Here is a 43,729-nt window from a genome sequence, read left to right as displayed (position 1 = left end):
GCATTACTGTAAAATCAAACAACCGACAAGCGGTGTCCGGATGCCTCCGGAATCACTGTCCGGATGTTTCCGGAACGGTGTCCGGATGTTCCCGGATTCGCTGTCCGGATAAACCGGAATACGCATGGTGACTTTAAAGTAAACCTCAACGACTGGGAACTGGGCGTCATTAAAGAAGAAATGAAAGACGAAAAAGGTGCTGTAGCGTGGCTTCGCAATTTAGATCGCAAGAAGTGGTCGTTAGAAATTCCATATGAAGTGGATGGTGTAACGACTCCTATGTTCCCAGACTTGATTGTCGTTCGCGCAGGCACACAAGGGTATGTCTTTGACGTGCTTGAGCCGCATGATCCAAGCCGTAAGGATAATTACCCGAAAGCAGTCGGCTTGGCTAAGTTTGCCGAGAAGCATGGCGAACATTTCGGGCGTATTCAGCTTATCCGTAAATCTAAAGGTGCGGACAGACGTGATCACTTCTACCGCTTGGATATGGGCAAACTCAGTATTAGAAATAAGGTGCGCGGCGTAACATCAAATGCTGAACTCGACAGGATTTTTGACGAGGATGCGGTGACAGAAGAATAAAAAGCGGCGAAATTCAAACATAGAATAGATGATAGCCTCCGAAGATGCTTAAATTCCTTCGGAGGTCTTTTTTAGTCTTTCTTATAAAACATTGTCTCATAGCCATCGGCTCTAAGAGCCAACCCTTTTATCCAGGGTGGCGTTCGTCCCATCTGCTCACAAACTGCTTTAAGGGAGACATCCATGCTGCACTCAATAATTAGCTCGTCATGGACGTGACCACAGATAAAGCAATGACTGAGTGTTTTCATGGCATAGGCCAGGATATCCCGGCTGATTGCCTGCACAACATTTTCCGTAAACTTCGGCCCGTAACTTTCGATGCGTTCCCACTTCTTAGTGATGCCGGTACCTTCGTAGGTGACAGACTCACCACCGAACTGGTTCTGTTCGATCTTAGGCTTTACATAGGATAGCCTCCTGCCGGAAGGGAGCTCAATAAAAAGCATCCCCTTCTGGTAATAGAAATTAAGTCCATGTGTTTTGGTATGTGTTCTTAAGCGAACTGCCTCTTTAACATTTCTGTCAATATCCCACCACAGCTTTGTAATCTTCGGGTTTGACGCTCTCCAAGAATCAACCAGCGGCTGCAATTCGTCTTCAGTAAGGCCCATTTCTAACGCGCCCATAGCCTTAAGTGCTCCAATACTGCCGCCATATCCAAGTGCCAATTCTGCGATTTTACCTTTTTGCCGAAGGTGGCTATTCACGCCATGCTTTTCAACCGGTACATGGAACATAGCAGAAGCTGAAGCGCAGTAGATATCACCATTACTTTCAAATACATCTAATCTCCATTGTTCCCCAGCTAAAAAGGACAGAACCCTAGCCTCGATAGCACTGAAGTCGCACACAATAAATTTGTATCCTGACCTTGGAATAAAAGCAGTTCGGATAAGCTGAGAGAGTGTATCCGGTACGTCATCATAAAAAAGCTTCACTGCATCATAATCTCCGAGTTTTACAAGGGACCTTGCATCTTCCAAATCAGGGATATGATTTTGAGGTAAGTTCTGCAATTGTATATGCCTGCCTGCCCAGCGACCAGAACGGGATGCGCCATAATATTGGAACATGCCGCGAGCCCTGCCATCTAAGCAGACGGTGTTCTGCATGGCCTGATACTTTTTAACGCTACTTTTTGCAAGCTGCTGACGAAGTAGAAGTACGTCGCGTTGATCCTCCGGTGAAGTTTTTATAAGAGCAGCCACATTCTTTTTACCAAGCGACTCGGTCTCAACACCGTTATCAGAAAGCCACTGTTTTACCTGCACAACGCTATTTGGATTATCAAGGTTGGTAAGCTCCTTCATGGCAGCGGTTAGTTCTTCTTTGGATTTCTCATCGAAGATGATGGCATTTTTCACTACACCCATATCAAGCAGAATGCCTCTGTCGTTAATTTCTTGATCCAGATGGTATTCATCCCATACAAACTCAGGTACTGGATAGCTTTCTAGTCGTTTCTTAATTGCCTGTTCCACCTCAACATCTCGGACGTTGTATTTCTTAAATAAGAACCATTTCTCCATACCATGTGCAGGTAGGTTACGAGTACGGCCACCGTTTACTTTGGTGGGTTTGCATGGAACGCAGAAATATTTGATGAGATCTTTTCCTTCTTTCAGCTTCTGTTCACCGAGCTTAAGAACTGTCCCTACACCTTCAAGCGAAAGTGGTAAGCCCATATAAGCAGACCATATCATACTGCAACGCCAAGAAGATGGATTAAGGTAACCGTTGGCAGTGTCCTCTGGTATGCTGTAGCTACTAAACTTATCCGGGTAATGCTTGCGAAGCCAATAGGATAAACAGACACGTTCGAAGGAAGCGTTAAAGGCCCATTTTGTTATGTTATCATCGGTTAATGCATTTAGTATCTCTTCTGGAATTTTCTCACCTAAGGCCAGGTCAATAACGTGTACCTCACCGCCATTAATTGCGTAACCAAACAGGAGGACTTCAAAGCTTGGAGATTCTGCATAGCGATAGACGCCACACTTGCCAAGGTCCACATCCGAGTAAGTTTCAAGGTCAAGAGAAAGTGTTTTTATATCTTCCATAACATCCTCCTTTCAAAAGAATAAGGCGGCAGCAGGAGTGCCACCGCCCAAGCAATTAAAACTTATCAAGTGGATCAAAGTTTTTCTTTGCTTTTTCTTTCTTGTGCTTTTTGATGGCGTCATTAATTTCAGTTAGGACCCAGAATAGGGCTCCGATGATAAACACGCCGTATAAAGTAATAAGTTCAATAACAAGAATAGTTTCCATATGTTTACCTCATTTCTTTGATTGTCTAAGGTGGCAGGTTTTCCTACCACCCGGATTGTCAGTTACCATTTAGGAAAGGAAGTCTTCATCATCCTCAGTAGCGAAGTCATCCTCAGCGTTTGACTTACCGCCAAGATGTTCACCATCACGGATTTTCTGAAGGTTATTAAGGGAACAAGCGATACCCTTATTTCCATTGGTGTTGAATGCGTAGAAATTTACACTGGCACGACCGTAAACACCGGAATAAATCTCAGAGCGCTCGATGATAGGCTGACGGTCTGCATCTACGATGCCAGGTGCAGAACTGTTGTTGGCATTCATAAAGTAGGCGTTTGCGTAAGTGGGATCATCAGGACGTTCTACATCGCCATCGCGAAGAGGAGTCTTAAGGGTTGCAAGAGGCGGTACTGTACGACCATTGCCTTTGAGCTTGCCTTCGCCTTCGTGGTAAGCCGCTTCTATTGCAGCTTTAATCTTAGCGATGGTCTTCGTGTCGGACTTAGGGATAATGAGAGATACACTGTACTTAGGGGTGCCACCATTTATGGATTTAGGCTCCCATGCATTCACATAGCTCCAACGGGTATCAGGGCCAGTAACTACTTTCAACGGATTAACTGTCTTTGTCATGATTTATTTCCTCCTTAATTTTTATCAAAATCTTCAAATGCTGAGTTGAATTCAGGTCTCTTGTCATCAGCGGTAACAAGGACCGGTTTTCCAGGCGGCTTAAAGGTTAGACCACCGAGAATATCTTCAAATGTCTTCTTACCGAGAAGTGCTGTCATGGCGGTAATGCCGAGCAGTTTCTTCTCATATGGGTCTTTACCGGCTGCAATAACGACATCAGCTACTGCAGCTTCGTCGGTGTATTTTCTGTTGGAACGACCGGTGACTAACTTAAAGCCTTCAAACTTGGTACCGTTCAGAGCTTCCTTCAGAGCATATTCCTTGACATCATTGGCCCAAGATACCAGCTCGTCTGCTTTGGTCAGGATAGCTGCGATCTCATCGTTATCGAGAGTGGCAGGCACCTCAAAGTCATATTTTGCGAGCTCCAGATTGTATTCAGCACGCTTCCTGCAGGTTGCTTTGGCCTTACAGAACTGGCAGTGCTCGCCAGCCTTGTATTTGCCCTCACCTTTGATAGCAAGCTGTGCAGTAGGAGCCAATACTTCCTCAGCCCACTTGATTAATTCACTCTTAGAGATGATGTATTCGCTAATGTTTTCTCTACGCGGCTGATAGATGATCAGGTGGATATTGTCAATGTCGTAAATGCCATCGAAAAGTGCCAAGCCTCCAAGTGCATAGCAGAACATTTGTGGATTTCTTTCCGCTGAAACCTTGATTCCAAGCCCGTATTTGTAGTCAATTACGGTAAGAGTGCCGTCTGCAATAATCAAACAGTCAACATGACCATAACCTTCCGGGACATATTTCGAGAAATCGAGCTTCTGCTCAATAAGTATCTGAGGATCAGCACAGGTTTCTTTTGCTTTCTCAAGCTGTTCAAGTACAAAGGCTGCATAGTATTCGGCATGGCTGTTCATTTCCTCATCATAGAAGCTTAAAGATTCAGTCGGGTCCTTTGTGTCAAGTCCCAGCAGTTTTTCAAGCTTGTACTGTGCGAGTGTATGGGCATCAGTGCCTTCTTGTGCAAAGCTACTGGACGCATCTTCAAACTTCTTACTAAGTAGAGCCGATGGTGGGCAAGCAATCCACTTGTGTGCGGATGAGGCTGAAAGCAGTGCATGTTTTACGCTCATTTAATTGCCTCCGCATCCGCAAGTAATGCGGCATACTGTGACGGGTCTACGCTGGAGAGCTTATCTGCACCGTATTTTTTCAGAAGTCCCTTAAGCGCTTCTGTGTATCCGGCTCTGGACATTTCTGCAAACTTCTTGCGAACATCTAAGAACGAATACTCTGGTTTCGGTTCCTCTGTCGGTATTGCGGGTGCTTCCATAACATTTTCGGGCTCGTCACCTGAACTTGAAAAAATCTCTGTAAGCGAGTCAGCAATGTTAATGAGAGTTTTGCCGCAGTCCCTAAGTTCAGAAAGAACCTGACTAAGTTCACTCATCTTGCTCATTTGGAGTACCTCCTTCCTTCTTTTCTTGTTCCTTTGCAGACAAGGCTTTGATTTTCTGAGCCAGTCTCTTGGATACAACGCTTATGGCTGTGAGGGTGTCAGCAAGATCTTCATCAAACTGCTGATCTTTTGAAGCCTCTACATTCGTCTGTGTCTGCATTGTGTTACCTCCCTTTCCGAGAGGAGTGCTCCCTCTCTAATAGTCCCAGGACAGTTTTGTGTGGTTTGAACGAAAAATCTTTTGTGATTTTTTCAGGCCACACATTTTTCATGTCCTTCACTAATCCCAGGACACTTAAAACGAAAATGAACGAAAAAAGACAGCAGATTTTTAGGTCTGCTGTCGCTTAAATAAGGAAGGAAAAATTTATTTTCAAAAGTTCGTTCAAAGCGGTACTTTCTGTCCTGGGACTGGTAGAGGGACTTTTATGCCGCTCGAATCTTAATAAGGAGGTTCGCTTATGAACGAACAGATGAGATGTAAATATGGTACCGGCGGAGTGGACAAGAAAAACAGTGAAGGCTATCCCGACCCTACCGCATACGAGGCGCTGACAAACATCAAAAAGGAAGACAAGGTCTTCAAACCGCTCGTGTATATCTGCTCACCTTATGCGGGTGATGTAGAAAAAAACACTGAAAGAGCCAAGATTTATAGCCGCTTCGCTGTTATCGAAAGAAATGCTATCGCTTTTGCACCACACCTACTTTTTCCTATGTATCTTTCGGATGATGATCCTGCGGAACGTGAGCTTGCACTTTTCATGGATATAGTCTTCTTAGGTAAATGCAATGAGCTGTGGGTGTTTGGTGAAAACATCACGAAGGGCATGCAGATGGAAATTGATAAGGCAAAGAAGCGCCGCATGACCATTCGTTATTTTGCCGAGGACATGGAGGAGGTTGAAACATGCAACTAACAATTTGTACTGCAAATTGCACCGGCAATCAAAAGAACTGCCTCTATCCAAATAGGAACGTTGTCACGTCGGCCGAAGAATTAAAAGAAGCCGCAAAGCTAGACCACGTTTGCGCGGAGTATAAGAACAACTATCGCAGTGCAGATAATTTCTTAAAGTCTGATGTCATCGTCATGGATTGCGATAATGATCACACTGAAAATCCGGATGAGTGGATAACGCCAGAGGCATTGGATGAAATTTTAACGGATATTTCATATGCGATTGCTCCCAGTCGTCACAATATGCTTTCTAAGGATGGAAAAGCTGCAAGGCCCAAGTTCCATGTTTACTTTCCTATAGAAGAGCTAACAGATGCGGAAGGATATGTGGCTATAAAAAGAGCTATCCATGCTCAGTTCCCCTTCTTTGATGATAACGCTCTGGATGCAGCACGTTTTATCTATGGGGCTGATACCGGTGAAGTTATCTGGCATGAAGGTTGGCTCACGATTGATGAATTGCTGGAGAATGTTCCTTCGCCTACAAATACAGGTCGCAGCAATTCAATACCTGAAGGTCAACGCAACAATACTTTGTCTCGTTTTGCTGGCCGCGTTGTAAAGAGATACGGCAGCACAGATAAGGCCCATGAGATTTTTCTGGAAGAGGCTAAGAAATGTGATCCTCCTATGGATAACGAAGAACTTACAGCTATCTGGAATAGTGCTATCAAGTTTGCAAGGAAGGTGCAAGGTCAGGAGGGGTATGTTCCTCCAGATGACTACAATTCTGACTTTGACTCGCTGAGACCCTCGGACTTTTCTGATATTGGCCAGGCAAAGGTGCTTACTCGTGAATATGGCAATGAGCTCTGCTACACCGATGCCACAGATTATCTTCGTTTTAACGGTGAGTATTGGATGGAATCACGGCAGCAGTCAGTAGGTGCAATGGAAGAGTTCCTCGATTTACAGCTTCAAGATGCCCTCGGTGAGGTGGAAAGCGCCCTTAATGCCTTAGTTGCTTTGGGTGAAAAGGAAGAAGATATTCTTGCTGGTGGCAAAAAGTATGAAGCTTCACTTTCGGGAGATCCATTAAAGGCATTTAAAAAGTATCAGTCGGCTATAGCTTACAGAACTTTTGTAATGAAGCGCAGGGATATGAAATATGTCATCTCAGCATTGCAGGCTGCAAAGCCAATGCTGGAAATCAAGGTGAGCGACTTAGACAAGGATGAGTTCCTACTTAATACACCGGGTGTTACGTTTGACCTTCGCAAGGGTCTGGCCGGTGGTCGTGTTCCAGAGGCAGCGGATTATATTACAAAGCAAACAACTGCTTCTCCGGGAGATAAGGGTGAGCAAATTTGGTTAGATGCTCTGAATACCTTTTTCTGTAATGACCAAAAGCTGATTAATTACGTTCAACAGATTGTTGGCCTTTCTGCAATCGGTAAAGTCTACCTCGAGGCTATCATCATTGCCTATGGTGGAGGCCGTAATGGTAAATCAACCTTCTGGAACAGCATCTCAAGAGTGCTCGGCTCCTACAGCGGTGCTATCTCAGCCGATACACTTACAGTTGGTTGCCGCAGAAACGTAAAACCTGAAATGGCAGAGCTTAAGGGCAAACGCCTCATCATTGCTTCCGAGCTTGAAGAGGGTATGCGCCTCAACACTTCAATTGTTAAACAGCTTAGCTCTACGGATGAAATCGAAGCTGAGAAAAAGTATAAGGACCCGTTCAAATTTGAGCCTTCTCATACATTGGTGCTTTACACGAATCATCTTCCTAGAGTCGGTGCCAATGATGATGGTACCTGGAGACGTCTTATCGTCATTCCGTTTAATGCAAGAATTGAAAATAAAAGCGACATCAAAAACTACGCCGACTACCTTGTTAAGAATGCAGGCTCGTACATCATGAGCTGGATCATCGAAGGTGCAAAGAAAGCTATTGAGGCTAACTACCATTTCAGTGTTCCCACATGTGTTCAGGAGGCCATTGAAGCGTACAGAGAAAATAATGACTGGCTTGCTTCCTTTTTGGAGGATTGCTGCGAGGTGGATAAGACCTACCAGCAAAAATCTGGTGAGTTTTATCAGGAATACCGTGCCCATTGCGGGCGCAACGGTGAGTATACAAGAAGCACAACAGATTTCTATACTGCTTTGGAGACTGCTGGGTTTGAACGCAAAAAGACCAAAACAGGTAGCTTCATTTATGGCGTGCGCTTAAAAGAGGAAGAGTTTCTAAGTTGAGTTGCACCGAGTAGCACTGACCTAATATGGTGACGGTCAGTTACGGTCATATATAGAACTTCGCATTAGAGAAAAATTTATAAAAATTCTTTATATAAGAGGTTTATGGGTAGACCTTCACAGACCGTCACCAATTTTGATGGAGATATAGCGATGAGAGAAAAAGAAATAGAAAAGAAGTTAACTTTAGAAGTAAAAAAGCGTGGCGGGCTGGCAGTGAAGTTTGTATCTCCCGGCTTTGATGGTATGCCGGATAGAATCCTTCTAATGCCTGAAGGAAAGATGGCCTTTGTTGAGGTTAAGGCCCCTGGTAAGTGCCCGCGCCCATTACAGATGGCAAGGCACAAATTGCTTAGAGCATTAGGCTTTTTAGTTTTTGTACTAGACGACGAGAGTCAGATTGGAGGGATTTTAGATGCAGTACAATCCACATGATTATCAGAAATACGCTATCAGTTATATCGAATCTCATCCGGTGTCAGCAGTACTGCTTGATATGGGTTTAGGAAAAACAAGTATCGCTCTTACTGCTATAAATGACCTGCTGTTTGATTACTTCGATGCACATAAGGTATTAGTGGTAGCACCACTTCGAGTGGCAAGAGATACCTGGCCAGCTGAAATTGCTAAATGGGATCACCTATCTGACCTGATCATTTCTGTTGCAGTAGGAAGCACTGCTGAACGGGTTCAAGCGTTAAAAGCCGCAGCCGATATCTATGTAATCAATCGTGAGAATCTTTCCTGGCTCATTGATGAGAGTGGGCTTTCATTTGATTTCGATACAGTCATTATTGATGAGCTTTCTTCCTTCAAAAACCATCAGGCCAAGCGCTTTAAGTCTTTTATGAAGGTGCGTCCTAAAGTAAAGCGCATTATTGGAATGACAGGAACACCAAGCAGCAATGGACTAATGGATTTATGGGCAGAGTTCAAATTGCTTGACATGGGTGTAAGACTTGGAAGGTTCATAACTGCGTTTCGTAACAACTACTTCATGCCGGATAAAAGAAATGGCCAGATTATTTACAGTTACAAGCCTCTTCCGGGAGCGGAGAAATGCATTTACAAGAAAATTTCCGATATTACAATTTCAATGAAGTCAACGGATTATCTTAAGATGCCTGAACTGGTTAGTAGTGAATACACGGTTATGCTTTCTGAAAAAGAGGCAGAACGCTATGACGAATTAGCAAAAGACCTTGTACTTAAGCTTCCTGATGGTGAGGTTACTGCTGGGAATGCTGCAGCACTTTCCAACAAGCTCTGCCAGATGGCTAACGGTGCCATTTATAAAGATAGCGGTGAAACTCAGGTCATCCATAATCAGAAATTGGATGCATTGGAGGACATTATTGAAGCAGCTGCCGGAAAGCCAATACTTGTGGCCTATTGGTATAAACACGACTATGAAAGAATCGTAGAAAAACTTCATTGCATAAAGGTTCCATTTTCTAAGCTGGATACTGCTGAAAGTATTCGAAGGTGGAACAACAAGGAAATACCTGTCGGTTTAATTCATCCGGCATCTGCAGGACATGGCTTAAATCTTCAGGCTGGTGGCTCTTGTATTGTGTGGTTCGGTCTTACCTGGTCATTAGAGTTATATCAACAGACAAATGCTAGGCTCTGGCGTCAGGGCCAAACAGCTGAAACGGTTGTGGTGCAGCACATCGTTACCAAAGGTACTATTGATGAGCGTGTCTTGAGGGCTCTTTCCTTAAAGGATAAAAGCCAGTCGGCGCTTATCGAAGCAGTCAAAGCTGATCTGCAAATGAGAGTCAAATAAAGACAATCCGTGCCAATCCGAGAAACAAAAACTTGGAGGTGCGATATGGAACCATATGAAAGTTTAGCGAATGCGATTATAGTACAGGCAGTCAAGGATTACCGGGAAGCCTTACAGCGTTTGGGCCGTCACCCAGAGAAAAATGATTACAAAGCTGAGGTTAACTCTCTTGAGCGCTTCTTCTGTTCTGGCTGGTATCAGATGTTGACTGATCTTGACGGTACCATCTTAATGCGCAAGATACGAGAAAAACTGGAGGTGCCCGCCTATGACTGCTAAAGAATATTTGTCCCAAGCCTATCGTTTGGACCAGCGGATCAACAGCAAGCTGGAGCAGGTTGCTTCATTGAATGAATTGGCAACTAAATGTACTACAACATTGACGGGGATGCCACGTAATCCGAGTCATGGAACATCTATGATGGCCGACGCTATTTGTAAAATCATTGATCTTCAGAACGAGATCAACAAAGACATTGATCGCCTTGTAGACTTAAAGGGTGAAATAATAGGAGTCATAAAAGCGGTTGACAGTTTGGAGTGCCAGACGCTTCTAGAGCTACGATACTTATGCTTTAAATCGTGGGAGCAAATCGCAGTGGACCTGGGATATAATGTACGCCATGTTTATCGTCTGCACGATGTTGCCACCTCACTAATTAAACTTCCTGAAACAAGTCAGTGAATGTCACTGTTTGTCAGTGTGGTTCGTGTGTTACTATTACAATAGAGAAATAGAATTCCAAAGGCCATCGTGGAGATATCTGCGGTGGCTTTTGTTATGCCCTGAAAGCGAGGTGAACCAATGCCCTACAAACCTAAGCGTCCTTGTGCTTACCCCGGCTGCGGTCGGCTTGCTGAACGCGAGCAATACTGTGCCGAGCATCAAAAAGCAATGGATAAACACTACAACCAGTACGAAAGAGATCCTGCTTCCAACAAACGATATGGTCGTGCTTGGAAACGTATCCGTGACCGCTACATCAAGTCGCATCCTCTTTGTGAGGAATGTGAGAAGCAAGGTAAGCTTACTCCTGCTGAAGAGGTACACCACATCCTTCCGCTTTCCAAAGGCGGCGGCAATGAGAAGAGCAATCTAATGGCTCTTTGTAAATCCTGTCACTCTCGAATCACTGCCGAGAGCGGTGACCGGTGGGGGAGGTCAAATCTCTAAAATTTTTTAAAGCGGACAGCGGCGTGGGGCTTCGTGTTAAAAAACGCGGTTTCAAACAAGGGAATAGCCCCAACCCTGCTAAGTGAGGTGAAAATATGGCGAAAGACGGTACAAATCGAGGCGGCGCTCGTGTAGGTGCAGGTGCGAAAAAGAAGCCCCTGACTGATAAAATAGCCGAAGGCAATCCAGGAGGCAGAAAACTGACCGTGATGGAATTTAAGGATACGGCAGACCTAAAAGGACTTGAAATGCCTGAGCCAAATAAAATGCTTGAAGCTATACAAAAAGACGGCAAAGCACTGGTTGCAGGAGAAATCTACAGAAATACATGGCAGTGGCTGAACGAACGCGGATGTGCTGTTCTCGTATCGCCGCAGTTGTTGGAACGCTACGCCATGAGCGTGGCTCGTTGGATTCAATGTGAGGAAGCTGTCACAGAATATGGCTTTTTAGCAAAACACCCGACTACTGGCAATGCCATTCAAAGCCCCTATGTGGCAATGGGCCAGAATTACATGAACCAAACTAATCGGCTGTGGATGGAGATATTCCAGATTGTTAAAGAAAACTGTACAGGTGAATACAACGGCGCTAGTCCGCAGGACGATGTAATGGAACGTCTGCTCATGGCAAGGCGAGGAAAATAAATCAGATAGGAGGAAAATATGATTACTTATAAAACAGCGGAAAGTGTCTGCATGGGACATCCGGATAAACTCTGTGATCTCATTGCTGACAATATTTTGGATGCTTGTCTTCGTAAAGACAAAGCTTCTCGCGTGGCCTGTGAGGTCATGGCGACCAAAGGTAAAATTATCGTGGCGGGCGAAATCACCTGCAGCGGTAAAGTAGACATACGCTTCATCGTAAAAAATGTACTTCGTGAGGTGGGATACAATCCGTGGAAGTTCACAGTTTTTGTTTTTGTACACCAGCAAAGCTCAGATATTGCGGCGGGTGTAGATAATGCACTTGAAGCAAGAAATGGTATCAATGATCCATACGGTTCTGTGGGCGCTGGTGACCAAGGCACGGTTTACGGTTACGCAACCAATGAAACCCGTGAGAACCTGCCCCTCCCACTGGTGCTTTCTCATCGCATCATAAAGCGCATTGACAACTGCCGGAAAGGAAAACTCATTAAGGGTATTCTGCCTGACGGCAAAGCACAGGTTACTGTGGAATATGAGGATGGCATGCCCAAGCGTGTGAAAGCCATTGTAGTTTCAGTTCAGCATGATAAGGATAAAACCCAGGAAGAACTGCGTTCGGATATCAGAAATAATGTACTTTGGCAGTGTTTTGAGGATTTTCCGTTTGATGATGATACTGAAATCCTTATTAATCCCTCCGGCAGATTTGTTGAAGGTGGTCCCACTGCTGATACAGGTTTAACCGGCAGAAAAATCATGGTTGATACTTATGGCGGCCTTGCATCCCACGGTGGCGGTGCACTTTGCGGCAAAGACCCGACCAAGGTTGACCGAAGCGGAGCATATATGGCGAGATACATTGCAAAGAACATCGTATGGAGCGGTCTTGCAGAGAAATGTGAGGTCGCTCTTTCTTATGCAATTGGTAAGGCAAACCCTGTGGCAGTCGACGTGACTTCCTTTAGTACTAGCAAACTCACCGATGAGCTGCTTGCCAATATTGTGCAGGAGGTGTTTAATCTCCGACCAGCTGCAATCATCGAAAAACTAAGGCTGCGAAATTCCATCTACTCCGATACGGCGGTTTATGGACATTTCAATTCCTGTCTGTTCCCGTGGGAGGATGTAAACATGTACACAAATTTAAGAAAGGCGGCTGAGAAATATGCAGATAGAAAAACTGAAAACTGAGCTATTGATTCCAGCCGACTACAATCCTCGTAAAGACTTGAAACCCGGTGACCCGGAATACGAAAAGCTGAAACGCTCCATCGAGCAGTTCGGCTATGTTGAACCTGTTATATGGAATAAGACCACATCTCATGTTGTAGGTGGCCACCAGCGTTTGAAGGTGCTGCTTGATATGGGCATCACCGAAGTCGAGTGTGTGGTTATTGAAATGGATGAGGATAAAGAAAAGGCACTCAACATCGCCCTCAATAAAATCAGTGGTGATTGGGATAAGGATAAGCTGGCTCTCCTCATTGCGGATTTGCAGGGAGCGGACTTTGACGTGTCCCTCACCGGCTTTGAGCCTGCCGAACTTGATGCGCTTTTTAAGGATTCGCTCAAGGACGGTATTCATGATGATGACTTCGATGTGGATGCTGAACTGCAAAAGCCCGCACTCACCAAGAAAGGCGATGTTTGGTTGCTTGGGCAGCACAGGCTAGTCTGTGGTGATTCTACTAAGGCTGACACTTTCATTCTATTGATGGACGGGAAACTCGCAAATCTTGTTGTAACTGACCCTCCGTACAACGTCAACTATGAAGGTTCGGCGGGTAAAATTAAGAATGACAATATGGGAAATGAAGCATTCTACAATTTTCTGCTTGAGGCGTTTAAGAACACCGAAGTGGCAATGGCGAAGGATGCTTCTATTTATGTGTTCCATGCAGATACTGAAGGTCTGAATTTCAGAAAGGCATTCTCTGAATCAGGTTTCTACCTTTCCGGTACTTGCATCTGGAAAAAGCAGTCGCTTGTTCTTGGCCGCTCACCTTATCAATGGCAGCATGAGCCTGTTCTTTTCGGCTGGAAGAAGTCTGGAAAGCACAACTGGTATGCTGATCGTAAGCAGACCACCATCTGGGAATTTGAAAAGCCGAAGAAGAATGGTGACCATCCCACGATGAAGCCTGTGGCACTGGTAGCATACCCGATCCTCAACTCAAGCCTGACCAACTGCATCGTGCTCGATCCTTTCGGTGGTTCAGGAAGTACGCTCATAGCCTGTGATCAGACTGAGCGCATTTGCTACACTGTTGAGCTTGATGAAAAGTACTGCGACGTCATTGTAAAAAGGTATATTGAGCAAGCCGGAAACGCAGATGGTGTATTTCTTTTGAGAGATGGCGAGGAGTATAAGTATCATGATCTGCAGGAAGTAAATGCTGACGACTAAATTCCAGCTACACAAATACCGCTGAATAATCGGAGCAGTTTCCCTACAGCAATATGCTCGAAACGACTTGCTATTTACAGCATTCAGAGTGATATATGTAGTACCGAAAAAGAAAGGCGGTATGAAAAATGCAGATTAATTATAATGTAACAGGCACAAAACGAAAATCATTGGTAGGTGCAATCAGCCAGGAACTAAATGCTCCGACAAAATACCTTGGTGCACCTACCTTCGCTTATGAGGTAGGCGGCTACCACATTGACAAGAACGGAATGCTTAGAGGAGATGACAATCCTGGACTGGTTGCTGACCTACAGGGATTGCATGACTTCAAGGCTATTACAGAAGAATACGACACTCCACTCCCGGAAGCAGAACAAGTACCAGAGGATGTTCAAATTCCATACGAAGCCGCTCTTGGTGGCAGGGTCAGCCCTTACTGCGATTACGAGGAGCCACCCGCATATGGGGAACCTGAACAAGCGGATTCGCTCGAAACCAACCTTTTGACCATCGAGATGCCAAGGTCGACTTTCACCGATATGGCTCTTGAAAACCTTAAGCGATTGGTTGAAAGCAAAGCTTCTCTAATCCAAAAGGCTCTCGGTACTGATTGCAGCACTATCATTACAGGCGAAGAAACTATCAGTTTCCCTTGGTTTCAAGGAGAGCTTGCTTCATATGAGGTCAAAGCCTACACCCATTTTGTTACTGCGCTCTGCGAGATGGCAAAAACACAGCAAAGAGTCAATGCTACCGAAAAGCAAGTGGAAAATGAGAAGTACGCTTTTAGATGTTTCCTCATCCGGCTTGGTTTTGTCGGCACTGAATACAAAATGGAACGCAAAATCCTGCTAAAGAACCTATCAGGCAATAGCGCCTTTAAGAATGGCGCTCCGACTAAAGCTGAGGAGGTAACGGCTGATGAATAACTTTCCTTCAAGGGAGACGGTGGAACGCCTCCGTAAGCAATACCCATCTGGCACACGAGTGGAATTGGTACACATGAACGATCCTTATTCCAAGCTAAGGCCCGGCGATCAAGGAACCGTGGACTTCGTGGACGACACAGGTACAATTTTCTGCTCATGGGATATCGGTTCCTCCCTCGGCGTTGTGTACGGAGAGGATGCAGTGCGTAAGCTGTAACGGTATCTGGTTTCGTAGAAACACACCCATAAATTGATGTGTTTTATCTCTCGGATTTCGCTTGCTATATAAGCCTTTTAGAGTGATATATGTACATGCGCAAAGCGCAAAACATACACATTCAGGAGGAAAACCACATGTTTACAAGCAAATTCGGGATTGAGATTGAGTTTACAGGTATCACAAGAAACGAAGCGGCTAAAGTAGCTGCCGACTTCCTTAACGGGACGGTTATACACACAGGCGATTATTACGACACCAAGAAGATAACGACCCCAGATGGACGGGTTTGGAAGTTTATGAGCGACAGCAGCATCTCCTGCCAAAAGAAACAAGGACGCCAGAAGGTAGCTGCCACCCGGGATTATAGCGTAGAGCTGGTAAGCCCCATCCTAACCTACCGCGAGGATATTGAAACATTGCAGGAACTAGTGAGACAGCTACGTCACGCTGGCGGATTTGCAAACAACTCCTGCGGAATTCACATACACCTTGACGGCTCAGACCATACATCGAGGAGCATTAGGAACTTCGTGAACATCATCGCCAGCAAGAACGACCTTTTTTACAAGGCTTTGCAGATAGCACCTGAACGAATGAGTTACTGCAAAAAGATGGATAGCCTCTTGGTCGAGAAATTAAACCGACGCAAACCGAAAACGATGGAAGCCATCGAGAGCCTTTGGTACGAGGGCTACAGCGAAAGCACCAGCCGTCACTACCATTCAAGCCGATACCATTTTCTTAACCTGCACAGCTTTTTCACCGGCAACCATACGGTCGAGCTTCGAGGCTTCAACAGCGAGCTACACGCAGGTAAGGTAAGAAGCTACATTGTTCTCGCCCTTGCTCTCAACCACCAGGCACTCACACAGAAATGCGCCTCGGCAAAGAAACCGCAGGCTGAAAATGAAAAGTTCGCAATGCGGACCTACCTCAACCGCATCGGTTTCATCGGCGAGGAATTCGCAAACTGCCGGGAGCACTTGACCGCTCACTTAGACGGCTCGGCGGCTTGGCGATTTCGGGCAGCCTGAACGGTTGCCCCGCAAAAATAAGGAGGACAAAGACAATGAATAAAACATTCTATCTCGCCTATGGCTCAAATCTTAACCTTGAGCAAATGGCGCACCGTTGCCCCACAGCAAAACCTGTCGGGCCGGTAGTTTTGAAGGACTACCAGTTATTGTTTCGAGGGGCACATGGCGGCTCTGTGGCGACCGTGGAACCTTTTAAGGGCAAGACAGTGCCATGCCTGCTGTGGGAGATTACCCCGGCTGACGAAGCTGCACTCGATCGCTACGAGGGTTTTCCGTTCCTCTACCGAAAGGAAACAGTCAAAGTCAAACTTGGCAAAAAGAACGTAGAAACTATGGTGTACATCATGAATGAAGGTCGACCACTCGGCACTCCAAGCTGCTATTATTACAGCGTTATCTTAGATGGCTACAAGACTGCAGACTTCGATATCGGTATTCTAAAACAGGCTGTGGAGGATTCTAAGGAGGTCGAAAATGGATAAGAAGATAAAGGAACAGATTCTCGCCATCCGCGCAACAGGTGAAACGAACATGTTTGATGTGCCGAAGGTGAAGGAAATCGCTATGAGAGAGGGATACGCTGAGTTGCTTGTTTACCTCGCGGATAACACTGGTGCATATGCCCGTTTTATTCTGACGGGCGAAGAGAAATAAATACTAAACACAGAGAACAGTGCCTAAAACGGCTCTGTTTCTCGTACAGAAAGATTTAGAAGGCTTGCTTAATGCAGGTCTATTTTTATGCTCGGAAGGAGGCGGCGGATATACGAAAACTCAAGAAATATACACCAACCCGGTTTAAGTCGGCTGATTCTATCTATGATAAATCCTCCGCCGATTATGCTGTTGCTTTTATCGAAGCCCTCTCACATACCAAAGGTACGTGGGCGGGAAAGCCTTTTGAACTAATCGATTGGCAGGAGAGGATAATTCGTGATGTATTTGGAACTCTGAAGCCGAACGGCTACCGGCAGTTCAACACAGCTTATGTAGAAATACCGAAGAAGATGGGAAAAAGTGAGCTAGCGGCGGCTGTTGCCCTGTTGCTCACCTGCGGAGATAATGAGGAACGCGCTGAGGTTTACGGATGCGCTGCCGACCGCAACCAGGCATCAATTGTTTTTAACGTGGCAGCAGATATGGTGCGGATGTGTCCGGCTCTATCCAAACGAGTGAAAATCCTCGACTCTATGAAGCGACTCATCTATCAGCCGACAGGCAGTATTTATCAGGTGCTTTCAGCTGATGTTGGAAACAAGCATGGCTTTAACACCCACGGTGTGGTGTTTGACGAGCTTCATACCCAGCCAAACAGAAAATTGTACGACGTTATGACCAAGGGCAGTGGTGATGCAAGAATGCAGCCGCTGTATTTCCTTATAACTACTGCTGGCGACAACCACAACAGTATCTGCTGGGAGGTACACCAGAAGGCCCTTGATATTATAAATGGCAGAAAAAATGATCCCACCTTTTATCCCGTTATATATGGGGCCGATCCTGAAGATGACTGGACAGATCCAAAAGTGTGGAAGAAAGCAAATCCATCTTTGGGAATCACCGTCAGCATGGATAAGGTTAAAGCAGCATTTGAATCAGCAAGGCAAAACCCGGCTGAAGAGAACAGCTTCCGACAGCTTCGTCTCAATCAATGGGTAAAGCAGGCTGTGCGCTGGATGCCAATGGACAAATGGGATGCCTGTGCTTTTACCGTTGACACAGAAGCTCTAACAGGGCGCGTCTGCTATGGTGGGCTTGACCTCTCCTCATCGACCGATATTACGGCTTTCGTGCTGGTCTTTCCGCCATTGGATGAGGATGATAAATTTATGGTTATGCCGTTCTTCTGGATACCAGAGGACAATATCGATTTGCGTGTTCGGCGTGACCATGTAAATTACGATGTATGGAAAAAGCAAGGGTTTCTTAAAACCACGGAGGGCAACGTGGTCCATTATGGCTTTATAGAAAGCTTTATAGAAGAGCTTGGTACAAAATATAACATTCGAGAAATCGCCTTTGACCGTTGGGGTGCTGTGCAAATGACGCAGAATCTTGAAAACCTCGGCTTTACGGTTGTTCCATTCGGCCAAGGCTTTAAAGATATGTCTCCACCGACCAAAGAACTGATGAAACTGACCTTGGAACAGAAAATAGCTCACGGAGGTCATCCGGTCCTTCGGTGGATGATGGACAACATATTTGTCCGGACCGACCCTGCCGGAAATATAAAGGCGGATAAGGAAAAGTCGACTGAGAAAATCGACGGCGCGGTAGCAACCATCATGGCACTAGACCGCGCCATCCGATGTGGTAACGGCAGTGGCGGAGAATCGGTGTACAACGAAAGGGGGTTATTAATATTATGAGTATATTTTCAGGGCTGCTTCGTTCCCGCGACAAACCCCAAAACCGTGTGGGTAGCGCGTTTTCATTCTTGTTTGGCGGCACCAGCAGTGGCAAAACAGTAAACGAGCGAACGGCTATGCAGACCACTGCGGTTTATGCCTGCGTAAGAATATTGGCCGAAGCAATCGCTGGACTGCCTTTACATGTATACAGATACCGCTTGGATGGTGGGAAGGAACGCATCGCACAGCACCCACTGTACTATCTTCTTCATAACGAACCTAACCCTGAGATGACTTCATTCGTGTTTCGAGAAACACTGATGAGTCATCTTTTAATTTGGGGCAATGCTTACGCGCAGATTGTCCGAAACGGTCGCGGTCAGGCTGTTGCGCTTTACCCACTGTTACCAAACAAGATGGAAGTCGGCCGTGCTCAAAACGGCGAGCTGGTTTACACCTATTACCGTGATGTTGACGAAAGCGGACTAAAGCCTAAAGGCGGCTATGTTACGCTCCGCAAGGATGAGGTGCTCCACATACCTGGTCTTGGTTTTGATGGACTTATTGGCTACAGCCCCATAGCAATGGCCAAGAACGCCATCGGCATGTCACTTGCCACTGAGGAATACGGTGCTGCGTTCTTCGCTAACGGTGCAAATCCCGGCGGCGTATTGGAGCATCCCGGTGTAATCAAGGATATTCAGCGAGTCAAAGATAGCTGGAACAGCGCTTATCAAGGAAGCGGTAACGCTCATAGGGTTGCCGTACTGGAAGAAGGCATGAAGTTTCAGGCAATTGGCATTCCACCGGAGCAGGCGCAATTTCTGGAAACACGTAAATTCCAAATTAACGAGATCGCACGTATCTTCCGTGTGCCGCCACACATGGTGGGTGATCTAGAGAAATCCAGCTTCTCCAACATCGAGCAACAATCGCTGGAGTTCGTAAAATACACACTCGATCCGTGGGTAGTTCGCTGGGAGCAGAGCCTTCAGCAATCGTTAATTCTGCCTTCAGAGAAAACGTCGCTGTTCATCAAGTTTAACCTGGATGGATTGCTTCGAGGCGACTACCAAAGTCGCATGAACGGTTATTCAGTCGGAAGGCAAAACGGATGGATGTCTGCTAACGACATCCGTGAACTGGAGGATATGAACCGCATCCCAGCTGAGGAAGGCGGTGATTTGTATCTTGTGAACGGCAATATGCTCCCGCTCTCACAGGCGGGCAATTTTTATGAAAAGGAGGCTAATGGCCAATGAGAAAATTCTGGAACTGGGTGCGAGATGAAGCCACCGAAGAGCGCACCCTCTACCTCAACGGAGAAATCTCCGACGAGACCTGGTGGGGCGATGAAGTAACACCAAAGCTATTCAAGGATGAATTGATGGCTGGCTCCGGCAATGTTACGGTGTGGATCAACTCGCCCGGTGGTGATGTATTCGCTGCTGCGCAGATCTATAACATGCTAATGGAGTATACCGGAAAAGTCACCGTGAAGATCGACGGATTGGCAGCAAGTGCGGCATCAGTTATTGCTATGGCAGGTGGCGATGTATATATGTCGCCGGTTTCCATGCTGATGATCCATAATCCTTCGACCATCGCAATCGGCGACAGCGAGGAGATGCTCCGCGCCAAAGCTTTGTTGGATGAGGTCAAGGAAAGCATCATCAACGCATATGAACTGAAATCCGGACTATCCCGCGCAAAGCTATCGCATCTCATGGATGCGGAGACTTGGATGAATGCGAACAAAGCCATTGAGCTTGGCTTCGCTGACAAAATCATGTTCACGGAAGGTGAAGATCGTATCCCTCTTGATACAGGGCAAGGACTTATATTCTCCCGTGCAGCTGTGTGCAACTCCCTACTTGGGAAAATACCCAAAAAATCAAAACCGAAAACAGGTACCCCGATAGAGTCGCTGGAAAAGCGGCTTTCTTTAATTTCACACTAATTTGAAGGAGGAAATTACAATGAGTAAGATTCTTGAATTGCGCGAAAAGCGCGCTAAGGCTTGGGATGCGGCAAAGGCATTCCTTGATACGAAACGTGGTGGTGACGGGCTTTTGTCCGCTGAGGATACCACTACTTATGAGAAGATGGAAAACGACGTCGTGGCATTAGGTAAAGAAATTGAGCGCCTCGAGCGTCAGGCCTCTATCGACTTGGAACTCTCTAAAGCTACTAGCAATCCCATTACAAACGCTCCATCCAAAGGAGCTGAAGAAAAGACCGGTCGAGCATCCGCCGAATACAGGAAAGCGTTCTGGAATGCTATGCGTACTCGTGCAGGTGAAGGACTTGATGTAAACGTAAGAAATGCCCTGCAAATAGGTACAGACACCGAGGGTGGTTATCTCGTACCTGACGAGTTTGAGCGTACGCTGGTGGAGGCCCTCGAGGATGAGAACATCTTCCGTTCACTGGCCAATGTTATCACCACATCTTCCGGTGATAGGAAGATTCCAGTCGTAGCTACCAAAGGTACTGCTTCTTGGGTCGATGAGGAAGGTACTATTACAGAGAGCGACGACAGCTTCGGTCAGGTGTCAATCGGTGCCTACAAACTTGCAACCTTGATCAAAGTCTCCGAGGAGTTGCTGAACGATTCTGTGTTCAACCTCGAAGCCTACATCTCTAAAGAGTTCGCAAGGCGTATCGGCAATAAAGAAGAGGAAGCTTTCTTCACCGGCGATGGCTCCGGTAAACCGACTGGCATCCTTGCCGCTACAGGTGGTGCCCAAATCGGTGTAACTACAGCAGGTGCTACAGCAATCACCATGGATGAGGTGCTCGATCTGTTCTACTCACTTAAGGCTCCTTACCGTAACAGGGCTGTATTCGTTATGAACGATGCTACTGTAAAGGCAATACGTAAACTAAAGGACGGTCAAGGCCAGTACCTTTGGCAGCCTTCACTTCAGGCAGGTACGCCTGATACCATCATGAACCGCCCTCTGTACACCTCGGCATATGTGCCAACTATTGCTGCGACTGCCAAGAGCATCGTGTTTGGTGACTTCAGCTATTACTGGGTAGCCGACCGTCAGGGACGTATGTTTAAGAGATTAAACGAGCTTTATGCAGTCACCGGGCAAGTAGGTTTCGTAGCTACCCAGCGTGTAGACGGTAAGCTGATCCTGCCGGAGGCTATCAAGGTTCTCCAGCAGCACGCATAAGGAGGGCTGACATATGAGTTATAACTCAAAGAACTATATGGAACAGGGCGGCGAAAAGTGGATCATCGGTGGCACACTGGAAGTCCTACCGGGAGCCTCGGTAACGGGGCTTCCTGCTGCAGAGAATCAGGCGGATAGCACGGCCACCGATGTCGCTGGTCTGGTCACGGACTTCAATGCTCTTCTCACAAAGCTAAAAGCAGCGGGTTTGATGGCGGCAGACGAATAATGACCAGAAGGAGGCGGATGGGATGACAACAGATAATCTTCTCCCTAAAGTAAAAGCGAACCTGATCCTGGCACATGATGCAGACGACGGCCTTCTGCTGCATTACATCAAAGCCGCCGTCTCCTACGCGGAGAGCTACCAACATGTCGCTGAGGGTTATTACACTGAAAACACTATGCCGCCCACTACTGAACAGGCAGTAATCATGCTGTCGAGTCATTTCTACGAAAGCAGAGATGGCTCGACGGCTGGTTTCTTTGCAGATAGTGTGCAGGCAGGTCAACAAGTTTGGAACACAGTGAACCTACTGCTTAGGCTCGACCGGGATTGGAAGGTGTAGATTATGAGCTTTGGAAAGATGAACACCTTTATAGATATAATTGAGAGAGTAACTACAAAAGACTCGGAGGGCTTCAGCACTGAGATTGACAATATTGTTGCTTCCCTCAAAGCATATCGGGAAGGTCGGCACGGCACCGAAATGTGGGCGAACAGAGCTGTATTTTCAGAAGCCACCGACCTTTTCCGTTTCCGCTGTATTCCCGGTGTCACTGTTACGACCTCAAAGCTTATTGCTTGTGAAGACGGACGGTTTGAAATCACCTCGGTGGAGGATGTCAAGGGTCGTGAAATGTACATTGAAGTACTCGCCAAGGAGGTGAAGCCCAGTGGCTAAAGTAACTATGAAAATGCCGGAGGACTTTCTTCTGAAGGTTTCCCGGCTAAACGATAAAACAGATGAAATCATCCCTCGTGTGCTTGAGGCTGGCGGTGAGGTTGTGCTTGATAAGGTAAAGTCTAATCTCAATTCAGCGGTTGGTCGTGACACAAAGTATCCTTCGCGTTCCACCGGCGAGCTTTCGGCAGCATTGGGGGTTTCACCCGCTTTACAGGATAGAGATGGCAACTACAACGTTAAAGTCGGCTTTTCCGAACCACGTCGTGATGGAAGCAGTAATGCAAAGATAGCCAATATCATCGAATACGGAAAGTCGGGTCAACCGGCAAAACCATTCTTAAAGCCCGCGAAAAGCACCAGTAGAAAGCCGTGCATCGAGGCGATGAAAGCAAAGCTGGATGAGGAGGTAAATAGGATATGAGTCTACTTTCTGATTTAAACGAAGTCCTGGAACCACTTAATATTCCTATCGAAACTGGTGTGTTCAGCGGTGTGCCACCTGACGAATATCTGGTCTTTATCCCTCTGACGGACATTTTTGAAGTTCACGCGGATAACCGCCCCGGCTTTGATGTGCAGGAAGTGAGGATATCACTTTTCTCAAAAGGCAATTACTTAGTGCGGAAAAGGCAGATTACTACGGCTTTGTTGAATGCGGATTTTACTGTGACTGAACGACGGTACATCGGACACGAAGACGATACTGGATATCACCATTACGCCATTGATGTGGCAAAAAACTATGGATTGGAGGAATAACACATGGCAACTATCGGTCTTGACAGACTGTACTATTCAAAGATAACCGAAGATTCTAGCGGAGTAGAAACCTATGCGGTACCTTCGGTGCTTGCTAAAGCTATTACCGCCGAGCTCTCGGTGGAACTGATCGAGGCGATTTTATATGCGGACGACGGTGCCGCAGAAGTTGTAAAAGACTTTAACAGCGGTACGCTCACCCTCGGCGTGGATGACATTGGACCAACTGTCGCGGCAGATCTAACCGGAGCATCCACCGATGACAACGGTGTGCTGATCTCCGCCAGCGAGAATGTGGGTACACCCGTTGCTGTGGGCTTTAGAGCGCAAAAGGCCAACGGCACATACCGGTACTTCTGGCTCTATCGCGTGAAGTTCGGCCTGCCCGCAACGAATCTGCAGACAAAGGCGGATTCCATCACATTCTCTACACCAACCATCGAAGGGACGGTCATGCGCCGTAACAAGCTGGATGGCATGGGTAAGCACCCATGGAAAGCAGAGGTTACCGAAGGCGATGCAGGCGTATCTTCTGCAACTATCACCGGTTGGTTCACTCAAGTTTACGAACCGGTCTACACGCCGGAACCTTAGGAGGATTAATCTATGGATAATGAGAGAAGCGCCGCAATCAACATCGGCAGTAAAGATTACGAATTGGTTTTGACCACACGTGCGACAAAAGCGATTGCAAATCGTTATGGCGGGCTTGAAAATCTTGGAGAAAAACTTATGAAATCCGAGAACTTCGAGATGGCGCTGGACGAGATTGTTTGGCTAATCACACTGCTAGCAAACCAGTCAATCTTAATTCACAACCTTAAAAATAAGAACTCACCAGAAGAATTGCTTACAGAGGAAGAGGTGGAACTTCTTACTTCACCGCTTGATTTGGCCGCATATAAAAATGCAATTACCGAGGCGATGTTCAAAGGCACAAAGCGCAATGTAGAAAGTGAGGAGGAAACTCCAAAAAACGTGGAAGTCGGGTAACGGACGCTGAAGTCTTTACCCGGCTTCTTTATTATGGAACAGTTCAGATGGGTATGGATGCAGAGGAATTCTGGCTCATGCCCATCGGACTATTCTTTGATTTATGGACCTGTCACAAGCAATGGCACGGAATTGAAAAGCCGAAGAAAACCCGGACAATTGATGATATTATCCCGCCGGGTATATAGGAGGAGGTGAAGATATGGCGGACAATTTTGGTTTGAAAATTGGCGTTGAGGGCGAGCGTGAATTTAAGCAAGCTCTCTCCGATATCAATCAGTCCTTTAAGGTACTGGGAAGTGAAATGACCCTTGTAACCAGCCAGTTTGATAAAAATGATAAATCCATACAGTCGGTTACCGCCCGTAATGCGGTTTTGAATAAAGAGATCGATGCACAGAAAGATAAGATTGCTACTCTTAAAGCTGCTCTTGATAACGCCTCCTCCTCTTTTGGCGAAAATGACCGCCGTACGCAGAATTGGCAGATTCAGCTGAACAAGGCACAAGCGGAACTCAATGGTATGGAACGTGAACTTGAGCAGTCCACAATCGAAGCTGATAATCTTGGTGCAGAATTAGAGGATTCGGGTAAAAGTGCAGAAGATGCTGGTGGCAGGTTTGATAAACTCGGTGGCGTACTCAAGGGAATCGGTGTAGCAATGGGTGCTGTTGCCGTTGCCGCAGGAGCCGCTGCTATTAAGTTAGGCAAAGAAGTAGTCACGCAATTTGGAGAGTTGGAGCAAAACTTGGGCGGATCAGAGGCGGTTTTCGGCGCATACGCTGCGTCTATTCAGAAAACCGGTGAAGAAGCCTATAAAAATCTGGGTATCTCTCAAAGCGAGTATCTTGCTACTGCCAATAAAATGGGTGCGTTGTTCCAAGGTTCTGGTATACAGCAACAGAAAAGCCTTGAACTAACCGAAAAAGCCATGCAACGTGCTGCGGACATGGCATCCGTCATGGGTATTGACATGTCTATGGCGATGGAGGCTGTAACAGGTGCAGCAAAAGGCAACTTCACCATGATGGATAACCTCGGTGTTGCTATGAACGCTACTAACATCCAAGCCTACGCTCTTGCAAAGGGTCTGGACTTTACTTGGAATACCGCAACACAAGCGGAAAAAGCCGAAGTTGCAATGCAGATGTTTTTTGAGAACACCGAGCAGTATGCGGGCAACTTTGCGAAAGAATCAACTCAGACCATTTCTGGTTCGATTGGATTGTTACAAGCTGCGGTTGGCTCTTTTACAGCTGGACTTGGCAATGCCAATGCGGATATGACCAATCTGACTGAGAATCTTGTTGATGCTTTCAAGGCAGTTGTCACTAATATCGTACCGGTTTTAGAGAATATAGTAGCAGCATTACCGACAGCAACGGGCGCAATTTTAGCAGCAGTGGCAGACTTGCTTCCAATGCTTCTTGAATTAGTCACAAATATATTCACGCAGGTACTGGAAACAATTTTAAACCTCTTACCGGAACTTATCCCGGCGGCGGTAAGTGCTCTAATGACAATTGTTGGGGCGTTGATTGATAATCTTCCATTGCTCATAAATGCGGCAATAGAACTGGTAACTGCACTTGTGGATGGAATTGGCATAGCTTTACCTCAGCTCATACCCGCAGCAGTTTCAGCGGTCACGAAGATTGTTCAAGGTTTGATTGAGAACCTGCCAATGCTGCTGGACGCGGCTTTGCAGTTGATAATAGGATTAGCCCAGGGATTAGTTGAAGCAATACCTCAGCTTGTTTCTGCCTTGCCTGCAATTATCGAAGCAGTGGTGGATTTTCTAATAGAATCCATTCCAGAGATTATCGATGCGGGTATTCAATTGTTGACCTCACTGGTTACAGCATTGCCTACCATCATTACGGCAGTTGTGGAAGCAATTCCACAAATCATAGACAGTATTATTAATGCAGTCATTGGATCGATTCCTATGATTATTGATGCAGGCATCCGGCTTCTGATATCGCTAATTCAGGCACTTCCTCAAATAATTACTACTGTTGTAGCCGCAATTCCAAAGATCATAACCTCACTGGTAAATGCCATTGTAGGTAATATCGATAAGATCATTCTAGCGGGTGTTCAGCTGTTTGTGGCATTGATTGCAAACCTGCCAAGGATAATTGTGGAGGTTGTTAAGGCAGTTCCGCAGATCATCTCAGGACTGGTCAGGGCCTTTACCGGTTATATAAGCTCAATGGCCCAAGTGGGTGGCAATCTGATTAAAGGATTGTGGAATGGTATTTCAGACGCGGGTGCATGGCTGTGGAGTAAAATCTCAGGATTTTTCGGTAATGTGGTATCGAAGATTAAGAACTTCTTCGGTATCAACTCTCCTTCAACCCTGTTTGCTGGAATTGGTCGCAATATGGGCGAAGGCATCGGTGTGGGCTTCGAGGATGCAATGACAGCAGTTTCAAGGGATATGCAAAATGCGGTACCTACAAACTTCGATTTGAATTATAGAGGATTATCCGGGCAAGGCAGCACCAACGGCACAAGTATCACACAAAATCTCTCGGTGGTGACACCAAGGGCTCTATCTGAAAAAGAACTGGCACGGGAGTTCAAAAACCTCTCCCGTAAGCTGGCACTTGAATTATAAAGGAGGTCTGACTATGGAACTTACTTATATTAATGCAGATGGCAGAAGCATTACGCTTAAACAAAGCCGCCCGTATTTCCTTACCAAGATAGACGGCACAGGCAACATACGTCAGACCGTTAACACCTTCAAGGCACCAGATCAGGACGGTGCTTTTTATATTTCCTCTACACTGGATATGCGAAACATCATACTGGAGGGTACTGTCGTAGCAGATACTCCTGACGAGGCTTTTTCGCGACGACAGCGCTTCCTTCAGATATTTAGCCCTAAGCTGAATGGAACACTCATCTATCGTGAACGGCAAATTGCCTGCGTTGTAGAAGAAGCGGGTTTTACCGTTTCCACCAGGCAGCGCATACCCAACTTTTTTGTCAGTCTGCTTTGCCCGTCTCCCTTCTTTGAGACGCTTAATGAAGTGCGCGAGGAACTGGCATCTTGGATACCTTTATTCGAGTTTGAACTGGAAATACCTGAAAGTGGTATGGAATTTGGAATGCGCCAGCCTAGCCAGATCATCACGGTGGACAACATCGGCGATGTTTCCTGCGGGTGCGAGATCGTGTTCCAGGCGCTAGGCACTGTTACGAATCCAGAACTCTTAAATATAGACACAGGGGAATACATCCGCCTTCTTACTACAATGAATGCTGGTGATGAACTTCGTGTATATACCCATTTCGCTGGTAAGCGCGTAGTCAGCATCAACGGTTCTGTGGTAACGAATGCTTTCTCCTTGCTGGACACCAATTCGGTATTTTTCCAGCTTGCAGCAGGCATTAACACTTTGCGCTACGATGCTTCAGTCAATATGGAACTGCTGGAAGTCAGCATTTACTATCGTCCGCAGTTTCTGGGGGTGTGAATATGCAACTATATATCTACAATCCAAACCGGGAGCTTACGGGTATTGTGGAGTCTTTTGAGTACCTGCGCTGGACACGGCGTTACTCCCAGTGTGGTTCATTTGAGCTAAAAGCAATTGCAACACAGGAGAACACTGCGCTCTTAAAAGAGGGGAACATCATTTGGAAGAACGATGATGAGGAAGCCGGAATCATTGAGCATCTGGAATTGTCTCAATCTGAGCATGAAACTATCACTGCGAGTGGCCGTTTTGCTACATCCTTACTCGCCCGGCGTATTCTGTGGCAAACAGAGATACTTTCCGGAGATCTTTCTGTCTGTGTTGAGCAGCTTTTAAATAATAATATCATCAGCCCTACCGACACGGAACGGCAGATTACCGGTATATCCTTCTCATCTCCTAACTTGGGCATTCCTGTTAGTACTCAGATATCATATCGGAATCTGATGGATTCAGTGACGGAACTTTGCGCCTCTTCGGATATTGGCATTAAGACTGTATTCACTCCAGCTACAGGTATTTTTACAGTGATGCTGTATAACGGGGCCAACTCCCAAGCGGTATTCTCAAAGGAGTACGAGAATCTTACGGAACAGATATATACAGAGAGTGTAGCGGATTACGCCAATACCGCACTCATCGGTGGCGAGGGTGAAGGCGCAGGCCGTACATTTGTCGCCATCACAAGCGGTTCTGGGGAGACTCGCCGCGAGATCTTCGTGGATGCCAAAGACTTACGGGCTGAGGACTTTGGAACAGATTACGTCAATACTCTGACTTTTCGAGGTCAGAGTAAGCTGAATGAACAGGCAATACGATATACGTTTGACACATCGGTCAATCCGCATGGCAACTTGACCTACAAGATAGACTTCGACCTTGGGCAGACCGTCAAAGTAATCTCCAAGGCATGGGGCGTATCCATGACTACGCGAATCACCGAGATCGAAGAAACATATGACGCGGATGGGCAGAGCATCAGCGTAGTGTTTGGAAAGGCTGAGCTAACTATAGCGCAGAAAGTCCGCTCCGACATGAGCGAGGTTAAAACAGCACTATTGGCACCTACCGGCATATCCGAAGTTGCCGAAGCCCTGAGCGTCGTGGAAGGAACACTGGGCGACTTGGCGCAGGTGGACCCGAAAATTCAGGGTGATGACGTCGCAGATACCTTTAACAACCTGTTTGGGAAACTTCCTGCACTCGAAATTTTTGTAGGTCCGGGTACCATATCGGTCGGTCAGTATGCCTTGTACAACATGGTGCCGGGAGATACTTTATACTTCACCTCGTACAGTGGTAACAAGTTCAGTGATCAACCAAGTGAAAACGGACATGTCTTTTTAACAAAGCATAATGGGGATAACACGGGCTATGGCTATCAGCGAGCAATGGGTTTCTTTATCAGTAGGGACACTATGACGTTTTATGTAATTTCTGTTTTTGTATTCAATAACCTATCTGGGCAGGCAAACTGGCTCAATATCAATAATGAACCAATAACCACGACTAGGCTTGCAAACGGCGCAGTCACCGGCGTAAAGATCGCAGATCGTACGATTACCGCTTCTAAAATATCATCTGCGTTTACCGATTACTCAACGACAGAACAAAACACAGGGCGTTTATGGATTGATGGTAAGACGATTTATCGCAAGCACGTGAATCTTGGGTCACTTACAAATACGACACCGAAAAGCGTAGCCCACGGCATAACAAACCTCAGCACTGTTGTCAGTTTAACAGGCTTTGCGACAAACGGGACCGTCTTCTTGCCGCTGCCACTTGCTCGTTACAACAACTTCGCCTCGCAAATTGGGCTTTATATGGATACAACCAATGTCGTTGTCGAACCTGGTAATGACCGGACATCATATACAGGTTATGTGGTTATAGAGTATACGAAAACTGTTTAAGAAGGAGGAAAATAGTGTATGGAGAAGAGTGGATTTTTCAACTCATCGGGTGGAGACAGATTTTTTGATGCATAGCTTCAGTTTTATTTAGTCAAATTATTTGACAGTGTAAAGTATATGTGATATTCTTGTTGTTAAAGGAGGGCGATATATTGTGTCTGACAAAGCAAGGGAACGAGAGAAACAAATTAAGAAATTACAACAAAACCTGTCTTCAATAAGAAAAATTGCAGGTTGGACAGCTGAGGTCTTGGGTGACAAAATTGGGGTGACAAAACAAACCATCAGCAATCTTGAAAACCAAAAGACACCGATGAATTTTACCCAATATATTGCTATCCGCTCTGTTATTGATGCTGAAATTGAAAACAACAAAGATAACGAGGTTCTTCCGAAAGTCGTGGCACTTTTGCTGGATAGCGACGATGAACTTGATGAGGACGATTACTCAAAGGTTCAAGACGTTGTGGGAACGGTTGCTGCAACTGCTGCCGGAGGAACGCCAACGGCAAAACTCGACAGTGTTTTCGATATACTCATTAAGTCTATTCCCTTTGTGGTTCCCGTCATTGGGGCTATAATCGGCGGTTCGACCAGCTGGTCAAAGAAACTACTGAAATAAGCTGTGGAGGTACAACGTTATGGGCGCTCCTGCGGGACATCCTTTTTTCGGAAATCAATACACCGATGGAAATTATAAACTAGGTTCCTTTACCTATGAAGTTATAGACAAAGGGATTGACACCATAAAAACTGTTATAAGAGAAACCGGGAAAGGTGCCGCCCCTGTAGCGATAAAGCCTAAGGCAGACACCCTGATTTCAAAAACAATCGTCACCAAAAGTTCCAACAAGAACACGCTGATTATTGGGGGCATTATCTTAGGCGCTACCGCTATTGGTGGATTTATAACTTATAAACTGCTAAAAAGAAAAGCAAAGGCAAAACAAGCCCATCTGCAGTCCATTGAGTTACAAAATGTCGGTACTTGCGTTAACTGCGGAGAACCCCTTGTCGAGTCAACATACGTTCCAGAGAGCAAAGAAGGCAGCCATGATGATTATATTATCTGCAAGTCGTGCGGCGAGAAGAATTTCGCTCGGTATCCAAACGAAAGCGAGCCGACGGATAATAATTTAGAAAGTCAAAATGATGAGGAGGAGATAAAATGATACCCTATAATTGCGGAAGCGGTCGTTGCGGCGCATATGACATGGAGTACATAGGCGGCGGGGACTGGAAATGTCCTAACTGCGGCAAAATCGTCGCTTTTGGAGAACCAGATGAAGATGATGAGGATAGCGGCGAATCACTCAGCGTATGGGATGCGGCGGATATATATTTCTCAAACGGTTGCGATGAGGACTATATGTTTGGTTACACGCACGAAGAGCTAGTTAAAGCCCACGGGCAATAAGCTGAGAATTTCATTTAACACAGATCTTAAAGACCACTTCGGTGGTCTTTTTTACTTGCCCGAACGGAGGATAACAAGATTATGAATAAAGGAGGATTTTTATGGCTGAAAAATATGGCTTCTTCAACTCATCGGGTGGAGACAGAGTCTATGATGCTGCAGATTTTGCGGCATATTTCGGAAGTCTCGTCTCCAACGGTGTTTTTTATATGGCAACAACAAACCTACAGGTGTCGCCAGCAATTGGCTTGGCTGTGAATGTGGCAGCAGGAAGTGCGTGGATTAATGGATACCGTTATGAGAATACAGATGTCTTAAATATGCCACTGACAACTGCAAATGGAAGCAATCCACGTATTGACCGGATTGTGATCCGATTAAGTCAGATCAGCCGTAGCATTCAGCTTGCTGTTGTTGCTGGTACTCCCGCTGCAACGCCAGTGGCACCTGCGCTGACAAGAACTAGTGACGTCTACGAACTTGGTATTGCAGATGTGCTTGTACCTACAGCCGCTACATCAATAGTCGCAAATAATATTACTGACACCCGTCTGAATACCGGCCTTTGTGGGTTGGTAAATTCGCTGGTTTCGGCGGTATATGAGTGAGGTGAATTTCTATGGCAACTTATCAGGCAACTAATGCGTGTACATGGCGTAATGGTAGCTGGATCGCAGGTGTAACGGATTATGTTCGGCAAGGTGTTTATCCTGATGCTAACAATTATGAGAACGTGGGCGCTATGCTGTTTGACCTTGCCAGCATCCGGAATACTTACGCAAACTATTATCCCACATCGGCCAGCATTCACCTTGTCAGAATAGCTGCAGGTGACTGGGGCTCCGCCAGAACCATGACGCTGTATGCAGGAAATGCTTCTGGCATGCCAGCACCCAGTTCCAGCACCAGCGTGTCTGGGAGCAGGCCCACAAAGGTTACCTCTGGGTATAACTACACCGTTTCCGCCGGACAAGGCGCAAAAGATATCGCCATTTCCACCGCGCTAATTGATTCTATCGGTAGTGGTGCCAGCAACTGCCTATTCATGGATGCAGGCTCCAGCACCTTAAACTACATGGGCTTTGGTGCAAGGGATAACTTAAGCCAGATTGTACTGACTATTAACTGGGCAAGCCGTACAACCGCTTGCAGTGCTCCGACTTCCTGCTCGTTAAATGCAACTCTCTCGGAAGGCAACGTTACTTTGTCATGGAGTGGTGCATCGGGCGGTATAAATAACTCAATATCCTCCTATGAGATACAATACAGCGATTCCGCTGACAATATCACATGGGGAGCATGGACAGCACTGACCACGGTAACCACAACTGCCACTAGCGGCAGCGCTTCTGTTGCGCCGCCTTCGACGCGAGGCAATTATCGTAGGTTTCAGGTACGGACACGTGGTACTGCTGGAGCAAGCTATTATTCCGGTTGGAAGGTATCAACGAACTCTGTCCGCAGAAATACTGTACCAAGCGCACCAACCACTGCAGTGGCTTCTCCTTCAAACTATAGCGACGAAACGATTACGCTGACATGGAGCGGAGCTTCCGGTGGAACAAGTGCCATCAAGGGATACCAGATTGCCAGCAGAACATCCACGGATAACATTACCTGGAGTTCATGGAGCGTTCTTACCACTCTGACACTCTCGGCCAGTGGCGGCAGTTACAACCCAAATGTATCGAGAATTCCAGGAACCTATACCCAATTTGGCATTTGGACGATAGATACTCTGGATGTTTACTCTTCAGAAATGATCAGTAACAGCATCTACTGCGATATTACTGCCTGCGTAGCACCAACCGCTTGCTCGGTAAACGCAACGTTGGCTGAAGGAAACGTAACCCTTTCATGGAGTGGAGCATCCGGTGGTGCGGGAAATGCCATTACATCCTATGAGATACAATATAGTGATTCGGCAGATAACAGCACATGGGGAGACTGGACAGCACTGACTACGGTGTTTACTTCAGCGACAAGCGGCAGCGTAATTGTCAGTCCACCGACTACACGCGGAAATTACCGCCGATTTAGGGTAAGAACACGTGGTGCAGCTGGGGAGAGTTTCTACTCAGACTGGACTGTTTCTAGCAACACAGTCCGCAGAAATACACTGCCTACACCACCGACTTCCTTTACCGCTGCTCCTGCCATTTACGAATCCAGCACCGTAACTCTTACCTGGAGCGGAACGATACCCGGAACCAGCGCTATCAAGCAGTATGTCATTCAGCGTTCAACTTCAACGGACGGGATTAACTGGTCGGCATACGAGGCTCTAACAATCGTCGTTTCAAGTGCCACCTCGGGGACATATATAGCGAATGCTTCTCAGATAGCTGGAATGTATACCCGCTACCGTATCAGCGTAACCGATTCATTGGATGCAGTTTCTGCCTATGTAGTAAGCGGTACAGTAAAGAAAAATAGTCCGCCGACTGCACCAGTAATCGTCTGCCCGGTATCTGGCAGTTCAAGTTACAAGGCTACACCGCGTTTCATGATTACAACGGGTATTGAGCCGGACGGTCAAACGCAGATTGTAGAAGTGAAAATCGACACGGGTGTTTGGGTCAACAGCGTAGACAACCCTGAGATGTTTTCCGTAAGCGGCTATCTGGGTAATGGAGTAAAAACGGTGTATCAATCGGCAGCGCTGGCCGCAGGGAACCATACTGTGACCGTCCGCTGCCTTGATAGTGACATAGCGTCGTCAAGTCCGGAGGTTGTACGCACTTTTACTGTATTGCCACCGCCATTTGAGACGATCACCGCGAACGAAACGCATGTAAAGGCAATTCATATCCAGATGCTACGAACTGCTGTAAACACAGTGCGTAGCTATTACAGTCTGTCGCAGGTGACTTGGAGTGAGGAGATTGTTGCTGGAAAGAGCACCATCAAAAACTGGCCTTTCCACATCACAGAGCTTAGAAAAGCCATTGAGTCGGTTATTACTATAGTGAACAACTTTGATTCCTCGTCTACCTTTGATATCCCGTCCATAACATGGCTACCCATTGGAACTGGGCGACCAAAAGCGGGTGTGATGCAACAGATTCAAGACCTGATTTTGGAGCTTTAAATACGATACAACCAATAGCGCTCTCGTAATATGCGGGGGCGCTTTTCTATACACAAATTCATGAAATGGAGGTATTTCAAATGAAAGAGATTTGGAATTGGATACAGCTGGTTTTTGCTGCTGTTGGTGCTTTTCTCGGCTGGTTTCTTGGTGGACTGGACGGTTTCCTTTATGCGCTCCTAGTATTTGTCGCCATAGATTATGTGACAGGAGTGCTCTGTGCCATTGTAGATAAAAAGCTGTCCAGCGAAATCGGCGCGAAAGGTATCTTCAAAAAAGTTCTTATTTTTACATTGGTGGGTGTAGCCCATATCCTTGATACGCAGATACTGGGTAGTGCTGGGGATAATGGTGGTGTCCTTAGGACTGCAGTAATTTTCTTCTACTTGAGCAATGAGGGTGTATCTATTTTAGAGAATGCCGGTCATATTGGACTGCCTATACCTGAAAAACTCAAGGAAGTTCTAAAACAGCTACATGGGCGTGATGATGAGCCCCCTAAGTCAGGTGATGGAATATGATTGATTTAACAAAAGCTGTAACTGTGTTCATAGGCAGGCGCGGAGAACACTACTTTCGCCACCTTGAGTTTGATGTTTCCAGTTTATTAGATGACACGTATCCTGGAGCCGCCCTAAATGCTATATACAAAAGACCCGATGGTATTGCATATCCAGTGATCACGACCTACGCTGATGGAGTTCTTACATGGTCACCCAGCGCAACTGACACTCTGGTCGTAGGTGTGGGGCAGCTAGAAATAAGAGTTACTTATGGCGATGTGGTCGGAAAAAGCGTTCGGATATTAACCATCGTTGAGGAGGCTCTTGTTGACGGCATAGTTGAACCACCCGAGCCACCCGCACAAGAATGGCTAAACCAAGTGCTTTCTGTCTTAGCTGAACTGGATATTGATGAGATAAACAGTCTGTTAAATCTCACTTATACTCTGTTAAACACTACACACGACTTGGTTGAAGATACGCGCGACAATCTGTATATGCGGACTGGAGTCCTCCTGAACCATTCGCATCCGATAGAAACTGCCACAGCACCGGATATGATAAGCCGAAGAGCGTCCATCACATTTAATGGCATCACGAATGGCAACAACGTAGTAATCGGGACGGTAACATATACCTTTGTTACGGCTTTGGGCAGCCCTGCCACAAACAATGTGCAAGTGTTAATCCAGGGCACCCTCCGTAATACCGTCAAGAAACTTGCCGAAGCTATAAGGGGCATCCAAGATGTAGCGAACATTGCTTATGGGTCAGGAATATCATCAAACCCGGCTTGCACAGCCTATTGGACGAGTCAGATTTTCTCTATTGGTGATGTTACCATTCCTTCAGGTGAGAGCCTATTTTTATTGGAAAGAGCAGAAAATGCTACGACAGCATTGACTCTTACCTCTACTGCAACAGCTACCATCAACGCATTCACCAGAGCAAGCTATCTGAGATATGTGTTGAGCGGTAACGCTACCGGTACGGGCGGTATTAATAGCGTCCGAGGACCTTTGCACACATTATTGCCCATTGGTAGCGTGGTTATAGGCGGACAGGGCGGATTGCTTTATCCGACGGCATATGATTGTCATTTGGTTACCCTTTGCCGTCAATCGGATACAAGTGAAAAAGAACTAGATTTATATATCTCAAACGATGAAGTGAACTTTACCAGAATCTCACGCAGCACGCCTATCGGTGCTGACAGTTCAAACGCTGGGTTGCATATTCATATTCAAATGCGTCAAAGTCGAGTGCCTTCTGGTTATGGGCTGTATATCAGAATGGGAAGTGATGGCACATCGGCGAGCGCTTACTGTGATTTGAAGTTTACCTACCACCTATATCCTGTAAATCTTGCGACAACCAACATTTGATTTCGAGGTGATTTTAATGAATTTACGCAAGTTAATACTTATAAATAATGCCTGCTTCAAAGCAGGCAAAACGATAATTCCCAAAGGCATCATGGTACACTCCACGGGGGCAAATAACCCATGGTTGAAGCGCTATGTTGGACCGGATGACGGTTTGCTCGGAAAGAACCAATACAACAATCATTGGAATCAAGATAAGCCCGGCGGCAGTCAGGTTTGCGTTCATGCCTTCATCGGTAAGCTGGCAGATGGAACAATCGCCACATATCAGACTTTGCCATGGAACCACCGAGGCTGGCACGCCGGAGGAAAAGCAAACGACACACATATTGGCTTTGAGATTTGCGAGGATGGTCTTTCGGACAGCACCTATTTCAACAAGGTGTACCGGGAGGCCGTTGAACTTTGTGTCTATCTATGTAAGGAGTTTGGTCTAACTGAAAAAGATATTATTTGCCATAGCGAAGGATATAAGCAAGGCATCGCCAGCAATCATGGTGATGTAATGCATTGGTTTCCTAAACATGGCAAGTCGATGGATACCTTCCGCTCCGATGTAAAATCCGGTCTTGCCTCTGCTGACCCGGTCGAGACGGCTGCACCCAAGAAATACTACTGCGTCCAGATTGGAGCCTTTTCTATTAAGGCAAACGCAGAGACCATGCTCAGCAAGGTCAAAGCAGCTGGCTTCACCGATGCCTTTATTAAATACAGCGAATAACAATCAATTTAATGCCTATCGAGAGATTCGTCTTTCGGTAGGCACTATTTTTTTTGCTTTTTTTCGTTCATTCGGCTGATTTCTGTCCTGGGACTGTTAGAGGGTATTGATTGATATGTTCCCTCGGAAAGAGGTCGAGAAAATGAAATTAACAAAATTAGAAGCCGTTGATTCCATAAAGTATGTAGCGGAAAAGCCTACAGAGGCTTCCCTTAAGAACGAGCACGATTATTTGGTTGCAGAAAAACTTACAAAGAAGCTCTTAGAAAAGGGGCTTATTAGCCAGAGTGAATTTGACAAGATAATGGTCAAAAACCGTGAAACGTTCTGTCCATTTTTAGCTGAGATTATGTCCTAAAAGACTTGATAAATAAGGCTTTTAGAGTGATGTATAGTACTGCGAGAAAGGAGGTTGAGACAATGAAACGGATAACAAAGATTGAAGCAAATGAGAAGCTGCAGAAGGCACCTAAAAAACTGCGTGTTGCCGCCTACGCTCGTGTTTCAACAGATAGTCGCGAACAACTCGTCAGTTTGGATGCTCAAAGAAGTCATTATGAGACTTGCATTAAGAGCAATCCCAACTGGGAATATGTCGGACTTTACTATGATGAAGGCATATCCGGTACAAGCATGGCCAAGCGTGATGGACTTCTAAAAATGCTCGATGATTGTGAAGCTGGGAAGATTGACTTTATTATTATAAAATCCATCAGCCGCTTTGCAAGAAATACCACAGAGTGCCTTGAAGCGGTTAGAAAGCTTATAAAGCTGAAGGTGTTCATTTACTTTGAGAAAGAAAATATCAACACCGGCGATATGGAGAATGAACTGCTGCTCACAATTTTTAGCAGCTTGGCAGAAAGTGAGTCTATTTCCCTTTCGGAGAATGAAAAATGGTCCATTGAGAAGAGATTTCAAAATGGGACATACATTGTTGCCTCTCCGCCTTACGGGTACAAAAACGAAGATGGCCTGATGGTGATCAATGAAGATGAGGTTGATGTAGTCAGGTACATTTTTGCAGAATGCTTAGCCGGTAAAGGCGGGCATGTAATTGCAAGAGATCTTAATGATAGAGGAATCCCTACAAGACGCAAAACCGAATGGTCAACGGGCACAGTGAACGCGATCCTTCGGAATGAAAAGTACAAAGGTGATGTGCTTTTTCAAAAGACATTTACTGACAGTTCCTTCGTTAGGCATATCAATAATGGTGAGAAGGCGCAGTACTATGTTACCGAACACCATGAAGCAATTATCAGTGCTGAGGATTTTGAAGCGGCGCAGGCCATGATTGACCAGCGCTCCAAAGACATGAAAATCAAGCAAGGCGATGCAAAGTATCAAAACCGCTATCCCTTTTCTGGAAAAATTGTTTGCGGCGAATGTGGTGCTACATGGAAAAGGAGAACTCATAGCGAATCGAAAGTAAAGTATTTCGCTTACGCCTGCAAAACACATATAAAAAGAGTAGACCAGTGCAGCATGCAATTTATCCGCGAAAGAAATATTGAAGTGGCTTTCTTGAATATGATCAACAAACTGGTATTTTCTAAGAAAGTGTTATTGCAGCCGCTACTGGCAAGCCTAAAAGATCTTAATCAGGGCGAGGCACTGGCTCGAATTAATAAATTGGATGAAGCTCTTGAGGATAATTTGAACAAAAGACAGAAGATTACAGAGCTATTTGCGAAGGAATACCTTGAAGCAGCTGTTTTCAATGAACAGAATTCAGGTCTGCTTGCTGAGGCAAAACAAATTGGCGATGAAAAAGAAGCACTATACGCTTCGCTCGCTCATGAGAACGAGCATCTGGAAGCCTTGAATAAGCTCATCAAATATATCAATACCGTAGGCACTCTTAAAGACTTTGATGAGACAGCATTTCAGGAGCATGTAGAGTACATTATCGTGTTCAAGAGGTTTGAAATAGGCTTTGTGCTAAAGTGCGGATTAACGCTAAGAGAAAGGTTGTGAGGCTATGGCAATTCCATACGGATACAAAATTGAGAAAGGCAAAGCGGTCATAGATGAAGTGCATGCGGAGCGGGTCAGAATGATTTTCAAGGGTTATCTATCCGGACTCGCCTACGTTGCTGCAGCTGAAGCTGTTGGACTAAAGCTTTCTCACCCAAGTGTAAAGAGAATACTACAGAATAAACGATACCTTGGTGATAAGTATTACCCGGCAATCATCGATCAGGAGACTTTTGATAGAGCAGAAGCAGAGCGATTCAAACGGCAGCGAAAAATGGGCAGAATATTTGCAGATAAGCCGGTAGAGGAGTGTAAACCAGCTACGAAATTTATTATGCCGAAAGCAGGAAAGATATTTATCGATCCATTTAAGCAAGCTGAGTATGTTTACAGTTTGATTGAAAGTGAGGTGGAAAAATGATTTCACTTGCGAGCAATGTTACGGTCATTCCTGCGAAGAAAACAGTCGGTACGCAAAAGGCAACCGACAAAAAGCAGAAAACCAGAGTCGCAGCGTATTGCCGAGTCAGTACTGACAGCGATGAACAGGAAACCAGTTATGAAGCACAGATTCAGCATTACACCTCATACATTGAAAGCCATCCAGACTGGGTGCTGGCAGGAATCTATGCGGATGACGGCATTTCCGGAATGAATGCGAAGAAGCGTGATGAGTTTCGGCGCATGATTAACGACTGCCATGAGGGCAAGATTGATATGGTGATTACCAAGTCTATCAGCCGATTTGCAAGGAATACAGTGGATTGCCTGAATTACACTAGAGCCCTTAAAAACAAGAACATTGGTGTTTATTTCGAAAAGGAAAATATCAATACACTTGATGCTAAGGGTGAAGTGCTCATGACCATTATGGCTTCTCTTGCACAGCAAGAAAGTGAGTCGTTGTCGGCCAACGTTCGTCTGGGTTTACAGTTCCGATATCAACAAGGAAAAGTTCAGGTCAATCACAACTGGTTCCTGGGATATACCAAAGATGAAGAGGGGCACCTCATCATTGATCCAGAGCAAGCCGAAGTTGTGAAGCGTATTTATAGAGAGTACCTTTCCGGTAAGAGCTTCTTACAGATAAAAAGATCGCTTGAAGCCAACGGGATTTTAAACGGTGCTGGTAATGAAAAATGGCATGAAAGCAATATTAAGCAGATACTTACAAACGAGAAGTACATCGGAGACGCTTTGCTTCAGAAGACTTATACGGTGGATATTCTTGAAAAGAAGCGTGAAGCTAATAGGGGACAGGTTCCTAAGTATTATGTAGAGGACAGCCATGAAGCTATTATTCCAAAGGATATTTTTCTAAAGGTACAGGGGGAAATCGCAAGACGCGCAAATCTTACCAAAGGCACCACAAAGCGCAAACGAATCTATAGTGGTCGCTACGCTTTATCCGGAATAGTTTTCTGCGCATACTGTGGTGACATATTCCGCAGAATTAAATGGAACAATCGCGGGTGTAAGTCCACCGTTTGGCGCTGTGTCAGCAGGGTTGAAAAAGACGGCCCTGATTGCCTGGCAAGAACTGTTCACGAAGAATTGCTTCAGAAGGTAGTTATAAAGGCTATAAACGAAGCGTTCCGCGAAAAGGAAGCAATCCTACCGCTTTTACGAGAGAATATCGAGAGCAGTCTGGAGGAAGACACTACGAATCAGATTGCAGCGATTGATGAGCAGATGAAGTCAATGCAGCAGGAGCTAATGGCAACCGTTAATTCTAAGAATACCGGTGATGAGCTTGGTCTGGAGATTAGGAGGCTGCGCGATGAGAAGCAGTCCCTTCAAAACGAGCAGGCATCCCGACAGGATCTGAAAAAGCGAATTGATGAGTTGATGCGTTTCCTTAACGACCTGCCTTGTGAGCTAACTGAATATGAAGAAGACTATGTGAGGACTCTCTTGGAAAAGATAACGGTTTACGACGACCACATCATAGTTGAATTTAAGTCCGGTATTGAAATTCAAATTGACGAATAACTAAGCAATGCTAAATCACCCGCAGCTCTTGTGTCAGAGTTGCGGGTTTCGTTGTTTATAAAACAATTAATGTGTAAATATTGTAAATTGAAACCAAATGGTTTACAATGTTCCTATTGAGGTTTGGAGGAATTATAATGAAAACTTCGGACATGGTACGACAGCTTTGTGAACAAATGAACATGAGCGTTTCCGAATTGGCTAGGCGGTTAGGCCAGTCCCCACAGAATTTCGGAAAGAAGCTAAAGCGTGAGACTATTACATTAGAAGAACTTAAGGCCATAGCAGATGTGATGAATGTTAAGTTTGAGCAGACTTTCATTCTGCCCGATGGCAATGAAATAAAGACAGGAAATGAGTAAAGGAGGCGGCCTAACATGATGATTAGCCCGGAAGGATACTACGAAGAGTATCTTAAAGGAAAAAATAAAGAGCAGATTCTGACCGTTATACGTGGGCTTAAGCAAGAAATAGGTCGTCTTAAAAATACAATGGAAAGCCCCGACTATGGCGTAAAACTTATTATGCATCCGAGTGAAGATACGCGCCTTCACTGGACTCGTGAATATTTGGAAAGAGCCAAGCAAGCCTATGCTGAAGCTGGTGGAACTTATACCTTATCAAAGTCAGAAGAAAAGGTTGCTGACTTTGATGCAAATATGGATGCCATCTGCAAGATTACCTTTAGCATTGGCGGTTTCTTTGGTGGCTACCGTAGCTATGTTGTAGAACTATCAGATGGATTGAAAGCCTATACAAAATTATGGGAAGATGAAGAACCACTCTCATTGGTGGATGATGATAACAAGGAGCCATTTACAAAGGATACTTTTATAGCCGCACTTCAGGAGCTTCACATCGGTGAATGGCGCAGAAGATATTCAACTAAGCGCTTCGGATACACAGTGTGTGATGGTACGCAGTGGGGGTTGGAATTTGAATATAACAATGGACATAAACCGGTAATGTTTGATGGTGATAACTCATACCCTTATAACTTCGATAAGTTCCAGATGTTATTTGGCATTAACATAACTGAGGAGGACGAGGATGAGTAGATTTGATTGGGCAAAGGAGGTTTGACTTTGGATATTAACAAAATGAAAGCTCTACCGTATGATGAGCTGCGTGCTTTATATAAGAGCTTCCTACATAGCCAGAACATTTCGACAGCAACAATCAATACTGCTTATGTGGACACCTTCTACCTTTGGAGGAAAGGAAGCAAAGAGCTGTTCTGGAATGCGGTGAACGCTACTGATTTTGAGACTGAGGCAAAGAATGCATTGATAAAAGCTCTTTCTGAAAACTCGACCGGTAATGTAAATTCACTTGTAAGTGGGTACTTATCACATCTTAGAAGATTTCGCTTGTTTCTGTTATCGGATGAATCCATAGCTCCGGTTGAATATAAACCAAAAACCACAGTAAAAGTAAACCCAACACCTATGAGCCGTGAAATAATAATTAACAAAATGTATGTTGGAGCATATTTGTCAGAGGGCGATAATATAGGTCATGAAATCATAAATCTCTATAAGGCAGATGATGGAAAAAACTATATTTATCTCAATTCACAAGGAACGATAGAATTATCTCATGGAGAAAATAGAATAACTGTTTTGTTGGTACGAAAATTTGCCTCGAAAACATATAAAGTACTAGCCAAGGCAGAGGGTGTTACGATTCTCGATTTTGCCGACAGCAAACTCCCACGAGAAGAGAGATATAAAGGACAAGTTGCATTAGGATTGACCTATGGCGGTATAAGTCTTGTAGATTTATTTAATGAAAACTTGTATCACGGGAGTCTTCAAGAAGAAAAGAATGCTTATACTACCTTTGTTGCAGATAAGGTTATCAAGCCCAAAAATCAGATATATATTACAGACGATGCATCTGTAAGTGGCGACAACAATTTCTTCATCCGAACTAATAAAGGATTTGGCAAACAAACATTAAGGGAATTCTACAACGAAAATGAAAAGCCGGATTCTTTCGCTGATTTGAATCAGATAATTGAGAACAGAGAGTTATGGGAAGATGCTAATACGACACAAGCAATTTCTGAATTGCCGGAACTTCAAAAAGATCCATATTTCAATTTTCTAAAAATAATCAGACAGGAAGATAATGAACTCGCTTTTTCAAATATGTTTGCTTATTTTTTTGATATAAATAGAGAAGCTTTTTCTCGTTTTGCAAGAGAGGTTCTGCATATCGAGGTACAAAAAGATTTTACTATTGAGAGAGAAAAGAGAAACATTGACCTACTTATTTCTGACAAAAATAATGCCGTTGTAATAGAAAATAAAATTAAATCAAGCATCAACGGTATTGATGACCGACATGATATTTACAGCGACCAGGTACAGTCACAGCTAAAAAAATACTATCAATTTGTTACATCTGATGATGAATATCGTAAGAAAACTCCGAGCTGCTTTATTTTTTCACCGAATTACAATCGCATTGACCTAAGTAAGTTTTCGTGCGTTGAAAAATATACTATTGTTTATTACAGAGAAATCTATAATTTCTTTGTTGAAAAAAGAAGCCTGTATGATGTTGTGCCTTACTTTGCGTATTCCGGTTTATCCGGACAGCGAATCCGGGAACATCCGGACACCGTTCCGGAAACATCCGGACAGTGATTCCGGAGGCATCCGGACACCGCTTGTCGGTTGTTTGATTTTACAGTAATGCAT

At 45.4% G+C, this 43,729-nt stretch carries 51 protein-coding genes; 45 read left to right on the top strand and 6 right to left on the bottom strand.

The genetic code is table 11. The features are described 5' to 3' along the window. Positions 1 to 63: 63 nt before the first annotated feature. Positions 64 to 585 (top strand): hypothetical protein, encoded by a 522-nt coding sequence (locus tag L7E55_RS13710; RefSeq protein ID WP_277444860.1) that lies wholly within the window; start codon positions 64 to 66, stop codon positions 583 to 585. A 71-nt stretch (positions 586 to 656) separates the two neighbouring features. Here the strand turns inward: L7E55_RS13710 and L7E55_RS13705 are convergent, their stop codons facing one another. The 6 genes from L7E55_RS13705 to L7E55_RS13680 form a co-directional block, all read right to left on the bottom strand. Beyond that, positions 657 to 2,639: a DNA polymerase gene (locus L7E55_RS13705; protein WP_476748270.1), complete on the bottom strand. Its 1,983-nt coding sequence runs from the start codon at positions 2,637 to 2,639 to the stop codon at positions 657 to 659. Positions 2,640 to 2,703: 64 nt separating this feature from the next. Further along, positions 2,704 to 2,856 (bottom strand): hypothetical protein, encoded by a 153-nt coding sequence (locus tag L7E55_RS13700; RefSeq protein WP_277444858.1) that lies wholly within the window; start codon positions 2,854 to 2,856, stop codon positions 2,704 to 2,706. A gap of 69 nt (positions 2,857 to 2,925) precedes the next feature. Next, complete coding sequence (locus L7E55_RS13695) at positions 2,926 to 3,489, bottom strand: DUF2815 family protein (protein WP_257531258.1); 564 nt, start codon at positions 3,487 to 3,489, stop codon at positions 2,926 to 2,928. 14 nt (positions 3,490 to 3,503) lie between these two features. Beyond that, complete coding sequence (locus L7E55_RS13690; RefSeq protein WP_277444857.1) at positions 3,504 to 4,628, bottom strand: DUF2800 domain-containing protein; 1,125 nt, start codon at positions 4,626 to 4,628, stop codon at positions 3,504 to 3,506. Then, on the bottom strand, positions 4,625 to 4,954 hold the full coding sequence (locus tag L7E55_RS13685; RefSeq protein WP_277444855.1) for a DNA ligase: 330 nt from the start codon (positions 4,952 to 4,954) through the stop codon (positions 4,625 to 4,627). The genes L7E55_RS13690 and L7E55_RS13685 overlap by 4 nt, the downstream gene beginning before the upstream one ends. Further along, a complete protein-coding gene (locus L7E55_RS13680; protein WP_277444853.1) occupies positions 4,938 to 5,114 on the bottom strand; it encodes a hypothetical protein in 177 nt (58 codons plus the stop codon). The genes L7E55_RS13685 and L7E55_RS13680 overlap by 17 nt, the downstream gene beginning before the upstream one ends. 301 nt (positions 5,115 to 5,415) lie before the next feature. On the opposite strand from L7E55_RS13680, the gene L7E55_RS13675 reads away from it, so the two are divergent. The 44 genes from L7E55_RS13675 (at position 5,416) to L7E55_RS13460 (ending at position 43,675) form a co-directional block, all read left to right on the top strand. Then, positions 5,416 to 5,874: a DUF7768 domain-containing protein gene (locus L7E55_RS13675; RefSeq protein ID WP_277444852.1), complete on the top strand. Its 459-nt coding sequence runs from the start codon at positions 5,416 to 5,418 to the stop codon at positions 5,872 to 5,874. Beyond that, positions 5,865 to 8,117, top strand: a complete 2,253-nt coding sequence (locus tag L7E55_RS13670; protein WP_277444851.1) for a phage/plasmid primase, P4 family — start codon at positions 5,865 to 5,867, stop codon at positions 8,115 to 8,117. Before L7E55_RS13675 ends, L7E55_RS13670 begins: the two co-directional genes overlap by 10 nt. Positions 8,118 to 8,270: 153 nt before the next feature. Next, positions 8,271 to 8,552: a VRR-NUC domain-containing protein gene (locus L7E55_RS13665; RefSeq protein WP_277444850.1), complete on the top strand. Its 282-nt coding sequence runs from the start codon at positions 8,271 to 8,273 to the stop codon at positions 8,550 to 8,552. Further along, positions 8,533 to 9,906 carry a DEAD/DEAH box helicase gene (locus L7E55_RS13660; protein WP_277444849.1) on the top strand — a complete coding sequence of 458 codons (1,374 nt, stop codon included), beginning with the start codon at positions 8,533 to 8,535 and terminating at the stop codon, positions 9,904 to 9,906. The genes L7E55_RS13665 and L7E55_RS13660 overlap by 20 nt, the downstream gene beginning before the upstream one ends. Positions 9,907 to 9,951: 45 nt before the next feature. Next, positions 9,952 to 10,185 carry a hypothetical protein gene (locus L7E55_RS13655; RefSeq protein WP_092564447.1) on the top strand — a complete coding sequence of 78 codons (234 nt, stop codon included), beginning with the start codon at positions 9,952 to 9,954 and terminating at the stop codon, positions 10,183 to 10,185. After that, a complete protein-coding gene (locus L7E55_RS13650) occupies positions 10,175 to 10,591 on the top strand; it encodes a hypothetical protein (RefSeq protein WP_092564444.1) in 417 nt (138 codons plus the stop codon). Before L7E55_RS13655 ends, L7E55_RS13650 begins: the two co-directional genes overlap by 11 nt. A 120-nt stretch (positions 10,592 to 10,711) precedes the next feature. Then, positions 10,712 to 11,080 carry an HNH endonuclease gene (locus L7E55_RS13645; protein WP_277444848.1) on the top strand — a complete coding sequence of 123 codons (369 nt, stop codon included), beginning with the start codon at positions 10,712 to 10,714 and terminating at the stop codon, positions 11,078 to 11,080. A gap of 95 nt (positions 11,081 to 11,175) precedes the next feature. Beyond that, the gene (locus L7E55_RS13640) at positions 11,176 to 11,727 is read left to right on the top strand and encodes a P27 family phage terminase small subunit (protein ID WP_257531275.1); all 552 of its coding nucleotides are present in this window, start codon (positions 11,176 to 11,178) and stop codon (positions 11,725 to 11,727) included. An 18-nt stretch (positions 11,728 to 11,745) separates the two neighbouring features. After that, a complete protein-coding gene (gene metK, locus L7E55_RS13635) occupies positions 11,746 to 12,924 on the top strand; it encodes a methionine adenosyltransferase (RefSeq protein ID WP_277444847.1) in 1,179 nt (392 codons plus the stop codon). Continuing rightward, complete coding sequence (locus tag L7E55_RS13630) at positions 12,899 to 14,140, top strand: site-specific DNA-methyltransferase (RefSeq protein WP_277444846.1); 1,242 nt, start codon at positions 12,899 to 12,901, stop codon at positions 14,138 to 14,140. Before metK ends, L7E55_RS13630 begins: the two co-directional genes overlap by 26 nt. Positions 14,141 to 14,268: 128 nt before the next feature. Then, positions 14,269 to 15,072 (top strand): virulence protein, encoded by an 804-nt coding sequence (locus L7E55_RS13625; RefSeq protein ID WP_277444845.1) that lies wholly within the window; start codon positions 14,269 to 14,271, stop codon positions 15,070 to 15,072. Further along, positions 15,065 to 15,289 carry a DUF4314 domain-containing protein gene (locus L7E55_RS13620; RefSeq protein ID WP_073587018.1) on the top strand — a complete coding sequence of 75 codons (225 nt, stop codon included), beginning with the start codon at positions 15,065 to 15,067 and terminating at the stop codon, positions 15,287 to 15,289. The genes L7E55_RS13625 and L7E55_RS13620 overlap by 8 nt, the downstream gene beginning before the upstream one ends. A 137-nt stretch (positions 15,290 to 15,426) precedes the next feature. Beyond that, positions 15,427 to 16,326 carry an amidoligase family protein gene (locus L7E55_RS13615; RefSeq protein WP_277444844.1) on the top strand — a complete coding sequence of 300 codons (900 nt, stop codon included), beginning with the start codon at positions 15,427 to 15,429 and terminating at the stop codon, positions 16,324 to 16,326. A 35-nt stretch (positions 16,327 to 16,361) separates the two neighbouring features. Further along, positions 16,362 to 16,811: a gamma-glutamylcyclotransferase family protein gene (locus L7E55_RS13610; protein ID WP_277444843.1), complete on the top strand. Its 450-nt coding sequence runs from the start codon at positions 16,362 to 16,364 to the stop codon at positions 16,809 to 16,811. Further along, positions 16,804 to 16,983, top strand: a complete 180-nt coding sequence (locus L7E55_RS13605; protein WP_073587021.1) for a DUF5049 domain-containing protein — start codon at positions 16,804 to 16,806, stop codon at positions 16,981 to 16,983. Before L7E55_RS13610 ends, L7E55_RS13605 begins: the two co-directional genes overlap by 8 nt. A 110-nt stretch (positions 16,984 to 17,093) precedes the next feature. Next, positions 17,094 to 18,698, top strand: a complete 1,605-nt coding sequence (locus L7E55_RS13600) for a terminase large subunit (protein WP_338091226.1) — start codon at positions 17,094 to 17,096, stop codon at positions 18,696 to 18,698. Then, positions 18,695 to 19,942: a phage portal protein gene (locus L7E55_RS13595; RefSeq protein ID WP_277444841.1), complete on the top strand. Its 1,248-nt coding sequence runs from the start codon at positions 18,695 to 18,697 to the stop codon at positions 19,940 to 19,942. The genes L7E55_RS13600 and L7E55_RS13595 overlap by 4 nt, the downstream gene beginning before the upstream one ends. Further along, complete coding sequence (locus L7E55_RS13590; RefSeq protein ID WP_274228623.1) at positions 19,939 to 20,640, top strand: head maturation protease, ClpP-related; 702 nt, start codon at positions 19,939 to 19,941, stop codon at positions 20,638 to 20,640. The genes L7E55_RS13595 and L7E55_RS13590 overlap by 4 nt, the downstream gene beginning before the upstream one ends. Positions 20,641 to 20,659: 19 nt before the next feature. Beyond that, positions 20,660 to 21,865, top strand: a complete 1,206-nt coding sequence (locus tag L7E55_RS13585) for a phage major capsid protein (protein ID WP_277444840.1) — start codon at positions 20,660 to 20,662, stop codon at positions 21,863 to 21,865. Positions 21,866 to 21,878: 13 nt separating this feature from the next. After that, on the top strand, positions 21,879 to 22,094 hold the full coding sequence (locus tag L7E55_RS13580) for a head fiber protein (protein WP_277444839.1): 216 nt from the start codon (positions 21,879 to 21,881) through the stop codon (positions 22,092 to 22,094). A 22-nt stretch (positions 22,095 to 22,116) separates the two neighbouring features. Further along, positions 22,117 to 22,434 carry a head-tail connector protein gene (locus tag L7E55_RS13575; protein ID WP_257531304.1) on the top strand — a complete coding sequence of 106 codons (318 nt, stop codon included), beginning with the start codon at positions 22,117 to 22,119 and terminating at the stop codon, positions 22,432 to 22,434. Positions 22,435 to 22,437: 3 nt separating this feature from the next. Beyond that, positions 22,438 to 22,770, top strand: a complete 333-nt coding sequence (locus tag L7E55_RS13570; protein ID WP_277444838.1) for a head-tail adaptor protein — start codon at positions 22,438 to 22,440, stop codon at positions 22,768 to 22,770. Next, positions 22,763 to 23,194: an HK97 gp10 family phage protein gene (locus tag L7E55_RS13565; RefSeq protein ID WP_277444837.1), complete on the top strand. Its 432-nt coding sequence runs from the start codon at positions 22,763 to 22,765 to the stop codon at positions 23,192 to 23,194. The genes L7E55_RS13570 and L7E55_RS13565 overlap by 8 nt, the downstream gene beginning before the upstream one ends. After that, positions 23,191 to 23,532 (top strand): hypothetical protein, encoded by a 342-nt coding sequence (locus L7E55_RS13560; RefSeq protein ID WP_277444836.1) that lies wholly within the window; start codon positions 23,191 to 23,193, stop codon positions 23,530 to 23,532. Before L7E55_RS13565 ends, L7E55_RS13560 begins: the two co-directional genes overlap by 4 nt. 3 nt (positions 23,533 to 23,535) lie before the next feature. Then, complete coding sequence (locus tag L7E55_RS13555) at positions 23,536 to 24,126, top strand: major tail protein (RefSeq protein ID WP_277444835.1); 591 nt, start codon at positions 23,536 to 23,538, stop codon at positions 24,124 to 24,126. A gap of 12 nt (positions 24,127 to 24,138) precedes the next feature. Beyond that, positions 24,139 to 24,525, top strand: coding sequence for a hypothetical protein (locus L7E55_RS13550; protein WP_277444834.1), 387 nt, complete (start codon positions 24,139 to 24,141; stop codon positions 24,523 to 24,525). A gap of 202 nt (positions 24,526 to 24,727) precedes the next feature. Then, positions 24,728 to 27,148 (top strand): phage tail protein, encoded by a 2,421-nt coding sequence (locus L7E55_RS13545; RefSeq protein WP_277444833.1) that lies wholly within the window; start codon positions 24,728 to 24,730, stop codon positions 27,146 to 27,148. A gap of 13 nt (positions 27,149 to 27,161) precedes the next feature. Then, positions 27,162 to 28,013 carry a phage tail family protein gene (locus L7E55_RS13540; RefSeq protein ID WP_277444832.1) on the top strand — a complete coding sequence of 284 codons (852 nt, stop codon included), beginning with the start codon at positions 27,162 to 27,164 and terminating at the stop codon, positions 28,011 to 28,013. 2 nt (positions 28,014 to 28,015) lie between these two features. Further along, a complete protein-coding gene (locus L7E55_RS13535; RefSeq protein ID WP_277444830.1) occupies positions 28,016 to 29,932 on the top strand; it encodes a siphovirus ReqiPepy6 Gp37-like family protein in 1,917 nt (638 codons plus the stop codon). Positions 29,933 to 30,086: 154 nt separating this feature from the next. Further along, complete coding sequence (locus L7E55_RS13530) at positions 30,087 to 30,554, top strand: helix-turn-helix transcriptional regulator (protein ID WP_277444829.1); 468 nt, start codon at positions 30,087 to 30,089, stop codon at positions 30,552 to 30,554. A 19-nt stretch (positions 30,555 to 30,573) separates the two neighbouring features. After that, positions 30,574 to 31,104: a hypothetical protein gene (locus L7E55_RS13525; protein WP_277444828.1), complete on the top strand. Its 531-nt coding sequence runs from the start codon at positions 30,574 to 30,576 to the stop codon at positions 31,102 to 31,104. Continuing rightward, entirely contained in the window at positions 31,101 to 31,349 is a 249-nt protein-coding gene (locus L7E55_RS13520; RefSeq protein WP_277444827.1) for a hypothetical protein, read from the top strand. The genes L7E55_RS13525 and L7E55_RS13520 overlap by 4 nt, the downstream gene beginning before the upstream one ends. 101 nt (positions 31,350 to 31,450) lie before the next feature. After that, positions 31,451 to 31,957, top strand: a complete 507-nt coding sequence (locus L7E55_RS13515) for a hypothetical protein (protein WP_277444826.1) — start codon at positions 31,451 to 31,453, stop codon at positions 31,955 to 31,957. Between the two features lie 11 nt (positions 31,958 to 31,968). After that, entirely contained in the window at positions 31,969 to 34,440 is a 2,472-nt protein-coding gene (locus L7E55_RS13510) for a phage tail protein (protein WP_277444825.1), read from the top strand. 80 nt (positions 34,441 to 34,520) lie between these two features. Continuing rightward, a complete protein-coding gene (locus tag L7E55_RS13505) occupies positions 34,521 to 34,961 on the top strand; it encodes a phage holin family protein (RefSeq protein ID WP_277444824.1) in 441 nt (146 codons plus the stop codon). Then, positions 34,958 to 36,328, top strand: coding sequence for a hypothetical protein (locus tag L7E55_RS13500; RefSeq protein WP_277444823.1), 1,371 nt, complete (start codon positions 34,958 to 34,960; stop codon positions 36,326 to 36,328). The genes L7E55_RS13505 and L7E55_RS13500 overlap by 4 nt, the downstream gene beginning before the upstream one ends. A gap of 16 nt (positions 36,329 to 36,344) precedes the next feature. After that, a complete protein-coding gene (locus L7E55_RS13495) occupies positions 36,345 to 37,049 on the top strand; it encodes an N-acetylmuramoyl-L-alanine amidase (RefSeq protein WP_277444822.1) in 705 nt (234 codons plus the stop codon). Between the two features lie 142 nt (positions 37,050 to 37,191). Further along, the gene (locus tag L7E55_RS13490; RefSeq protein ID WP_277444820.1) at positions 37,192 to 37,407 is read left to right on the top strand and encodes an SHOCT domain-containing protein; all 216 of its coding nucleotides are present in this window, start codon (positions 37,192 to 37,194) and stop codon (positions 37,405 to 37,407) included. Between the two features lie 62 nt (positions 37,408 to 37,469). Further along, entirely contained in the window at positions 37,470 to 39,029 is a 1,560-nt protein-coding gene (locus L7E55_RS13485; protein WP_277444819.1) for a recombinase family protein, read from the top strand. A 4-nt stretch (positions 39,030 to 39,033) separates the two neighbouring features. After that, positions 39,034 to 39,450, top strand: a complete 417-nt coding sequence (locus L7E55_RS13480) for a recombinase family protein (RefSeq protein WP_277444818.1) — start codon at positions 39,034 to 39,036, stop codon at positions 39,448 to 39,450. Beyond that, positions 39,447 to 41,021, top strand: a complete 1,575-nt coding sequence (locus tag L7E55_RS13475) for a recombinase family protein (protein WP_277444817.1) — start codon at positions 39,447 to 39,449, stop codon at positions 41,019 to 41,021. Before L7E55_RS13480 ends, L7E55_RS13475 begins: the two co-directional genes overlap by 4 nt. Positions 41,022 to 41,158: 137 nt before the next feature. Continuing rightward, on the top strand, positions 41,159 to 41,383 hold the full coding sequence (locus tag L7E55_RS13470) for a helix-turn-helix domain-containing protein (protein WP_277444815.1): 225 nt from the start codon (positions 41,159 to 41,161) through the stop codon (positions 41,381 to 41,383). A gap of 15 nt (positions 41,384 to 41,398) precedes the next feature. Next, on the top strand, positions 41,399 to 42,079 hold the full coding sequence (locus tag L7E55_RS13465; RefSeq protein ID WP_277444814.1) for a hypothetical protein: 681 nt from the start codon (positions 41,399 to 41,401) through the stop codon (positions 42,077 to 42,079). Positions 42,080 to 42,106: 27 nt separating this feature from the next. After that, a complete protein-coding gene (locus tag L7E55_RS13460) occupies positions 42,107 to 43,675 on the top strand; it encodes a PD-(D/E)XK nuclease family protein (protein ID WP_277444813.1) in 1,569 nt (522 codons plus the stop codon). Positions 43,676 to 43,729 lie beyond the last annotated feature (54 nt).

It is taken from the genome of Pelotomaculum isophthalicicum JI, assembly GCF_029478095.1.
GTDB lineage: Bacteria > Bacillota > Desulfotomaculia > Desulfotomaculales > Pelotomaculaceae > Pelotomaculum_D > Pelotomaculum_D isophthalicicum.
Note: the sequence above shows the minus strand (reverse complement) of the source record. Positions and strands in the feature narration are given on the sequence as shown.

What these genes read in the sequence shown, in the direction of transcription:
- L7E55_RS13605 (WP_073587021.1), top strand. Translation starts at nt 16,804, where the DNA reads ATGGATAAGAAGATAAAGGAACAGATTCTCGCCATCCGCGCAACAGGT.
- L7E55_RS13505 (WP_277444824.1), top strand. Translation starts at nt 34,521, where the DNA reads ATGAAAGAGATTTGGAATTGGATACAGCTGGTTTTTGCTGCTGTTGGT.
- L7E55_RS13655 (WP_092564447.1), top strand. Translation starts at nt 9,952, where the DNA reads ATGGAACCATATGAAAGTTTAGCGAATGCGATTATAGTACAGGCAGTC.
- L7E55_RS13480 (WP_277444818.1), top strand. Translation starts at nt 39,034, where the DNA reads ATGGCAATTCCATACGGATACAAAATTGAGAAAGGCAAAGCGGTCATA.
- L7E55_RS13595 (WP_277444841.1), top strand. Translation starts at nt 18,695, where the DNA reads ATGAGTATATTTTCAGGGCTGCTTCGTTCCCGCGACAAACCCCAAAAC.
- L7E55_RS13690 (WP_277444857.1), bottom strand. Translation starts at nt 4,628, where the DNA reads ATGAGCGTAAAACATGCACTGCTTTCAGCCTCATCCGCACACAAGTGG.
- L7E55_RS13570 (WP_277444838.1), top strand. Translation starts at nt 22,438, where the DNA reads ATGAGCTTTGGAAAGATGAACACCTTTATAGATATAATTGAGAGAGTA.
- L7E55_RS13495 (WP_277444822.1), top strand. Translation starts at nt 36,345, where the DNA reads ATGAATTTACGCAAGTTAATACTTATAAATAATGCCTGCTTCAAAGCA.
- L7E55_RS13640 (WP_257531275.1), top strand. Translation starts at nt 11,176, where the DNA reads ATGGCGAAAGACGGTACAAATCGAGGCGGCGCTCGTGTAGGTGCAGGT.
- L7E55_RS13535 (WP_277444830.1), top strand. Translation starts at nt 28,016, where the DNA reads ATGCAACTATATATCTACAATCCAAACCGGGAGCTTACGGGTATTGTG.
- L7E55_RS13545 (WP_277444833.1), top strand. Translation starts at nt 24,728, where the DNA reads ATGGCGGACAATTTTGGTTTGAAAATTGGCGTTGAGGGCGAGCGTGAA.
- L7E55_RS13555 (WP_277444835.1), top strand. Translation starts at nt 23,536, where the DNA reads ATGGCAACTATCGGTCTTGACAGACTGTACTATTCAAAGATAACCGAA.
- L7E55_RS13630 (WP_277444846.1), top strand. Translation starts at nt 12,899, where the DNA reads ATGCAGATAGAAAAACTGAAAACTGAGCTATTGATTCCAGCCGACTAC.
- L7E55_RS13475 (WP_277444817.1), top strand. Translation starts at nt 39,447, where the DNA reads ATGATTTCACTTGCGAGCAATGTTACGGTCATTCCTGCGAAGAAAACA.
- L7E55_RS13560 (WP_277444836.1), top strand. Translation starts at nt 23,191, where the DNA reads ATGAGTCTACTTTCTGATTTAAACGAAGTCCTGGAACCACTTAATATT.
- L7E55_RS13670 (WP_277444851.1), top strand. Translation starts at nt 5,865, where the DNA reads ATGCAACTAACAATTTGTACTGCAAATTGCACCGGCAATCAAAAGAAC.
- L7E55_RS13500 (WP_277444823.1), top strand. Translation starts at nt 34,958, where the DNA reads ATGATTGATTTAACAAAAGCTGTAACTGTGTTCATAGGCAGGCGCGGA.
- L7E55_RS13575 (WP_257531304.1), top strand. Translation starts at nt 22,117, where the DNA reads ATGACAACAGATAATCTTCTCCCTAAAGTAAAAGCGAACCTGATCCTG.
- L7E55_RS13660 (WP_277444849.1), top strand. Translation starts at nt 8,533, where the DNA reads ATGCAGTACAATCCACATGATTATCAGAAATACGCTATCAGTTATATC.
- L7E55_RS13680 (WP_277444853.1), bottom strand. Translation starts at nt 5,114, where the DNA reads ATGCAGACACAGACGAATGTAGAGGCTTCAAAAGATCAGCAGTTTGAT.
- L7E55_RS13685 (WP_277444855.1), bottom strand. Translation starts at nt 4,954, where the DNA reads ATGAGCAAGATGAGTGAACTTAGTCAGGTTCTTTCTGAACTTAGGGAC.
- L7E55_RS13615 (WP_277444844.1), top strand. Translation starts at nt 15,427, where the DNA reads ATGTTTACAAGCAAATTCGGGATTGAGATTGAGTTTACAGGTATCACA.
- L7E55_RS13515 (WP_277444826.1), top strand. Translation starts at nt 31,451, where the DNA reads ATGGCTGAAAAATATGGCTTCTTCAACTCATCGGGTGGAGACAGAGTC.
- L7E55_RS13665 (WP_277444850.1), top strand. Translation starts at nt 8,271, where the DNA reads ATGAGAGAAAAAGAAATAGAAAAGAAGTTAACTTTAGAAGTAAAAAAG.
- L7E55_RS13700 (WP_277444858.1), bottom strand. Translation starts at nt 2,856, where the DNA reads ATGGAAACTATTCTTGTTATTGAACTTATTACTTTATACGGCGTGTTT.
- L7E55_RS13585 (WP_277444840.1), top strand. Translation starts at nt 20,660, where the DNA reads ATGAGTAAGATTCTTGAATTGCGCGAAAAGCGCGCTAAGGCTTGGGAT.
- metK (WP_277444847.1), top strand. Translation starts at nt 11,746, where the DNA reads ATGATTACTTATAAAACAGCGGAAAGTGTCTGCATGGGACATCCGGAT.
- L7E55_RS13520 (WP_277444827.1), top strand. Translation starts at nt 31,101, where the DNA reads ATGATACCCTATAATTGCGGAAGCGGTCGTTGCGGCGCATATGACATG.
- L7E55_RS13470 (WP_277444815.1), top strand. Translation starts at nt 41,159, where the DNA reads ATGAAAACTTCGGACATGGTACGACAGCTTTGTGAACAAATGAACATG.
- L7E55_RS13710 (WP_277444860.1), top strand. Translation starts at nt 64, where the DNA reads ATGTTTCCGGAACGGTGTCCGGATGTTCCCGGATTCGCTGTCCGGATA.
- L7E55_RS13525 (WP_277444828.1), top strand. Translation starts at nt 30,574, where the DNA reads ATGGGCGCTCCTGCGGGACATCCTTTTTTCGGAAATCAATACACCGAT.
- L7E55_RS13650 (WP_092564444.1), top strand. Translation starts at nt 10,175, where the DNA reads ATGACTGCTAAAGAATATTTGTCCCAAGCCTATCGTTTGGACCAGCGG.
- L7E55_RS13590 (WP_274228623.1), top strand. Translation starts at nt 19,939, where the DNA reads ATGAGAAAATTCTGGAACTGGGTGCGAGATGAAGCCACCGAAGAGCGC.
- L7E55_RS13620 (WP_073587018.1), top strand. Translation starts at nt 15,065, where the DNA reads ATGAATAACTTTCCTTCAAGGGAGACGGTGGAACGCCTCCGTAAGCAA.
- L7E55_RS13540 (WP_277444832.1), top strand. Translation starts at nt 27,162, where the DNA reads ATGGAACTTACTTATATTAATGCAGATGGCAGAAGCATTACGCTTAAA.
- L7E55_RS13675 (WP_277444852.1), top strand. Translation starts at nt 5,416, where the DNA reads ATGAACGAACAGATGAGATGTAAATATGGTACCGGCGGAGTGGACAAG.
- L7E55_RS13695 (WP_257531258.1), bottom strand. Translation starts at nt 3,489, where the DNA reads ATGACAAAGACAGTTAATCCGTTGAAAGTAGTTACTGGCCCTGATACC.
- L7E55_RS13465 (WP_277444814.1), top strand. Translation starts at nt 41,399, where the DNA reads ATGATGATTAGCCCGGAAGGATACTACGAAGAGTATCTTAAAGGAAAA.
- L7E55_RS13625 (WP_277444845.1), top strand. Translation starts at nt 14,269, where the DNA reads ATGCAGATTAATTATAATGTAACAGGCACAAAACGAAAATCATTGGTA.
- L7E55_RS13580 (WP_277444839.1), top strand. Translation starts at nt 21,879, where the DNA reads ATGAGTTATAACTCAAAGAACTATATGGAACAGGGCGGCGAAAAGTGG.
- L7E55_RS13645 (WP_277444848.1), top strand. Translation starts at nt 10,712, where the DNA reads ATGCCCTACAAACCTAAGCGTCCTTGTGCTTACCCCGGCTGCGGTCGG.
- L7E55_RS13485 (WP_277444819.1), top strand. Translation starts at nt 37,470, where the DNA reads ATGAAACGGATAACAAAGATTGAAGCAAATGAGAAGCTGCAGAAGGCA.
- L7E55_RS13610 (WP_277444843.1), top strand. Translation starts at nt 16,362, where the DNA reads ATGAATAAAACATTCTATCTCGCCTATGGCTCAAATCTTAACCTTGAG.
- L7E55_RS13490 (WP_277444820.1), top strand. Translation starts at nt 37,192, where the DNA reads ATGAAATTAACAAAATTAGAAGCCGTTGATTCCATAAAGTATGTAGCG.
- L7E55_RS13550 (WP_277444834.1), top strand. Translation starts at nt 24,139, where the DNA reads ATGGATAATGAGAGAAGCGCCGCAATCAACATCGGCAGTAAAGATTAC.
- L7E55_RS13510 (WP_277444825.1), top strand. Translation starts at nt 31,969, where the DNA reads ATGGCAACTTATCAGGCAACTAATGCGTGTACATGGCGTAATGGTAGC.